At 68.1% G+C, this 56,292-nt stretch carries 53 protein-coding genes (2 of these 53 running past the window's edge); 18 read left to right on the top strand and 35 right to left on the bottom strand.

Going from position 1 to position 56,292, the window contains the following annotated elements; genetic code table 11:
* On the top strand, positions 1-9 hold the end of the coding sequence (locus G0D83_RS03165; protein ID WP_370457146.1) for a cytochrome-c peroxidase. The gene continues 1,317 nt to the left of window position 1, outside the view; 9 of the gene's 1,326 nt are visible here — the last part of the coding sequence; its start codon lies off the left edge, out of view; it ends in the stop codon at positions 7-9.
* An 11-nt stretch (positions 10-20) separates the two neighbouring features.
* Here the strand turns inward: G0D83_RS03165 and G0D83_RS03170 are convergent, their stop codons facing one another.
* Positions 21-1,517 carry a CRTAC1 family protein gene (locus G0D83_RS03170; protein WP_164189450.1) on the bottom strand — a complete coding sequence of 499 codons (1,497 nt, stop codon included), beginning with the start codon at positions 1,515-1,517 and terminating at the stop codon, positions 21-23.
* Positions 1,514-2,770, bottom strand: coding sequence for an ROK family protein (locus tag G0D83_RS03175; protein WP_164189452.1), 1,257 nt, complete (start codon positions 2,768-2,770; stop codon positions 1,514-1,516). The genes G0D83_RS03170 and G0D83_RS03175 overlap by 4 nt, the downstream gene beginning before the upstream one ends.
* A gap of 225 nt (positions 2,771-2,995) precedes the next feature.
* Between G0D83_RS03175 and xylF the strand changes: the two genes are divergently transcribed.
* The 5 genes from xylF to G0D83_RS03200 all read left to right on the top strand — a co-directional run bounded on the left by xylF (position 2,996) and on the right by G0D83_RS03200 (position 8,400).
* Positions 2,996-4,015, top strand: a complete 1,020-nt coding sequence (gene xylF / locus G0D83_RS03180; RefSeq protein WP_164189454.1) for a D-xylose ABC transporter substrate-binding protein — start codon at positions 2,996-2,998, stop codon at positions 4,013-4,015.
* Between the two features lie 111 nt (positions 4,016-4,126).
* Positions 4,127-5,419 carry a sugar ABC transporter permease gene (locus tag G0D83_RS03185; RefSeq protein ID WP_108968438.1) on the top strand — a complete coding sequence of 431 codons (1,293 nt, stop codon included), beginning with the start codon at positions 4,127-4,129 and terminating at the stop codon, positions 5,417-5,419.
* A complete protein-coding gene (locus G0D83_RS03190; RefSeq protein ID WP_164189457.1) occupies positions 5,419-6,174 on the top strand; it encodes an ATP-binding cassette domain-containing protein in 756 nt (251 codons plus the stop codon). The genes G0D83_RS03185 and G0D83_RS03190 overlap by 1 nt, the downstream gene beginning before the upstream one ends.
* A gap of 34 nt (positions 6,175-6,208) precedes the next feature.
* Positions 6,209-7,507 carry a xylose isomerase gene (gene xylA, locus G0D83_RS03195; protein ID WP_164189458.1) on the top strand — a complete coding sequence of 433 codons (1,299 nt, stop codon included), beginning with the start codon at positions 6,209-6,211 and terminating at the stop codon, positions 7,505-7,507.
* A gap of 155 nt (positions 7,508-7,662) precedes the next feature.
* Positions 7,663-8,400, top strand: coding sequence for a hypothetical protein (locus G0D83_RS03200; RefSeq protein WP_164189460.1), 738 nt, complete (start codon positions 7,663-7,665; stop codon positions 8,398-8,400).
* 171 nt (positions 8,401-8,571) lie between these two features.
* On the opposite strand, the gene G0D83_RS03205 is transcribed toward G0D83_RS03200, so the two are convergent.
* Both G0D83_RS03205 and G0D83_RS03210 read right to left on the bottom strand, forming a co-directional pair.
* Positions 8,572-9,495: a TatD family hydrolase gene (locus tag G0D83_RS03205; RefSeq protein WP_235939385.1), complete on the bottom strand. Its 924-nt coding sequence runs from the start codon at positions 9,493-9,495 to the stop codon at positions 8,572-8,574.
* Positions 9,492-10,235 carry an EboA domain-containing protein gene (locus tag G0D83_RS03210; protein WP_164189462.1) on the bottom strand — a complete coding sequence of 248 codons (744 nt, stop codon included), beginning with the start codon at positions 10,233-10,235 and terminating at the stop codon, positions 9,492-9,494. Before G0D83_RS03210 ends, G0D83_RS03205 begins: the two co-directional genes overlap by 4 nt.
* Positions 10,236-10,332: 97 nt before the next feature.
* On the opposite strand from G0D83_RS03210, the gene G0D83_RS03215 reads away from it, so the two are divergent.
* A complete protein-coding gene (locus tag G0D83_RS03215) occupies positions 10,333-11,718 on the top strand; it encodes an alkaline phosphatase family protein (protein WP_164189464.1) in 1,386 nt (461 codons plus the stop codon).
* Here G0D83_RS03215 and G0D83_RS03220 read toward each other — a convergent pair.
* The 7 genes from G0D83_RS03220 to G0D83_RS03240 form a co-directional block, all read right to left on the bottom strand.
* The gene (locus G0D83_RS03220; RefSeq protein ID WP_164189466.1) at positions 11,715-12,572 is read right to left on the bottom strand and encodes a UbiA family prenyltransferase; all 858 of its coding nucleotides are present in this window, start codon (positions 12,570-12,572) and stop codon (positions 11,715-11,717) included. The two genes, G0D83_RS03215 and G0D83_RS03220, sit on opposite strands and share 4 nt — an antisense overlap.
* Positions 12,569-13,756, bottom strand: a complete 1,188-nt coding sequence (gene eboE, locus G0D83_RS03225) for a metabolite traffic protein EboE (protein ID WP_164189468.1) — start codon at positions 13,754-13,756, stop codon at positions 12,569-12,571. The genes G0D83_RS03220 and eboE overlap by 4 nt, the downstream gene beginning before the upstream one ends.
* On the bottom strand, positions 13,753-15,696 hold the full coding sequence (locus tag G0D83_RS03230; RefSeq protein ID WP_164189470.1) for a 3-dehydroquinate synthase: 1,944 nt from the start codon (positions 15,694-15,696) through the stop codon (positions 13,753-13,755). The genes eboE and G0D83_RS03230 overlap by 4 nt, the downstream gene beginning before the upstream one ends.
* Positions 15,697-16,181: 485 nt before the next feature.
* A complete protein-coding gene (locus G0D83_RS32035; RefSeq protein ID WP_370457147.1) occupies positions 16,182-16,367 on the bottom strand; it encodes a hypothetical protein in 186 nt (61 codons plus the stop codon).
* Complete coding sequence (locus G0D83_RS32040; protein WP_235939388.1) at positions 16,364-17,050, bottom strand: hypothetical protein; 687 nt, start codon at positions 17,048-17,050, stop codon at positions 16,364-16,366. Before G0D83_RS32040 ends, G0D83_RS32035 begins: the two co-directional genes overlap by 4 nt.
* 36 nt (positions 17,051-17,086) lie before the next feature.
* Positions 17,087-17,302, bottom strand: a complete 216-nt coding sequence (locus G0D83_RS32045) for a hypothetical protein (RefSeq protein ID WP_235939390.1) — start codon at positions 17,300-17,302, stop codon at positions 17,087-17,089.
* A gap of 326 nt (positions 17,303-17,628) precedes the next feature.
* Positions 17,629-18,699: a Glu/Leu/Phe/Val dehydrogenase dimerization domain-containing protein gene (locus tag G0D83_RS03240; RefSeq protein ID WP_108968420.1), complete on the bottom strand. Its 1,071-nt coding sequence runs from the start codon at positions 18,697-18,699 to the stop codon at positions 17,629-17,631.
* Positions 18,700-18,938: 239 nt separating this feature from the next.
* Between G0D83_RS03240 and G0D83_RS03245 the strand changes: the two genes are divergently transcribed.
* Positions 18,939-19,400 carry an Lrp/AsnC family transcriptional regulator gene (locus G0D83_RS03245; RefSeq protein ID WP_164189472.1) on the top strand — a complete coding sequence of 154 codons (462 nt, stop codon included), beginning with the start codon at positions 18,939-18,941 and terminating at the stop codon, positions 19,398-19,400.
* Between the two features lie 24 nt (positions 19,401-19,424).
* Here G0D83_RS03245 and G0D83_RS03250 read toward each other — a convergent pair whose 3' ends face one another.
* The 8 genes from G0D83_RS03250 to G0D83_RS03285 form a co-directional block, all read right to left on the bottom strand.
* Positions 19,425-20,858 (bottom strand): sodium:alanine symporter family protein, encoded by a 1,434-nt coding sequence (locus G0D83_RS03250; RefSeq protein ID WP_164189473.1) that lies wholly within the window; start codon positions 20,856-20,858, stop codon positions 19,425-19,427.
* Positions 20,859-21,175: 317 nt separating this feature from the next.
* The gene (locus G0D83_RS03255; RefSeq protein ID WP_164189475.1) at positions 21,176-23,248 is read right to left on the bottom strand and encodes a [FeFe] hydrogenase, group A; all 2,073 of its coding nucleotides are present in this window, start codon (positions 23,246-23,248) and stop codon (positions 21,176-21,178) included.
* 59 nt (positions 23,249-23,307) lie between these two features.
* Positions 23,308-25,701, bottom strand: coding sequence for a phosphoenolpyruvate synthase (gene ppsA / locus G0D83_RS03260; RefSeq protein WP_164189477.1), 2,394 nt, complete (start codon positions 25,699-25,701; stop codon positions 23,308-23,310).
* 51 nt (positions 25,702-25,752) lie between these two features.
* A complete protein-coding gene (locus tag G0D83_RS03265; RefSeq protein WP_164189479.1) occupies positions 25,753-27,132 on the bottom strand; it encodes an MBL fold metallo-hydrolase in 1,380 nt (459 codons plus the stop codon).
* A gap of 610 nt (positions 27,133-27,742) precedes the next feature.
* Positions 27,743-28,624, bottom strand: a complete 882-nt coding sequence (locus G0D83_RS03270; RefSeq protein WP_164189481.1) for an alpha/beta hydrolase — start codon at positions 28,622-28,624, stop codon at positions 27,743-27,745.
* Between the two features lie 104 nt (positions 28,625-28,728).
* Positions 28,729-29,238, bottom strand: coding sequence for a dual specificity protein phosphatase family protein (locus tag G0D83_RS03275; RefSeq protein WP_164189483.1), 510 nt, complete (start codon positions 29,236-29,238; stop codon positions 28,729-28,731).
* Positions 29,239-29,242: 4 nt separating this feature from the next.
* Positions 29,243-30,082, bottom strand: a complete 840-nt coding sequence (locus G0D83_RS03280) for a neutral zinc metallopeptidase (RefSeq protein ID WP_164189485.1) — start codon at positions 30,080-30,082, stop codon at positions 29,243-29,245.
* A 112-nt stretch (positions 30,083-30,194) separates the two neighbouring features.
* Entirely contained in the window at positions 30,195-31,724 is a 1,530-nt protein-coding gene (locus G0D83_RS03285) for an ankyrin repeat domain-containing protein (protein ID WP_235939393.1), read from the bottom strand.
* A 266-nt stretch (positions 31,725-31,990) separates the two neighbouring features.
* Between G0D83_RS03285 and G0D83_RS03290 the strand changes: the two genes are divergently transcribed.
* From G0D83_RS03290 to G0D83_RS03310, 5 genes are all read left to right on the top strand, one after another.
* Positions 31,991-33,769, top strand: coding sequence for a DNA polymerase III subunit gamma/tau (locus tag G0D83_RS03290; protein WP_164189487.1), 1,779 nt, complete (start codon positions 31,991-31,993; stop codon positions 33,767-33,769).
* Between the two features lie 69 nt (positions 33,770-33,838).
* Positions 33,839-34,210, top strand: coding sequence for a hypothetical protein (locus G0D83_RS03295; RefSeq protein WP_235939395.1), 372 nt, complete (start codon positions 33,839-33,841; stop codon positions 34,208-34,210).
* Between the two features lie 156 nt (positions 34,211-34,366).
* Entirely contained in the window at positions 34,367-34,711 is a 345-nt protein-coding gene (locus G0D83_RS03300; protein ID WP_108968402.1) for a YbaB/EbfC family nucleoid-associated protein, read from the top strand.
* Between the two features lie 89 nt (positions 34,712-34,800).
* Positions 34,801-35,394 carry a recombination mediator RecR gene (recR, locus tag G0D83_RS03305; protein ID WP_164189489.1) on the top strand — a complete coding sequence of 198 codons (594 nt, stop codon included), beginning with the start codon at positions 34,801-34,803 and terminating at the stop codon, positions 35,392-35,394.
* Positions 35,395-35,465: 71 nt separating this feature from the next.
* Positions 35,466-36,410, top strand: a complete 945-nt coding sequence (locus tag G0D83_RS03310; RefSeq protein WP_164189491.1) for a hypothetical protein — start codon at positions 35,466-35,468, stop codon at positions 36,408-36,410.
* 19 nt (positions 36,411-36,429) lie between these two features.
* Here G0D83_RS03310 and G0D83_RS03315 read toward each other — a convergent pair whose 3' ends face one another.
* Positions 36,430-37,383 carry a class I SAM-dependent methyltransferase gene (locus tag G0D83_RS03315; protein ID WP_235939397.1) on the bottom strand — a complete coding sequence of 318 codons (954 nt, stop codon included), beginning with the start codon at positions 37,381-37,383 and terminating at the stop codon, positions 36,430-36,432.
* A gap of 271 nt (positions 37,384-37,654) precedes the next feature.
* Positions 37,655-38,431, bottom strand: a complete 777-nt coding sequence (locus tag G0D83_RS03320; RefSeq protein ID WP_164189493.1) for a DUF1013 domain-containing protein — start codon at positions 38,429-38,431, stop codon at positions 37,655-37,657.
* Positions 38,432-38,573: 142 nt separating this feature from the next.
* Here G0D83_RS03320 and G0D83_RS03325 point away from each other — a divergent pair, with 142 nt between their 5' ends.
* Both G0D83_RS03325 and G0D83_RS03330 read left to right on the top strand, forming a co-directional pair.
* Positions 38,574-39,206, top strand: coding sequence for a ribonuclease T2 (locus G0D83_RS03325; RefSeq protein WP_164189495.1), 633 nt, complete (start codon positions 38,574-38,576; stop codon positions 39,204-39,206).
* Positions 39,207-39,781: 575 nt separating this feature from the next.
* Complete coding sequence (locus tag G0D83_RS03330) at positions 39,782-40,807, top strand: hypothetical protein (RefSeq protein ID WP_164189497.1); 1,026 nt, start codon at positions 39,782-39,784, stop codon at positions 40,805-40,807.
* 114 nt (positions 40,808-40,921) lie between these two features.
* Here the strand turns inward: G0D83_RS03330 and G0D83_RS32640 are convergent, their stop codons facing one another.
* The 8 genes from G0D83_RS32640 to mutY form a co-directional block, all read right to left on the bottom strand.
* Entirely contained in the window at positions 40,922-42,196 is a 1,275-nt protein-coding gene (locus G0D83_RS32640) for an SPOR domain-containing protein (RefSeq protein WP_164189499.1), read from the bottom strand.
* Between the two features lie 69 nt (positions 42,197-42,265).
* Positions 42,266-42,895: a uracil phosphoribosyltransferase gene (upp, locus tag G0D83_RS03340; protein WP_108968391.1), complete on the bottom strand. Its 630-nt coding sequence runs from the start codon at positions 42,893-42,895 to the stop codon at positions 42,266-42,268.
* Positions 42,892-43,914 carry an adenosine deaminase gene (locus tag G0D83_RS03345; protein ID WP_164189502.1) on the bottom strand — a complete coding sequence of 341 codons (1,023 nt, stop codon included), beginning with the start codon at positions 43,912-43,914 and terminating at the stop codon, positions 42,892-42,894. The genes upp and G0D83_RS03345 overlap by 4 nt, the downstream gene beginning before the upstream one ends.
* The gene (locus G0D83_RS03350) at positions 43,911-45,119 is read right to left on the bottom strand and encodes a phosphopentomutase (RefSeq protein ID WP_235958002.1); all 1,209 of its coding nucleotides are present in this window, start codon (positions 45,117-45,119) and stop codon (positions 43,911-43,913) included. The genes G0D83_RS03345 and G0D83_RS03350 overlap by 4 nt, the downstream gene beginning before the upstream one ends.
* A complete protein-coding gene (locus G0D83_RS03355) occupies positions 45,116-46,405 on the bottom strand; it encodes a thymidine phosphorylase (RefSeq protein WP_164189506.1) in 1,290 nt (429 codons plus the stop codon). The genes G0D83_RS03350 and G0D83_RS03355 overlap by 4 nt, the downstream gene beginning before the upstream one ends.
* Positions 46,405-46,797, bottom strand: coding sequence for a cytidine deaminase (locus tag G0D83_RS03360; protein WP_108968383.1), 393 nt, complete (start codon positions 46,795-46,797; stop codon positions 46,405-46,407). Before G0D83_RS03360 ends, G0D83_RS03355 begins: the two co-directional genes overlap by 1 nt.
* Before the next feature lie 144 nt (positions 46,798-46,941).
* Positions 46,942-48,084 carry an alkane 1-monooxygenase gene (locus G0D83_RS03365; RefSeq protein ID WP_164189508.1) on the bottom strand — a complete coding sequence of 381 codons (1,143 nt, stop codon included), beginning with the start codon at positions 48,082-48,084 and terminating at the stop codon, positions 46,942-46,944.
* 123 nt (positions 48,085-48,207) lie between these two features.
* The gene (mutY, locus tag G0D83_RS03370; RefSeq protein WP_164189510.1) at positions 48,208-49,263 is read right to left on the bottom strand and encodes an A/G-specific adenine glycosylase; all 1,056 of its coding nucleotides are present in this window, start codon (positions 49,261-49,263) and stop codon (positions 48,208-48,210) included.
* 86 nt (positions 49,264-49,349) lie between these two features.
* Between mutY and G0D83_RS03375 the strand changes: the two genes are divergently transcribed.
* The 3 genes from G0D83_RS03375 (at position 49,350) to G0D83_RS03385 (ending at position 51,266) form a co-directional block, all read left to right on the top strand.
* A complete protein-coding gene (locus G0D83_RS03375; protein ID WP_095883078.1) occupies positions 49,350-49,859 on the top strand; it encodes a DUF721 domain-containing protein in 510 nt (169 codons plus the stop codon).
* Positions 49,860-49,944: 85 nt separating this feature from the next.
* Positions 49,945-50,607 (top strand): DsbA family protein, encoded by a 663-nt coding sequence (locus tag G0D83_RS03380; RefSeq protein ID WP_108968377.1) that lies wholly within the window; start codon positions 49,945-49,947, stop codon positions 50,605-50,607.
* 179 nt (positions 50,608-50,786) lie between these two features.
* Entirely contained in the window at positions 50,787-51,266 is a 480-nt protein-coding gene (locus tag G0D83_RS03385) for a CYTH domain-containing protein (protein ID WP_164189512.1), read from the top strand.
* Positions 51,267-51,309: 43 nt separating this feature from the next.
* On the opposite strand, the gene G0D83_RS03390 is transcribed toward G0D83_RS03385, so the two are convergent.
* The 6 genes from G0D83_RS03390 to G0D83_RS03415 form a co-directional block, all read right to left on the bottom strand.
* The gene (locus tag G0D83_RS03390) at positions 51,310-52,437 is read right to left on the bottom strand and encodes a saccharopine dehydrogenase C-terminal domain-containing protein (protein WP_164189514.1); all 1,128 of its coding nucleotides are present in this window, start codon (positions 52,435-52,437) and stop codon (positions 51,310-51,312) included.
* Positions 52,434-53,495: a saccharopine dehydrogenase gene (locus G0D83_RS03395; protein ID WP_164189516.1), complete on the bottom strand. Its 1,062-nt coding sequence runs from the start codon at positions 53,493-53,495 to the stop codon at positions 52,434-52,436. Before G0D83_RS03395 ends, G0D83_RS03390 begins: the two co-directional genes overlap by 4 nt.
* 65 nt (positions 53,496-53,560) lie before the next feature.
* Entirely contained in the window at positions 53,561-54,214 is a 654-nt protein-coding gene (locus G0D83_RS03400) for a histidine phosphatase family protein (protein WP_164189518.1), read from the bottom strand.
* Positions 54,215-54,265: 51 nt separating this feature from the next.
* Positions 54,266-55,264 (bottom strand): aldo/keto reductase, encoded by a 999-nt coding sequence (locus tag G0D83_RS03405; RefSeq protein WP_164189519.1) that lies wholly within the window; start codon positions 55,262-55,264, stop codon positions 54,266-54,268.
* A 2-nt stretch (positions 55,265-55,266) separates the two neighbouring features.
* Entirely contained in the window at positions 55,267-55,890 is a 624-nt protein-coding gene (locus G0D83_RS03410; RefSeq protein ID WP_164189521.1) for a d(CMP) kinase, read from the bottom strand.
* A 58-nt stretch (positions 55,891-55,948) separates the two neighbouring features.
* Positions 55,949-56,292: the 3' portion of a hypothetical protein gene (locus G0D83_RS03415; protein ID WP_164189523.1), read on the bottom strand. Its footprint extends 160 nt past the window's final position; the window shows 344 of its 504 coding nt (coding positions 161-504); the start codon falls outside the window, past its right edge — the gene reads right to left on this strand; the stop codon is at positions 55,949-55,951.

The following is a 56,292-nucleotide window of genomic DNA, read 5'->3' on the forward strand; positions in this document are numbered from 1 at the left end:
GACCGCTGACAGAGCAAGCCTCAGGGCCGCTCGACCCGCATCACCTCGCCGGCGCGCGCGGGCTGCCAGTCGCCCGCCACGCCGTCCGGCCAGATCACCCGCAGCTCGGCCTCCGCCTCCGAGCCCATGCCGAAGTGCAGCGGCAGCGCGCTGCCCCCCGCGTGGCCGCCGCCGATGGTCACCTCCTGCGCCTGCACACCGGACAGGCTGCGCAGCTCGACCCAGGCGCCCACCGCCTGACGGTTCACGCCCGACTGCGCCGGCGCAACCCCGACCCAGCCCCCTGCCCCCTCGGTCACGTTGCGCCAAAGCTCCATCGGGGCACGGCGGTTGACCACCGCCAGATCCAGCAGCCCGTCGCCGTTCAGATCGGCCAGCGCCGCCCCGCGCGCGCGGTGCATGGTGGCGATGCCTGCCGTCTCGCCCGCTTCGGCGAAATGCCCGTCCGCCCCCTGCATGAGCAGCGAATTGGGATCGTCCATCGCCATGCCGGGCATCTGGTCGACGTTGCCCTTGGAAATGAAGAGATCCGCCCGCCCGTCGTTGTCGACGTCGCCGAACTCCGCATGCCAGCCGGTCGAGGGCCGCCCGTCGCCGCCCGTGTAGGGCCGATGCGCGGTCGCCCCCTGCGCATACGGCGCATCCTCGAACCGCTCCCCGCGATTGAACTGCAAGAGCTGGTCGCCCATCGAGGTCATCATCACCTCGGGCAGCCCGTCGCCGGTGAGATCGCGCGAGGCGATGCCCATGCCCCAGAGCGAGACCCTGTCCCAGTCGGTGCGCTCCTCGAGCGGCGAGAGACGGAACATCTGCTCGTAGCCGCCCTTCACGTAGTAGTGCCGGTCGTTCGACAGGCGCAGCTCGGGCGTGCCGTTGCGCCGCCAGTCCGAGATCAGCGCCGAGAGGGTGCACCAGCCGGGCTCGATGGTCTCTACCGAACCGAAGCCGGCCTGGCCGGGGCGGATCAGCGCGCTGCTGTCGCAGGCCTCGAAGGGACCGTCGGGGTCGAAACGGTCGACGTAATTGCCGACAAAGACCGTGGGCCAGCCCTGTCCTGCCTCCCAGGTGGCGGCAAAGGCGGTGGACCAGGCGTCCCGCTGCGGCAGCTTCCACGCCGCGGTGGCATCCTCGAACCGGCACTCGCCAAGCCCACGCAGCACGACATTCGGCCCCACCCGCAGCACGAAAAGATCGAGCTGCCCGTCGCTGTCCGCGTCCAGCGGGTAGGCGCCGGTGACGCCGGTCAGTTCGGGCAGCTCTCCAGCCTCGAAGCGCAGCGGCCCGCCCGTCTCGGAGCGGTTGACGAAAAGCGATGCGGGCGCGGTGCCCCCGGCGGCAAAGAGCTCGGGCAGGTCGTCGCCGTTGCAGTCAAAGGCGGCGAGCCCGCCGCCGACGAAATGCTCCCATCCGCCGGAATAGACGTGCTCTGCCGGCAGGCCCGCGCTCTCGTCGACAAAGACGGGCCCCGCCGCGCCGAGCGAGGGAACCAGCGCCAAGAGCACCACCGCCCGGATCATTGCGCGGCCATCTCGCGGCCCGCTCCGAGCATCTGCTCGGTCAAGGTCTCCAGCGCCAGCGCCGCGGCGCCGCGCGCCCAGACCATGTCGCCCCAGGCGTGGATCTCGACCTTGGGCGCAGCGCGGCCGGTTTCGATCATCATCGTCTTCATCTCGGTCAGCGTGCCCTCGGCATAGAGATAGTCGTAGCGCATCCGTTCCCCCGAAAGGATGATCAACTGCGGATCGAAGAGGTTGGTCACATTGGCCAGCGCCAGCGACAGGTAACGCCCGGCGCGGCGGAAAATCGAATGCGCCGCGGGGTTGCCTGCCTTGGCCTGGCTGAACAGGCTCTCCAGAAGCGCCCGCACCGAGCGGGTTTCAAGATCGGGCAGGTTCAGCGCCGTGCGCGCCTCGCGCACCAGCGCGTAGTCGGCGACATAGGCCTCGAGACAGCCGCGCTGGCCGCAGCGGCAGAGCGCCCCGTCGAGGTGCACCTTCATGTGCCCCAGCTCCATCCCCATGCCATGCGCGCCGCGATAAAGCCGGTGGTTCATGACAAACCCCATGCCCACGCCGTGCTCGATGGTGACCACAGCGAAATTCGACATCGTGCGCCCGGCGCCGAACCAGAGCTCGGCGAGCGTCACGAGGTTGGCGTCATTGTCGATATGCACCGGCAGGCCGAGCCGCTGCGAAAGCGTCGGGCTGAGGTCGGTGTCGCGCAGATCGAGGATCGGCGACCAGCGCACCAGTCCGGTGTCGGCATCGACGAACCCCGGCACCCCGAGGCCGAGCCCACGCAGCGAGGCCGCGTCGACACCGGCCGCGCCGCAGACCTCGCGCATCAGCGCCTCGGTCACGTCGCCGACCGCCTCCACCGACAGCTGCCCGGGCTCGCGCGGCTTGGAGGCGGTGGCGATCACCCGCCCCGAGAGATCGGCCAATACCGCGGTGTGATGGATGTCCGAGAGTTTCATCCCCATGACGTGATGCACCCCGGGGCGGACCTGCAGCGCCACCGCCGGCCGCCCACGCCCGCTGTCGCCGACGCGCGGCGCCTGGACCTCCTCGAGAAAGCCGGTCTCGATCAACTCGGACGTGATTGTGGTGACCGAGGCAGGGCTGACCCGCAGGTCCTTGGCCACTTGCACCCGCGGCACACGGCCAAGCGCGCGGACGTGCTCGAAAACCTGCTGGCGCAGCGGGCGCAGCGCCGAGTCCGGCGACTGCAGGAAGGGGCCGCAGCCGATGATTTCCGCCTCGTCGTTCATCCGCTGGGGCGTCCTGAATTCATTTATTCCAAAAACAAATTTCATCGCAAAATCCATCTCAAGGCCACATCAAGGGCACAAGGTCAGGGCTTCTGGCCGATATTTGCTCTGTCTGGCAATATGCGCGGGCAAAATTAATTTGACAACTGAATTTAAGAGGCTCAGGCTGAGCCAGCGCCGAGGGAGAACGGCGCATGCCCCACCGGGGCACCTAGGGAGGAAAACATGTACAAGACCTTGCTGGCCTCTGCGGCCATCACACTCGGGCTTGCCGTAACGGCATCCGCCCAGACCGTTGGCGTGTCCTGGTCGAACTTTCAGGAGGAGCGCTGGAAGACCGACGAGGCCGCGATCAAGTCGGCGCTTGAGGCGGCGGGCGCGACCTATATTTCCGCCGACGCACAGTCCTCGTCCTCGAAGCAGCTGTCGGATGTTGAATCGCTGATGGCGCAGGGCGTGGACGCGCTGATTATCCTCGCGCAGGACACGCAGGCGATCATCCCCGCCGTCGAGGCCGCCGCCAACGAGGGCGTGCCGGTGATCGCATATGACCGCCTGATCGAGGACAGCCGGGCCTTCTACCTCACCTTCGACAACGTCGAGGTCGGCCGGATGCAGGCCCGCGCGGTGCTCGAGGCTGCGCCCGAGGGCAATTACGTGATGATCAAGGGCTCGCCCACCGATCCCAACGCCGACTTCCTGCGCGGCGGCCAGCAGGAGGTCCTGCAGGAGGCCATCGACAGCGGCAAGATCACCATCGTCGGCGAGGCCTATACGGATGGCTGGCTGCCCGCCAACGCGCAGCGCAACATGGAACAGATCCTGACCGCCAACGACAACAAGGTCGACGCGGTGGTCGCCTCGAACGACGGCACCGCCGGCGGCGCCGTGGCCGCGCTGACCGCGCAGGGGCTCGACGGCATCCCGGTCTCCGGCCAGGACGGCGACCACGCGGCGCTGAACCGCGTCGCCCGAGGCACCCAGACCGTCTCGGTCTGGAAGGACGCGCGCGAGCTGGGCAAGGCAGCAGGCGAGATCGCCGTGCAGCTGGCCGGCGACGCGATGGCCAGCGACATCGAGGGCGCTGAGGAATGGACCTCCCCGGCGGGCACCACGCTCTGGGCCAAGTTCCTCGAGCCAGTGCCGGTCACCAAGGACAACCTCGAGCCCGTGGTGGACGCGGGCTGGATCAGCCAGGACGCGCTGTGCCAGGGCGTCACTGACGGCCCTGCTCCCTGCAACTGATCGCGGCGTATTTCTGAGCTGACACACAGGCGCCCCGCCGCGCCATCCGGCCAACGACCGGCAGCGCGGCGGGGACATCCAGGCAAACACCCCTAATCCCCCGAGGTCACCATGGCAGAGGCGAACGCCTCCGGCGCAGGGGCCGGCCGCAGGAACATCTTCAAGACCCTCGAATTCGACACCCGCCTGCTCGGCATGGTCGGTGCCTTCGTCCTGGTCTGCGTCGTGTTCAACGTCCTCACGGATGGCCGCTTCCTCACCCCGCGCAACATCTTCAACCTGACGATCCAGACGGTGAGCGTGGCGATCATGGCCACCGGCATGGTCTTCGTCATCGTCACCCGCAACATCGACCTCAGCGTCGGTGCGCTGCTCGCCACCTGCTCGGCGATGATGGCGATCACCCAGACAAAGCTGCTGCCCGGCCTCGGCCTCGACTACGGCAACCCGGTGATCGCACCGCTCGCGATCCTTGTCGGGCTGCTCACCGGGGGTCTCATCGGGGCGTTTCAGGGCTGGATCGTCGGCTACCTGACCGTACCCGCCTTCATCGTCACCCTCGGCGGGCTGCTGGTCTGGCGCAATGTCGCCTGGTACCTCACCAGCGGCCAGACAATCGGCCCGCTCGACGACACCTTCCAGACCCTCGGCGGCATCGGCGGCACGCTCGGCGTCACCGGCAGCTGGATCTTCGGCGTGCTCGCCACGCTGGTCGCCTGGGCCGCCATCGCGCAGGCCCGCAAGGCCCGGATCAATCACGAGTTCCCGGTCAAGCCGATCTGGGCCGAAGGCGTACTCATGGCGCTCTCGGCGGCGGCGATCCTCGGCTTCGTGGCGATGCTCAACGCCTACGAGGTGCCGACCCGGGTGCTGCGACGCGGCTTCGAGGCGCGTGGAGAGACCATGCCCGAGGGCTTCACCGCGGGCTACGGCATACCCTTCTCGGTGCTGCTGCTGATCGCCGTGGCGGTGGTGATGACAATGGTCGCCCGTCGCACCAGGCTCGGCCGCTACATCTTCGCCACGGGCGGCAACCCCGAGGCGGCGGAACTTTCGGGCATCAACACCCGCCTGCTGACGGTCAAGGTCTTTGCCGTGATGGGCGTACTCTGCGCGCTTGCGGGCATGGTTGCCTCGGCCCGCTTGTCGTTCCATTCGAACGACATCGGCACGCTCGACGAATTGCGCGTCATTGCCGCTGCGGTGATCGGCGGCACGGCGCTGGCGGGCGGCATCGGCACGATCTACGGCGCCATTCTCGGCGCGCTGATCATGCAGTCGCTGCAATCGGGCATGGCCATGGTCGGCGTCGACGCCCCCTTCCAGAACATCGTCGTCGGCATCGTGCTGGTGCTCGCCGTGCTTATCGACATCCTCTACCGCAAGCGCACGGGAGACGCATGATGGCTGACAGAACCGGAGCCCCGCTGGTCGAGATGCGCGACGTCTCGGTCTCCTTCGGCGGCATCAAGGCGGTCGATCACGTCACCGTCGATCTCTACCCCGGCGAGGTGGTCGGCCTGCTCGGGCACAACGGCGCGGGCAAGTCCACGCTGATCAAGTGCCTGTCGGGCGCCTACCGCATGGACAGCGGCGAGATCCTGATCGACGGCGCGAAGGCCGAAATCAACAACCCTCGCGACGCCCGCCGCTACAACATCGAGACGATCTACCAGACGCTGGCGCTGGCGGACAATCTCGACGCTGCCTCAAACCTCTTTCTGGGGCGCGAGCTGGTCACCTCGACCGGTCTCGTCGACGACGCCCAGATGGAGGCCGAAACGCGCAAGATCATGGGTCGCCTCAACCCGAACTTCCGCAAGTTCCAGGACCCGGTGAAGGCGCTCTCGGGCGGTCAGCGGCAATCGGTGGCCATCGCCCGCGCGGTCTATTTCAATGCCCGCATCCTGATCATGGACGAGCCCACCGCCGCGCTCGGCCCGCAGGAGACGCAGATGGTCGCCGAGCTGATCGAACAGCTCAAGGCGCAAGGGCTCGGCATCTTTCTCATCGAGCATGACATCCACAACGTGATGAAGCTCTGCGACCGCGCCTCGGTGATGAAGAACGGCAAGCTGGTCGGCACGGTCAACGTCGACGAGGTCACCGACGAGGACATCCTCGGCATGATCATTCTCGGCAAGCAACCGCGCGACTGAAGCAGCAGACACCCCAACGCGACACGAGGCACTCATGACGGGCTTCTTCGGAGACATCCCGAAACTCACCTACCAGCCGGACGAAGGCAGCGAGTTCGCTTTCCGCCACTACAACCCCGACGAGATCGTGCTGGGCAAGCGGCTGGAGGATCACCTGCGCTTCGCCATCGCCTATTGGCACAGCTTCGCCTGGGAGGGCGGCGATCCCTTCGGCGGGCGCACTTTCGAGCGGCCGTGGTTCGGTTCGGAAATGGACAAGGCCAAGATGAAGGCCGACGTGGCCTTCGAGATGTTCGACCTGCTGAACGTGCCCTTCTTCTGCTTCCACGACGCCGACGTGCGCCCCGAGGGGAAGGATTTCGCCGAGACCACGCGCAATCTCGAGGAAATCGTCGACTACTTCGCCCAGAAGATGGAAGGCGCGAAGACCCGCCTGCTCTGGGGCACGGCGAACCTCTTCACCCACCGCCGCTTCATGTCCGGCGCAGCCACCAACCCCGACCCCGAGGTCTTCGCCTGGTCCGCCGCGACGGTGAAGACCTGCATGGATGCCACCCACAGACTTGGCGGCGAGAACTACGTGCTCTGGGGCGGGCGCGAGGGCTACGAGACCCTGCTCAACACCGATCTGACGCGCGAGGCCGAACAGGCCGGGGCCTTCCTGTCGATGGTCGTCGACTACAAGCACAAAATCGGTTTCAAGGGCGCGATCCTGATCGAGCCGAAGCCGCAGGAGCCTTCGAAACACCAGTATGACTTCGACGTGGCCACGGTCTACGGCTTCCTCAAGCGTTTTGGGCTGGAGACCGAGGTTAAGCTGAACATCGAGCAGGGCCATGCCATCCTCGCCGGGCACAGCTTCGAGCACGAGCTGGCACTGGCCGCCTCGCTTGGACTGCTGGGCTCGATCGACATGAACCGCAATGACTACCAGTCAGGCTGGGACACCGACCAGTTCCCGGATAGCGTGCCCGAGGTGGCGCGGGCCTATTACGAGGTGCTGAAGGCGGGCGGATTTACCACCGGCGGCACAAATTTCGACGCCAAGCTACGGCGGCAGTCGCTCGACCCCGAGGATCTGATCCTCGGCCATGCCGGCGCGATGGACGTCTGCGCACGCGGGCTGAAGGCGGCGGCGGCATTGCTCGAGGACGGCACGCTCGAGGCCTTGCGCGCCGAGCGCTACGCCGATTGGGAGGCCGCCGAGAACAAGGCGCTGCTCAGGTCCGACCTCGCCAGCATCGAGGCGCGGGTGCGCGATCAGGCGATCAACCCCGAGCCGCGCTCCGGGCGGCAGGAACGCCTCGAGAACCTCTGGAACCGCTACGTGTGACCCTGCCGCCCGGCGCGCCTCGAAGCGCCGGGCGCGTCGCTGCCTGGCGGCGCCATACTTCCGCCGAACTGCGCTGCGAACTTCCGGCTTGCGTTCGCCCCGGCCTTGCATGCCATTCTGAGGACGACGCTTTTTCGCTTTCGGAGGTCGCCCCGATGTTCAGGTTCCCCTGCCTCGCCCCGCTGCTGATCGCCCTCGCCGCACCGCTTTCGGCACAGGTTCCGGCGGTGGATCTCGACGCCGTCGCACGCAGCCCGGCCTTCCGCTGGCCCGCGCGTCCGGGCTGGCCCAGCCGTCCCGATCATTCCCACCGCCCCAGCTGGCCCGGCGGCCCCGGCTGGGGAGGGAGCTGGACGCCGGGTTGGGGCGGCTATGGCGGGCTTGGCGTTTCCATCGACCTCGGCACCCGCGTGCCCGGTGCAGACGGATCGGTGCGCGAGCCGGTGATGACCCTCGAGCGCGACAGCCCCGCCCGCACCAAGCGAATCCGCAACACGCCCGGCGCCCCGGCGGTCAGCGCGCCGCAGGGCGCCTCCACGCGCCTCGGTCAGCCGCCCATCGTCGAACGCGCCCCCGCCACCGCAACCCCCGCCCTGCCCGGCCAGGCGCAGCAGGGGGTCGGCGAACTGAATGGCGGCGGCACGGCGCTGGGGCAGGTTCTCAGCTCGAACGGCGAGACCTACGTGCTGCTGCTCACCCTGCCCGAGAACCGCCTCACCTGCCTCGGCCAGCTCGACGGGCCGCCCGCGCTTTTCCCGAGCATGGGCTCGGCGCTGGCCTGCACCGATGGCGCGCAGGGAAACGCGCTCTTTGCCACGCCCGAGGACGGCAGCGGCAGCAGCGCCAGCTTCACCCTGGACGGCGGGCGCAGCGGGTATCTGGTGTTTCCCTGATCGACCCTCGCCACGCCAAGCCCGGCGCTCCTAGCCCGCGACCGGATCGCCCAGACCCATCAGTGCCCTGGCTCGCGCCCGCCGGCCATGCGCCGCGCCGAAGCAGGCGGGCAGAGGTGGCGTGAGGTGCGCTTCTGCTCGGCCCTCGGGTCGAGGGCCGAGCACAACGGCTTACTCGATGGTCAGCCCTTTGCGCCGCTGCGTTCCCGGCTCCTCGATGACCGGCTCCCGGCCACCGCGAAGGATCGAGTTTCCCTCGTAGAGCGTGCGCTGGTCGATGGCGGGGGGCGACAGCCAGTCGCTCTCCTTCATCTGCCCGCTCTGGCCGTAGGCGGCGAGCGCATTGCCGTAGCAGACCGCCCGCACCACCTCTTCGGACACGCCGCTCTGCAGCGCAAGCTGCGCCGTCTTGGCCACTCCAAGGCAATCCGAGATGCCCCAGTCGCAGGCACTGTCGACGACGATCCGCTCGGAGCCGTACTGTTTGAGCAGCTCGACCATCCGCGCGTTGCCCATCTTGGTCGAGGGGTAGATCGAGAAGCCTGCCCAGTAGCCGCGGTCGAGCACCTCGCCGACGGTCTCCTCGTTATTGTGGTCGATCACCACCATCGACGGATCGAGGCCCATCTCCTCGCAGACATCCATCGACAGGCTGGTGCCGCGTTTCTTGTCGCGGTGCGGCGTGTGCACCATGACCGGCAGGCCAATCTCTTTCGCCAGCGTCAGCTGCAGCCGGAAGTACTTGTCCTCGAGCGCGGTCTGCTCGTCGTAGCCGATCTCGCCGATGGCAACGACGCCCTCCTTGAGCGCGAACCGCGGCAGCCACTCCATCACGCCCTCGGCCAGCTCCTCGTTGTTGGCTTCCTTGGAATTGAGCCCGATGGTGCAGTAATGGCGGATGCCGAACTGTCCGGCGCGGAAGCGCTCCCAGCCGACGATGGTCGACAGGTAATCGACGTAGGTGCCTACGAAGGTGCGCGGCTGGCCGAGCCAGAAGGCGGGCTCGATCAGGGCCACGACGCCGGCGGCGGCCATGGCCTCGTAATCGTCGGTGGTGCGCGAGATCATATGCGCGTGGGGATCAATCAGCATCATGACACAAACTCCTCGATAACACGTCCCTCGGCCCGCGCCCGATCAAGCTGGGCCCGGATTTCCGGGGTTTCCGCAAAGGGGCCGACCAGCGGCCAGAGCTCCTCCATCACCGGCCGCCCGGCGGCCCAGCGTTCGCGCGCGTATTGCACGAGGATGCGCGCCAGCTCGGGGTTGGCGCGGTCCTTGAGGCCGGTGATCGGCCCCAGCGCCGCGCCGATGAACAGTGCCTTGAGGATCATGTGGTTCCAGCGGTGCTCGTCGAAATGGTCGCGGGGATAGGGGTTGTTGTGGGCGATGGCCTCGAACACCGGCTTGAGGTTCGAACGCAGCCCCTCGCCCACCTCGAAGTGCAGGCTCTCGGGCTCGGGATAGAGCGGCAGCCCGCGGTAGAGCGCGATCATCTCGGCGGCGTCCGAGGTGCGGCGCAGGTCCTTGAACGTCTCGGCAAAGGGGCGGTCACCCCTGTAGCTGAGCAGCCCCAGCACCCGCGCGGCGCCGTCGAGGCTCCAGTCGCCGGGCTGCCAGCCGGGGCGCGCGGCATCGGCCTCGGCCAGCTCGTCCGGGCTGAGGGCAAGGTCGGCCTTGCCAAGCCGCCGCGGCGCGAAGCCGAGAAAGAGGTGGAGGTCGCGCTCTGTCGCCCCGGGGGCGGCGAGCGTCGCGAGCTGGTCCTCGAGCCAGGGCCTCTCGGCCCCAGCACGCTCCGCTATCCATTTCTGCAAAAGGTCTTTTGGACTGGTCATCGAACTCTCTCCCAAATGGTCAATGAAACACTGGACGGGCGGAGGGAACGCGCGTCATAGTCGGCAAGTATTTTGTTGCTGGATATTTTTTGATCTCATGACACCGACTCTTGTTATTCTTGTCGTCGGCCTGACACCGAAGCTTGTCGGCCAGTTCACCCCCAACATCGCCGCCCTTGCCGCCCGCGGCGCTCTGCGCCCGCTCGAGACGGTGATCCCCGCGGTCACCTGCACGGTGCAGGCGACGCTGGCGACCGGCCTGCCGCCCTCGGGGCACGGCGCTGTAGCCAATGGATGGTACTTCCGCGATCTCAAGGAGGTGCTGCTCTGGCGCCAACCCAATTCGCTGCTGCAGGGCGAGAAGATCTGGGATGCCGGGAAGGCGCGCGACCCGGGCTTCACCTGCGCCAAGATGTTCTGGTGGTACAACATGTATTCGACCGCCGATTACTCGGCGACGCCGCGGCCGATGTATCCCGCCGACGGGCGCAAGATCCCCGACCACTACGCGCATCCGCCCGAGCTGCACGATGAGCTCGACGCCAAGCTCGGGCGCTTTCCGCTCTTCACCTTCTGGGGGCCGACGGCGAGCATCAGGTCCTCGGCCTGGATCGCCGATGCCACGCTGCACGTGATGGAGACGCGGCGCCCGACGCTGACTCTCACCTACCTGCCGCATCTCGACTACGACCTGCAGAAGTTCGGCCCCGATCTCGACCACCCCGAAGTGCAGCAGTCGCTGCGCGACATCGACGCGCTGGTCGGCAAGCTGATTGCCGCCGCCGATACCGAGGGGCGCCGGGTGCTGGTGGTCTCTGAATACGGCATCACCCCGGTCAGGGACGCCATTCACATCAACCGCGCCCTGCGCGAGGCCGGTCTGATCGCCGTCCGCCCCGAGGAACACGGGCGCGAAATCCTCGACGCCGGTGCCTCGGCGGCCTTTGCCATGTCCGACCACCAGCTGGCGCATGTCTACGTCAACGACCGCGCGCGGCTGGCCGAGGTCAAGGCGCTGATCGAGGGGCTGGACGGGGTTGAAGCGGTCTGGGACGAGGAAGGCAAGCGTGCCAATGGCCTCGACCATCCGCGCTCCGGAGAGCTGGTGGCGATCAGCAGGCCCGACCGCTGGTTCAGCTATTATTATTGGCTGGACGAGGCCAAGGCCCCCGACTTTGCCCCCACCGTCGATATCCACCGCAAGCCGGGCTACGATCCGGTCGAGCTGTTCCTTGATCCCGCCCTTCGCTTTCCCAAGCTGGCGGCGGGCTGGAAGCTGGGCAAGCGCAAGATGGGCTTCCGGCAGATGCTCGACCTGATCTCGCCCTCGCGCACCGATCTGGTGAAGGGCAGTCACGGGCGGATCACCGAGGACCCCGGCGACGGGCCGCTGGTGATCTCTTCCGAGCCGGGGATGCTGCCCGAGGGGCCGGTGCGGGCCGTGGACTTCAAGGCGCTGACGCTGAGCCATGTCTTCGACTAGGTCCCGGCGATCCGGCGCTGCAGCGCGCGGGTGAGGCCAAACCCGGCGACTGCCAGCAGCGCCGGGAGCCAGCCGCCGTGGACCCCGGCGATAAGCGCGGCATCGTAAAGCGAGATCGACGCGATCAGCAGGGTGACGGCCTTTGGCACGTCGCCCTTAGCCCGGCGGAAGAGGAGGCGCAGGGCACCGCCGGTGGCGACGAGGAATCCCAGCGCGACCAGCAGCGCCAGCGGCTTGCCCCAGCCCATGACCAGCACCAGCACAGCCGGGAAGGCGAGCACCGCCAGGGGCCAGGCGCGGTCCAGCCGGTCGTAGGCCTCCTGCTTGGCGGCGTAGGTAAGGCCGACCACATAGGCCATCAGCCCCAGCGCCCCCCAGAGTGCCACACCCGGAAAGGCGCCGGTGGCGGCAAGCGCAGCCATCACGTAGCAGAAGAACCGGGTCACCCCCATGATGACCGGCGCCAGCGCGGTGCGCTTGTGCAGCCAGTCGTAGAGGAAGATGCTGAGCGTCAGCAGCAGCGCCGAGAGCAGCGCCAGCCCGCCGAGCGGCAGGGTCAGCAGGACGCCGAGCCCGAGCATGGCAAAGGCTCCGAGGAAAACCGCGCGCTGCGAAATCTCACCCATCGGGATCGGCCGGTCCGCCTTCTGCGCGCGGTCGATCTCGGCGTCGAAGGCGTCGTTGAGCCACATGCCCCCCACGTAGAAGAGTGTCAGCGCCAGCGCGCTCAGCAAGATGGGCACGAGCGCCGCGCCGGGGGCGGCGGAGAGCGCCAGCAGCGCGCCCGCCATGGCATTGGTCCAGACCGTCGGCAGGTTCGACACGCGCCCCAGCTTGAGGGCGGTGGCGATCATTGCCCGAGCCGGTCCAGCACCCAGCCCAACTCGCGGCTGATCGCCGCGTCCACGCTCGAGGTCCGCAAGTCCGGGGGCAATACGTCCCATGTATAGGTCTCCACTTCGAGATGCGGTGAGATCGGCTCGGCCCGGTGCAGGTCGAGGATCTCCTTCAGAAAGTCCTGCGTGCTGTCGAAAAGCCCGAGCGAGCCAAGAAAGACCGGCACGTGGAAGTGCACCCGCCATTCCTCGCCATCGGCCTCGGCGCCGCGGGCCAGCGCCTCGGGCAGATCGGAAAAGGCGCGGATCGGACCCTCGCCGCGGCGGGCGAGCACCTGGTGCAGGTAGGTGGGCTCGGAATAGGCGGCGAGCGCTTCGCGGACCTCGGGGCTCACCTGCGCGCGCAGCGCCGAACTGAGCTGCAGCTTGTGGATCGGGATGCCCGCGCCCTGCAGCAGGGCAAGGCTCTGCGCCGGGTCCTCGTATTCCACCGCCGCGTGGCAGACGTCGTAGCAAAGCCCGAGGTGCGCGCGCAGGGCCACTTCTGCCTCCGCGCGGGCCAGCCCGGTCAGATCGGCGAACCGCGCCACGGCGGCGGGGCCGTAGAGCCAATCCTCGAAGAAGGCGACGCTGCCCGCGATCGTCTCGAGAAAGCAGAATGGCTCGGGCTCGATCGCCAGCGCCACGGTGACGCCAGTGCGCGCCTTGACCGCGACGCAATGCGCCGCCGCCTGCAGATACAGCTCGGCCATGGCGGCCTCGGCGCCCCCGGCCAGCGTGCGGAAGGTCCCCGGCACGGTGCTGAGGCTGACCCAGTCGCCGGGCTCGGCGAGCTCGGCCATGAGATCGGTGAGCCGGGTGGTGTACCGCAGCCGCTCGGGGTCGCGCCAGTCGGGCTGATAGACCTGCTCCTTGACCCGAACGCCGTGGAACGGTCCATAGGGGAAGCCGTTCATCGTCGCCGGCACGAGATCGTTCTCGCGCAGGAACTGCTTGAGCCACGCTCGGCGGTCTTCCCGGTCAAGCTCATCGAGCGCGTTCGACGACAGCCGCAGCCCTACGGCGAAGCGGTCATCGGGAGAGAGCTGCGCCTTCACCGCCAGAAGCGGGCCGGTCAGCGCGGCGTGGCAATCCTCCCAGGTTTCGGTGGCATGGATATTGAGGCAGTAGGTCAGGGTGCCAAGCCCGTTGCCGAGCTTCATGCCTCCTGTCCCTGTTGACGTGCCGCGCCGCGTGCCGCGAGCCAGACAAGGGCCTCGGCGACCAGTTCGGGGCGCATCTCGTGCACCTCGACGCCGACCCCGAGATCGGACAGCAACGTGACGGTGAGCTCGCCGCCGAGATGCTCGCGGAACTCCTCGAGCCCGACGAGGATCTCGAGCCGCCCGCCCGCGTCACGCCGGCCGAGATCGGGGTGCCAGATCGGCAGGCCGAGGGCCTGCAGCAGCGCCAGCACGCGCTCCTCCATCCCCGCCGGCAGAAGCCCGGCCAACACCGAGTAGCGCGCGTCAAGCGCGATCCCCATTGCCACGGCATCGCCGTGGCTGACGGCATAGCGGGTCAGACCCTCGAGCTTGTGCGCCGACCAATGGCCGAAATCGAGGGGGCGGGCAGAGCCGCGCTCAAACGGATCGCCCCCAAGAGCGATCTGCCGCATGTGCAGCTCCGCCGAGCGGCGGATCATGTATTCTTCGGCCTCGGGCGCGAAGTGCTTCAGCCGGTCCGCATTCGCCTCGAGCCAAAGGAAGAACGCAGGATCGCGGATCAGCGAGACCTTCACCGCCTCGGAGATGCCGGAGCGACGGGTCGCGGCGGGCAGCGTCTCCAGCAGGTTGAAGTCGTTCAGCACCGCCCAGGGCGGGGCAAAGCTGCCCGCGAAGTTCTTCGAACCCTCGAAGTTCACGGCATTTTTCACCCCGACGCCGCTGTCGTTTTGCGACAGCACCGTCGTTGGCACCCGTATATGCCGGAGCCCCCGGTGCGCCGTTGCGGTGGCCATACCCACCGCGTCGAGCACCGCGCCGCCGCCGACCGCGATGACATAGGAATGCCGGTCGATGCTGTGCTCAAGGATAAGGCGGTAGATCTCGAAGACCGTCTCGAAGCCGGCCTTTATCCCCTCCCCGCCTGCAACCGGCATCGGCGCGGCGACCAGATCGACGCCCTCGACGGTGTCCCGCACATAGGCGCCAATCGCGTCGGCAAGCGCCGGGCGATGTGCCAGAAGATCGCGGTCGACGAAGACCACGCAGCGCTGCCGGCGCGCCTCCGCCCCGGCGGCAAACACGTCGCGCAGCGCAGGGTTTTCCGGATCAAAGACCCCGCGCGTGAAGACCACGCGGTACTCGTAGCTGACCGAGAAGGCTTGCCTGACGGTCAGCGTGGCGGGCGCTCCATCCTGCGACATGTCTTGCGCGACGGGCGCGCCCACGGCCGCGGCCGCGTCAACGCCAGCCTCGGTGCGGGTCAGCGCCCCCGAGGCCGCCACCGCCCTCGCCGGAGCCTTGATCCGCGCATAGAGGGCACGCCCCGCCAAGCCCGCGATCGGCAGCGCCAGCGCGGCGCAGAGCGCAAGGAGGAACGAGTCGACCTCGAGCGCCAGCGCGCCCAGTGAGGCATAGGCGGCGGCGATGCCGAGATTTGCCAGCGCCACGACGCCAAGGAACCTGCGCAGGGGCAGGCCCGCCACCCCTGCCGCGATGGTCGAGGTCTCGGCCAGGACCGGCACGGCCCGCATCAGAAGCACCGAGCCGAGCGCGATACGTTCGGACACTTCTGCCGACCGCGCCAGATAGTCCCTTCCGAGCAGCCGACCGAGCGCGCGGGTGCCGCCGGTCGCACCGATCCAGTAGCCGAGAAGGCAGCTCAGCGTCATCCCGGTCCAGCAGGCAAAGGTGCCGATAGCGACGCCGAGCAGCGTACCCGCCGAGACGTTGACCACGCTCGACGGCACCGGAAGCACCACGTCGAGCGCCAGAGCCGTCACGATCAGCACCCAGAGACCAGTGGGGCTCTGCGTCCCGGACAGCAGGTCAATGACCAGCGTTTCGATGCGTCCTTCGAAGAGCAGGAAACTTGCCGCGAGTACGAGGGCCAGCATGGTGAGAATCACGAGCCAGCGCAGCGTCATGGAAACCGACATTACGAATACCTTTCTCGAACACAGCGCACCCCGGCGCGGGCCGGAGGCAGAAAATATAGCAGTATCAATCAATTCGTCTCAAATCGTCCGCACCCCGAGACGCAAATGTCTCGGTATCTGCACGGACGTGTTCTTACAGGCTAGGCAAGAGAAAGCGGTTCGCCTAGCCCCGAAATGTCGCAGTGGGCGCGAAATCCGGTTTGCCGCGTTCTTCGACCGATCGCCGGGATGCGGGTCCGAAAGCGTCCAGCCCGCCCGCATCGGCGGGTCTCCAAGGTGCAAGCGCCCCGCTCCTTGGCCGCCGGGCAGGCGCCCGCGCGCGGTGCCCGGCAAGGGGCCCGCCGGGCCATCGGGCGCACTGGGGCGCCATTGCGGATCCGCCAAGAGGGGTCGCCCTGGAAATGCGCCTTGGGCATCGAGGGAATGATGGTATCGGGTTGCGCGATCTGCGGCGATCTGCGTCAGGCACCTTTGTCCACGCCGGGTCAGCTCATCATCGCACCCAGGCTGAGCAGCAGCATGAGGATGATTGCCAGGCCGATCACCAGCGGCATCACGAAGCGCAGCCAGCGATCAAAGGAGACACGGCCTATGGCGTGCCCGCCCATGACCACGGCGAAGGTCGGGTTGAAGAGGTTCACCAAGCCGTTCGCGGATTGGTAGGCGGTCACCACGAGTTCGCGCCCCAGACGACGACGGACATCGCGAGGAACAGCCCGGTCATCTCCGCCATCCACCAGCCGAACCCGACAACCCCGATTATCATCACCCCGAAAGTCAGCCCGAAGAGCGCCAGAATGATGCTGCGCACGGGCGTAAGGGTCGGAAGGGCCGCGCCGGCCGCCTCGGACAACTTGAGGAAGAAGGTGCGATTTTCCTCCGCCATGTCGGATAGCAAGGAGGCAGCAGGATCGGCCTTCACCGTGTGGGCATAGCGCATGACGTGGACGATGCCCGACGCGAGACAGACCACAAAGATCAGCGCGCGCGGCACGATGCCCTGCGTGAAGGCGATGCCCGCCCCCTGCGGGGCGACGACGGTGGCAAAGGCGTTGAACGTCGAGCCCAGCGTGCCGATCCCGGCCCCGAGCATGATCACCGCCACTCCGGTCAGCGCATCGTAGCCCGCCCGGATGAATACCGGAATGCTCAACGCGTAAAAGGCCAGCGTCTCCTCTGCCATGCCGAAACTCGTTCCCCCGAGGGCAAAGGCGGTCATCAGGATGGGGATCATCAGATGTTCCCTGCCCCCGAGCCTGATCAGCAAGGCGCCGATGCCAGCGTCAATGGCACCTGTCCTGCTGACCACCATCAGGAACCCGCCGATGACCAGCACGAAGACCGCAACGTCCATGGCTGCGCTCGACGCGGAGCCCAGCAGGGCCGGATCCTACATGCCGGCAATCGGAGCAAGGATCACGTCGGTGATCCCCTGAGGGTCCGGCTCGACCGGCCGATAGCTCCCCGGGACGGGAGCCGCGACGCCGAGACTGTCGTTCATCTCGCGCGCATATTCTCCCGCGGGAATGACCCAAGTGAGCATCGCGAAAATCGCGATCAAGACGAACAGGATGGTGAACGCGGTTGGGAACCGGAACTTTGTCATCGTCCGACCAGCTGAATTGGGAAATTCGAAAATGCTTTGCGAGGGAGCGATCTTGCGAAGATACGCAAGCTTCGTGCGACTCCTAAAAGAAAATGTCGCCTATCCCTCGTTGAGCGGTCCCCTGCGCAGGCAGCGCGACAACAGCGAGCAAAAAAGCTCGGCGATCAAACCCCCGGCGATGGGCTGGGCCTTTGATTGTGCCGATCTCCGCGCCCGGGCTGCTGCGGAGCGGTGCCGCGGGCGAAGTGGAGACCGCCGGACTCGTGGCCCTCGCGCAATGCCTGCGCGGCAGCCACGGGATCGGCGGCTCCTTCGGGACGGTGCCTTCAGACGGCGAGCGCGTCGACCTTGGCGGCCTCGGCGAGGATCTCGGCGACCATGTCATCGGCGACTTGGATCGTCGTCTTGCGCTCTTTCCGGCTGGTCTCGATGATCTGCGCGACCCGGCCCGCGATCTGCACGAGACGGTCGGCGCGGTACTCCGGCCCGGCGTGGTGGACCTCTCCCGCGACGCTGATGATGCCACCCGCGTTCACCACGTAGTCCGGCAGGTAGAGGCAATCGCGTGCCAACAGTTCCTCGGCGACCGAGGGCTCGAGCAACTGGTTGTTCGCCGCCCCGCAGACGAGGCGGGCGCTCAGCTGCGCCACGGTCTCATGGGTGAGGATCCCGCCCAGCGCGCAGGGCGCGAAGATATCCATCTGCTGCGCGAAGATCTGCTCCGGCGGGCAAATCTCCGCACCGAGGCTGGCGCGGGCTCTTTCCACCGCCTCTGCATTGACATCCGACACCACCAGCTCCGCACCGGCGGCATGCAGCTTTTCCGCGAGGCTCCAGCCGACATGGCCGAGACCCTGCACCAGCACCCGCCGCCCGGTCAGATCGCTCTTGCCGAAGACCGCCTTCGCGCCGACTTTCAGGCACTGGAAGACGCCCTCGGCAGTAAAGGGCGAAGGATCGCCGCTGGCATGCGCGCCATGGTCGAGACCCACCGCGTAGGCGGTCTCCTTGGCCACATTTGCCATGTCTTCGGGCGAGATGCCGACATCTTCCGCGGTGTAGTAGCTACCGCCAAAGCTCTCGATCGCGCGGCCGAAGGCGCGGAAAAGCGCCTCGGTCTTGTCGCTGCGCGGATCGCCGATGATGACGGATTTGCCGCCTCCAAGGCCGAGACCCGCCATCGCGTTCTTGTTGGTCATGCCCGCCGCGAGGCGCAGAACATCGGTCCGCGCATCCTCGAGCGTGGCGTAGTTCCACATCCGGCAGCCGCCGACCGCCGGGCCGAGAACGGTGGAGTGCACGCAGACGAAGGCACGCAGGCCAGCCTCTTCGTCCTCGATGTAGACGAGGCGCTCATAGCCCGCGGGAGCCTGTTCTTCGACAAGTTTCAGTGCCATCTGGTCCTCAAAAACCGCTAGATTGGTGTCTGCGACAGTGTGGCACAGGAGGCGCGACGTTTTCGGCCAAACTCGGGAGCGGTTTCGTTCCGGCTGATACCTATTCGCTAGGCGAAAGCCATTTTGCGGTGATTGTCTCTACGAACCTGCTTATAGCGCCGGGGAACGCCTCGAATCCACGCGGCTGTCTAGCGGAATCAACGGACGGCTACACAACCCCAGCAAGCAGGAAATACCACATGCCGATTTCCCTCGATGAGCTTGACCGAAAAATCCTGCGGGTGCTGCAATCCGACGGCCGGATCACCGTGGTGGATCTGGCCGAGAAGGTCGGCCTGTCCCCCACCCCCTGCAAGCGCAGGGTCCAGAGGCTCGAGGAAACCGGGCTGATCAGCGGCTATATCGCCAAGATCGATCGCAAGGTCTCCGGCTTCGGGGTCACCGCCTTTGTCTCGGTCGAGCTCGAGCGCTCGGATGGCGAAGACGTGGAGCGGTTCCAGAAAGCCGTCTCGGGGATCGAGGAAGTGGTGACGGGCATGCTGATGACCGGCTCGCAGGACTTCCTGCTCGAGGTCCTGGTCAGGGACCTCGAGGAATACGAAGAGGTGCTTCAGAAGAAGCTGATGAAGATCGAGGGCGTCCGCAGCGTGCGCTCGCGATTTGCCCTGCGCAAGTTCATCGAACGGACACGCATCCCCTGACGTCTGCCGCGACCGCCGGGGCCTTCACTCCGCGGGCCGCTTTTCAGGCCAGGAGGTCCGGTCGAGCTCCAGGTCTGGGAAATCATCCGCGTAGAAGACCGGGCGATCCACTCCCGCCCGGACCTGCCTGGTGAAGTCGTCGAGGATCCGCGCCGCGATCGGGAACAGCATGGCGAGCGCCAGCAGGTTCACGATTGCGAGGATGCCCATCATCGGGTCGGAGAACGCAAAGACCGCGGTGGCGCCGGGGGCGACCGCGCCAAGCAGGACGATCCCGATAATCGCGAAGCGCAGGAAGTTGCGGGCCATTGGCGCATCGGTCATGAAGCTGAGTGCGTTCTCGCCAAGGTAGTAGTTGTACATGATGGAGCTGAACGAAAACAAGAAGATGGCGGCGGTCAAGTAGTACTGCGCCCAGTTCCCCACGTGCGAGACAAGGCTCTGCTGGGTGAGCGCGACGCCGTCGATGGCCTCGGCGCCCGGTGTGTAGACATCCCCCAGCAGGATGACGAAGGCCGTGCAGGAGCAGATCAGGATGGTGTCGATGAAAACCGAAAAGCTCTGGGTGATGCCCTGGCTCACCGGGTGGTGCACAAAGGCCGTGGCGGCCACGTTCGGCGCCGAGCCCAGCCCGGCCTCGTTGGAAAAGAGTCCGCGCCGCAGGCCCTGGGCGATCGCCGCGCCCATGCCGCCGGAGACTGCCTCGCGAAGGCCGAAGGCGTTGCCGACGATGTCCGCGATAACCCCCGGCAGCGACGTGAGGTTGAGCACGATCACCAGCAGCGCCATGGCGATGTAGCCGATCGCCATGACCGGAATGATCACGTCGGCGGCCTTGGCGATGCGGTGAATACCGCCGAAGATGACGAAGCCGGTGACCGCGGCGAGCACGAGCCCTGTCGCGATGCGCGGAACGCCGAGGCTGTCTGCCGCCGCGCCGGCAACCGTGTTGCCCTGGAAGGCGTTGAAGCCGATGGAGAACGACCCGATCAGGCAAATGCAGTAAATCACAGCGAGCCAGCGGTACTTGTGTCCGAGCCCATGCACGATGGCACGCGCAGGTCCGCCGCGGAAGTCGCCGTTCGGCGTGGTCTCCTTGTAGACCTGCGCGAGGATCGCCTCGATCATCGCAGAGCACATGCCCACCAGCGCGATGGCCCACATCCAGAACACCGCGCCCGGACCGCCGGCGGTGATCGCCACGGCGACGCCGGCAATGTTCCCGCCGCCGACGCGCCCGCCCACCGAGACGAAGAGCGCCTCGCGCGCCGAGATCTTGTTCGGATCGTCCGAGCTGCCATCCTTCGACAGCACCCGGAACATGCGTTTGAAGTAGCGGAATTGCGCAAAGCCGCTGGCAATGGTGAAGAAGCAGCCCAGAACCACCAGGAAGGGAATGAGCGCCGCCCCCCAGGTCAGATCGTTGATGAGTCCGAAGACGCTGTCGAAAAACTCCATGCGCGAATTCCTTCATTTGCCAGACACGGAGGCCAGGATGGGCGCGGTGCCGACCGCGGCCGGGTCTGTCGCTTGGAAACGGGAACGTGTTGAAATGCGGGGGCCAAAAAATGGCTGGTGATGCCGCAACCTTCGAGCAAGCAAGCATTTTCGACAACCCTCGTGACCGGCTCCAAGAGGCTGCAGGCGGAAAACCACCGACCGCGCCCCTTGCCGCGCGGCGCTGCATGTCGGGACCGCTCGCAGGTTGTGCAGCGCCGGAGCGCATCGCGGTCCTTTCAGTGACCGAGCCCCGGCCGAGAAATCTTATGCAGTCTTTATAGAACAATACGCGTGAGCCGCGCGATCCGCGCCGACGATGGGCCTTTGCCGGTCCCGGCCGCCAGCTCCAGTTCAAACCGGCAGCGGCTGCCGTCTGGCGTCAGCACGGTGAGATCCTCGGTCAGCGCCGCCGACGCCATCTGATGCCGCTTGTAGGCCGCCCCGTAGCGCCTTGGCGGCAACGCGCGGTTGATGAACGCCGCGATGGCATCGGCCCCTTCTATGTCGCCGGCCACCGAGGCTGTCGACCAGCGGCCGTCCGGCTGGAACAGCTCCGCCGCGGCCGCCCCGTCCCGCCGGTCCACGCAGTCGAGAAACCGCATCAGCAGCGCGCGGCGCGATCCCCTGCCGGCGTAATGGGTATGCAGCAACCGGTGCGCAGCGGGTGAATTCGGCGCCCCCAATTCAGCCGCATAGAGCGCCTGAACCTCGCCGTTCTCATACGAGCGGCGGCGCGGCGCCTCGGCATCAACGGCATAGATGGCCGCAGCGCGCTTCTGCAGGATCTGCGGATCCATGGACTTCGGCTCGCCGCCGCCGCCAAGACACCCACCGACGCAGGCCATGACCTCTATGGCGACGAACTCCTCTCGCCAACCCTCCCCCTCGAGCAGCCTTTGCGCCGCGGCGATGCCGTTGCACACGGCCACCGCGCCGATGCCGGGGATGATCGCGGTCTTCGTGCCGTCCCGGACGCCGCGCAGCGCCGCCCATTCGAGCGGCAGCGCCCCTACCATGCCAGCAAGGTGCGAGGCCGTACGGACCATGGCCTCCATGACCCCGCCAGACGCGCCGAAGATCTGCGCCGCGCCCGTGCTCTCTCCGAGCGGGCTGTCGAAGCGTCCCTCCTCGGACAGCGCTCCGAAGGCGATCCCGCGGGCCCGGATCATCCGCGCCAGCTCTCGGGTCGTGAGCACATGATCCACGTCGCCCGAGAGGCCGGGCCGGCGCGCCTCGTCCTTCTTGGCGGTGCAGGGCATGACGCTGACAACATAGGGCTCCGCCCTGCCCTCGGCGAAGTCGGGTCCAAGCGCCCGCGCGAAGCCGCTGCGCTTGGCGATCGCTCCGTGCATCTGCTGCGGCGATTTCGTCGTGCTCAGGTGCGGCAGCAGATCGGGCCGGTTGAGCTCGACCCAGTTCACCCAGCCCGGGCAGCAGGAGGTGAAGAGCGGCAGCCCCGCCCCGGCGCGCAGCCGCGCCAGAAGTTCGGAACCTTCCTCCATGATCGTGAGATCGGCGGCGAAATTGGTGTCAAAAACGTAGTCGAAGCCAAGCTGGCGCAGCGCGTTGATCATCCGGCCGGTGCTCACGGTGCCCGGGCCGAAGCCGAATTCCTCGCTGATCGCGATCCGGGTCGCCGGGGCGACCTGCACCACCGAAACCCGACGTCGCGCATCGAGCGCATGCAGGACATCGTGCCAGTGCGGCGTCTCGATGAGGGCGCCCACCGGGCAGACCAGCGTGCATTGACCGCAGGAAATGCACCGGGTCTCGGCCAGCGGCTCCTCGAAGACGGTGACCGGCCTGCGGTCGCCGCCGCGCCCGGCTAAGCCGATGATGAACTGCTGCTGGACGGCCTCTCCGCAGACGTCGGCGCAAAGGCCGCATTCAATGCATTTCGACAGGTCGCGCCAGATGCTCGGCGAGGTGTGGTCGGTGGAGAGATCGTCGGCAGGAGGCGCGTTTTCCCCGGGCAATTCTGGCCAGAGGTCCTGCCACTGGTTTTCCCTGACCAGCGTCTGGAGCTGGCAAGCGCCGTCGATCTCGCAGCGCAGGCAGTCGTCGGGATGTCGCGCCAGCAACCAGGCCGCATCGGCGCGGCGGAAGGCCTGCAGCGCGTCGGTGTCCGTGTCGACAACGTCGCCCTCCTGCGCCGGGGTCCGGCACGCTGGCCGAGGGTGACGCGCGCCCGCGACCTCGACGAGGCACATGCGGCAGGTGGCATGGGCCGGAAGGGAGGGATGATGACAGAGCGTGGGGATGTGGACGCCCGCACCCCTCGCCGCCTCGAGCAGGGTGGCACCCTCCTTGACCTGCACCTGCCGTCCGTTGATCGTAACCTTGGTCATGCGGCCCCCTCCCGGCGTGACTGCCCCGTGACGTCTCCGGTGCGCGCGGGCGCCCCGGGCTATCTTTCGGCCTCGGCCACGTGGCGCTTCACCGCGAGGAAGCTGTCCGGGGTTACCGAGATGCTGTCGATTCCCGCCTGCACCAGAAGCTTTGCGAACTCGGGGTGATTGCTGGGCGCCTGCCCGCAGAGGCCGATCTTGCGCCCGGCCTTGCGCGCCTTGGCGATCGCCGTCTGGATCATCCAGAGCACCGCCGGGTCGCGCTCGGAAAAGAGGCTGGCCAGCGCCTCGAAGTCGCGGTCGACGCCAAGGGTGAGCTGGGTAAGATCGTTGGAGCCTATGGAGAAGCCGTCAAAGCGCTCCGCAAAGGCTTCGGCCTCGATCACGTTCGAGGGGATCTCGCACATCACGTAGACCTCGAGCCCATCCTCGCCGCGCCTGAGCCCGTTCTCGGCCATCACCTCGAGCACCCGGTCCGCCTCGCCGACGGTGCGGCAGAAGGGGATCATCACCACGGCGTTGCGAAAGCCGATGGTTTCGCGCAGGCGGCGGATCGCGCGACATTCGAGCGCGAAGCCGTCTCGGTAGGCCTCGGAGTAGTAGCGCGAGGCACCGCGGAAGCCGATCATCGGGTTCTCTTCACGCGGTTCGAACGCCGCGCCCCCAAGCAGCCCGGCGTATTCATTTGTCTTGAAATCGCTCATCCGGATGATCGCCGGGTTCGGGTACCAGGTGGCGGCGATGCGCGAGAGGCCTCGGGCGAGCGTCTCGACGAAATACTCGGTCCGGTCGGCATAGCCGCGGGTGAGCCTGTCGATGGCGTCGCGATCCGGCCCGGCGGGCAGGCGGTCGTAGCGGGTCAGCGCCAGCGGATGCACCTTGACCTCGTTGGAGATGACGAACTCCATCCGCGCCAGCCCGACGCCATCCGCCGGCAGCCGCCACCAGCGCGTCGCCGCTGCGGGGTTGGCCATGTTGAGCATCACCTTGGTGCGGGTCTGCGGAACCTCGTCGAGCCGTGTCTCCTCGACTTCGAACTCCGCCTTCCCGGCGTAGATCACCCCCTCGTCACCGCCCGCGCAGGAGACGGTGATCGCCTGCCCGTCGTGCAGCAGATGCGTCGCCTGCCCGGTGCCGACGATGGCCGGAACGCCCAGTTCGCGGCTGATGATCGCCGCATGCGAGGTACGGCCTCCGTGGTCGGTGACGATCGCGGCGGCGCGCTTCATGATCGGCACCCAGTCCGGGTCGGTGGTCGAGGTGACCAACACGGCACCGTCGCGGAAACGGCCGATGTCGGCGGCGCTCTCGATCAGGCAGACCTCGCCCGTCGCCACCGCGCTGCCGACGCTGAGCCCGCGCAGCAGCGCCTCGCCGGTCGTGCCGAGCCGATAGCTGCGGAAGGCGTGGCCCCCGCTGCGCGACTGCACCGTCTCGGGCCGCGCCTGCACGATGTAAAGCGGCCCGCCCTGCCCGTCGCGGGCCCATTCCATGTCCATAGGCTGGCCGTAGTGACGCTCGATCCTCACCGCCATGCGCGACAGCTCGAGGATTTCGGCCTCAGACAGCACGAAGCTCTCTCGCTCGGCCCTTGAAGTCGGCACCGTCCGGGTCGGCGTCTCTGGCCCTGCGCCGTAGATCATCTTGATCTCCTTGGCCCCGAGCGCCTTGTGCAAAATCGGCACGCGGCTCTCGTCGTCGAGGAAGGGCTTGTAGACTTGATACTCGTCGGGGCTCACCGCGCCCTGCACCACGGTCTCGCCCAGGCCCCAGGCGGCGTTGATCAGCACCAGCTTGTCGAAGCCGCTCTCCGTGTCGAGCGAGAACATGACACCCGAGCCGCCCTCGTCCGAGCGCACCATCAGCTGCACGCCGATCGAAAGCGCCACGGCGAGATGATCGAACCCCTTGATCTGCCGGTAGGTGATGGCGCGGTCGGTAAAGAGCGAGGCATAGCAGCGGCGGCAGGCGTAGAGCAGCGCAGCCTCGCCGCGGATATTGAGGAAGGTCTCCTGCTGACCCGCGAAACTGGCGTTGGGCAGGTCCTCGGCGGTGGCCGAGGAGCGCACGGCGACGGCGGGCTCGGGCATCCCGGCGCGCTCGGCCAGCGTACGATAGGCGGCGCGGATGGCCTGCTCGATGTCAGGGGGCCATGTCCCGGCCGCCACCGCCGCGCGGATCCGGCGCCCCGCCTCGGGGAGCGTGAGCCGCCCGTCGGCGAGCTGTCCGAGCGCAGCGGCCAGCACCGCCTCGAGGCCGTTGGCGGCGATGTAGCTGCGGTACGCCCCGGCGGTCGTGGCAAAACCCGGCGGCACGCGGATCCCCTGGCTGCCGAGCCGCGCCACCATCTCGCCAAGCGAGGCGTTCTTGCCGCCGACCTCGGGCAGGTCGTCTCGGGTGAGGTCCTCGAACCAGGTCAGAAGCGGTCCACCGCTATGCGCGTGATCATCCATCCCCTTGTCCTCCGTTGACACTGCGAAGCGTGCGGCAGCCCCGCCCGCCCCTCAAAGCTCGAATTCCTCTCCCATGGCGGGCATCCGGACCGAGCCGCCTGTCAGCTCCCTGCCGAAGGCCTCCATCGCCTTTGGCTCCCCATGCACCAGGAACGTCTGTTTCGGGTTGCCGAGACCTGCGTGCCAGGCGCTCAGAGCGCTCCTCCCGGCATGGGCCGAGAAACCGTTGATCGTATGGACCTGCGCCCGCACGGGGATCTCGTCGCCGAAGAGCTTCACCCGCGACGCCCCATCTATGATGATCCGCGCCAGCGTGCCTTCGGCGGCGAACCCGACGAAGATGATGCTGGACTCGGGATGGGTGAGCGTGTGGCGCAGGTGATGGCGGATCCGCCCGCCGGTGCACATGCCCGAGCCAGCCATGATCAGCGCCCCGGAGCGGATGCCGTTCAGCTCCATCGAATCCTGGGCCTCCTGGGTGAACTGCAACCCGGGCACCTGGAAAGGATCCTTGCCGGCGTGGATCATCCGTGCGGGTCCCGGGCCCATCGCCTCGGGATGCCGGCCGAAGATCCGCGTTGCCGAGATCGCCATGGGGGAGTCGAGATAGACCCTCAGGCCGGGCTTGATGTACCCCGCGTCCAGCCCCTCGCGCAGGTACCACAGGAGTTCCTGCGCCCGCTCCAATGCGAAGGTCGGGATGATGATGTTGCCCCCGCGCGCTTGGGTGGCCCGGATCGCTGCGTGGAGTTCCTCGACCGAGTCGGCGAGCGAGCGGTGGTCCCGGCCGCCATAGGTCGTCTCCATCACCACCACATCAACACCGGCAGGCGGCGCCGGATCGTTCAGCAGCACGCGCCCGCCCGGCCCGATGTCGCCCGAGAAGAGCACCCTGCGCCGCCGCGTGCCTTCGGTGATCTCCAGCAGGATGGACGCCGAGCCGAGGATATGCCCCGCGTCGAAGAAGGTGGCGGTGATCCCGGGGAAAAGCTGGGTGGCCGTGCCGTAGTGCGCCGGGCGCCCGAAGCGCCGCACGGCGTCGAGCGCATCGAGCCGGTCGTAGAGCGGCTCGTACCGCCTCCCCTGCCTGCCCTTGCGCCGGTGCCTCCGGGCGTCCTCCTCGTGAAGATGGGCGGAATCCATCATCAACAGTTGCCCCAGGTCACGGGTCGCGGCGGTTGCCACGATCGGGCCGGAGAAGCCGCGCTTCACCAGCAGCGGAATGCGGCCGCAGTGATCGAGATGGGCATGGGTCAGAAGCAGCAGGTCGATCTCTGCCGGGTCGAAGCCGAAGCCGGACGCGTTCTCGTCGTGCAACTCGTGCGCGCCCTGAAACATCCCGCAATCGATCAGGATCTTGCGTCCCGCCGCCTCGACGAGGTGGCACGATCCGGTCACCTGCCGCGCGGCCCCATGAAACGAGAGCTTCATTGGCCTTCCTCCCGGGCGGCGGGGTCCGATCGGATCCCCCGCCCTGTTGAATTCCCACCCTTCCCCTCACGCGCCATGGGCGTCCTTCGGCTTGTCGATCCCCAGCGCCCGCATCATCAGGCTTTCTTCGAAGGACTCGGCCTTGCCGGAGCGGACCTTGCGCAGGAAGCACGTCTCGAAGCCCATCTTCGCATGGTGCTCGCTCGCCCGAGGCGGCCCGGTTCACGTTCAGCGGCGGGATCTGCGGCTGCGCGACCGCAGCTCGCGGGCCATCTCAGGACCACCGAGCCCGGCCCCAGGAACGAGAACTTGTGCCATTGCGAACTCTCCCAGAACGCGCGCCTGCGTTGTTATTCCTCTTGGCAGGGTGCCACCCTCGAGCGGGCCGCGATATGACACGGATCAAGCGTTGGCCGGAATCCGCAGCGCCTCGGATGGGCCGTGCCCAGACCGGCGAAATCTCTGAATTGGCCGGAGAGTATCACACCCAAGGCGACTGCGATCCACCTCGTGCCACTGGTGGATCGCTGCAAATCTGCACAGATCAGGGTTTGGCCGGAACTCGTCTGCGAAACACTTGCTCTCCTACCGCGTGCGTAGAGACTGCGAGCTAGCCCGCCGCCAGCGCGAAGCAGCGCGGGAAGGAGGCGGCAAAGGTCGCGCCGTGGCCAAGCCCCTTCAGCACCTCGAGCTGGACATGCAGGTCGCTCCGCACCGCCAGCCGGGCCGCCATCTCGAGCGTGTCCGGGTTCGGGCGGGGCGCCTCGGGCTCGGGCGTGCCCGAGCGATGCTCGCTGTCGCCCAGCATCATCAGAACCTCGGCCCGGCCGGCGGCGAGCCGCGGCGCTTCGGCCTCCATCGCAAAGAGCCTGCGCCCGCCGAAGCCCGTGGTCGCGCTGATCGGCATGTAGGCACGGAAGGCCGCGGGCTTGGACAGCAGCGTCGCCAGCGCGAAGACCCCGCCGTAGGAATGCCCCCAGAGGCTGCGCCGCGCCGGATCGAGCCGAGCACGCTCGGCCAGCACCCGCGCCAGCGGGCCGAGCAGACGCGCCCGGAACGCAGCCTCGCCGCCGAACTCCCAGTCGCGCCCGCGACCATGCATCGGGTCCTCGAGCGGCACGGGGGTGTAATCGCGCGCACGCGAGGCGCCGTCGAAGGCCTCTTTGACCGGGTAGCCGATACCCACGACCGCAAGCCCCGGGTAGGCCTCGAGAATTGCCGCATCAAGGCGGCTAAAGGCAGCGTTGCCGTCAAGCATCCAGAGCGATGGCCAGCCTTGCGACGGGGCCGCGCCGCGCGGGAGGGCAAGGAAGAGGCGGTAAGTCAGACCGTCCGCACTCACGTCGACACGCGAGAGCTCGTGGCTTGCGGGGGGTGTGTCGAAGAGCGGGAATTCGGCGGCGGGCTGCTGCCGCTGCGCCAGCACCGGGAGGGCGGGGCAGCCTGCAAAAGCGGCAAGCGTGGTCAGGAAGCGTCTGCGGTCTGGGATCATTCACCATCTCCTTGAAAATCCAGGGGCTGGCGAAAGGCTGGCTTTGCAGCGTGGTCTAGCCGAGGCGCGCGGGCCTGGCAATCGGTGCGACCGGCTGAGCGGGATCAGTCCACGTGGCGCAGGAAGAGCGCGGCGTCGCGCGGGGCCTCCATCGCCCAGTCCATCTGAGCGTCGGTCTCGACGGCGCAGGGCCGGACGTGGCGGAGCCGGGCCAGCGCCTCGTCGGGCGCCTCGCCGGCCTCGATCATCAGCCGCAGCGCCACCATCCCCGAACGACCGCAACCGCCCCGGCAATGCACGAGCACCCGGCCACCGCCCGAGAGCGCCTGCCGCGCCTGCGCGCTGACCTCGGGCCAGAGGCCGCGCATCTCCTCGGACGGGGTGCCGAAGTCGGGGATCGGCAGGTGCAGCCAGCGCGAACCGTGGTCCCGCACGTGCACCCCCAGCAGCGCCGCGTCCGCCGCCTCCATCTCGGCCCGGCTGACGAGGGTGATGACGATGGCCGGGCGCCATTCGGTCACATGCGCCATGTCCCCGGCAAAATCCCCGCCGCCGCCCGGCAGGGGCGAGATCGCGAGAATGCCCTCGAGGACAGAAAGCGCGTGGATCATCATCAGGTCAGATGTCTCCTGAGAAGGTGTCACAGGCCGAGATATTGCCCGCCTCGTAGCCCCGCGCGAACCAGCCCGAACGCTGCGCGCTGGTGCCGTGGGTGAAGGTATGCGGCTGCGGCACCCGCCCTGCCCGCTTCTGCAGAAGGTCGTCGCCGATCATCTTGGCGGCGTTCAACGCCTCCTCGACGTCTCCGGGCTCGAGGAGGCCGTCGACATGGGTGGCCCAGACGCCGGACAGGCAGTCGGCTTGCAGCTCAAGCCGCACGGTCAGCGCATTGGCTTGCGCCTCGCTCGACTGCTGGCGGATTTCCTCGACCTGCGGAAGGATCCCGAGCAGGTTCTGCACGTGGTGCGCCACCTCGTGGGCGATCACGTAAGCGGCGGCAAAGTCCCCCTCGGCGCCGAGCTGCTGCTCGAGCGTGGCGAAAAACTCGGTGTCGAGATAGGCCTGCTGGTCGAGCGGGCAGTAGAATGGCCCCGTCGCGCCGCTGGCGCCACCACAGGGCGAGGCGGTCTGGCCAGAGAAGAGCACCAGCACCGGCGGCGTGTACTCGCGGCCCGCCTGCTCGGGCAAGAGCTGGGTCCAGACCTCCTCGGTGGTGGCCAGCACCTGCGAGGCGAATTCGCCGGCGAGTTTTTCCTGCGGAGTCAGCTCGCGCGGCTCGCTAGAGGTCTGCACCGTGCTGTTGTTCAGAAGCGGGGTGACATCGACCCCGGCGAAATAGCCGATCGCCAGGACGACCAGCAGCGCGATGCCCCCGAGCCCGCCCCCCACGGCGACGCGGCCCCCGGACCGACGGCGGTCCTCGACATTGCTGCTTCGGCGCACTCCTCTGAGACGCATGACTAAATTCCTTATATGAAAATACGTGCGGCAGCCCTGATTGTAGGGGCTGCCGCGGCTTTGTGAAACAGAATTTCCGGCTTGGGCGAAGCGCGCGGCGGCCGGGCCGGGATCAGACGACCTGCCCCGGATGCGCCTCGGCCCAGCCTTGCAGGACGACGGCAAGATCGGGTCTGCCGACCAATGCGATGGCCTTGCGCGGAAGCGCGACGCCATGCTCGAGCAGAAGCTTCAGGCAGGCGAGGTGATCTCGGCCTTCGGCCTTCGGCGCGTTCTCGGCCCCGTGCAGCAACGTGCCGAGCAGCGTGCCGCCAAAAGCGTTCACGTGGCTCATGTCCGGACGCAGATCCAGGAAATGCGCCATTATCTGGGGATAGCCCTCCCAGGCAGCGGCCTGCACCGGGGTCACGCCATCAACTCCGTCCGGCGCATCATATGGCAGCCCGAGCGACACCAACGCCTTGATCTGCGCCAGCCGGTCCGGCCGACCCGCGAGCCCGCGCAGCAACCCGTCGTAGGCAGGCGGCAGCGCCTCGGGGTCGATGTAGGCACCCGGAGTGCCCCGCCCCTCCGCGGCCTCTGCCATGAGCGCCTCCTCGCGGGACAGCGCGGCGGTGATGCCCCGCGCCTCCAGCGCCTCGACCAGCGCGCGGCTGCCCAGCACCCGGGCGTAGGCATAGGGCGAGACCCAGCGCCACTCGCGCACCGGATCGGCGCCGGCCTCGAGCAGCAGCTCCACCATGCGCCGGTCGCAGCCGCGCCGCGCCGCCTGATGCAGCGCGGGGATGGTCTGCGCCTCCTCGTCGAGCGTCGCGCCATGGGCGAGCAGAAGCTCCACGGCGCCGTGGTCGTTGAAGTCGAGCGCCCGCAAGAGCGCGTTGGTGCCCTGCGGCTTCGCCCCACGCTCGAGCAGCAGCTTCAGCCCGTCCAGCGTGCCCATCTCCGCCGAATGGTAGAGCGACTCGCCATCGTCGGGAGACGCGCCGTGATCCAGAAGCCAGCGCGCCAGATCAAGGTTGCGCGCCACGCAGAGCGCACCGTAGAGCGCCGAGAGTTTCTCTCCCCCTGCTCCCTCCTGTGCGTCGTTCACATCGGCCCCCCGTGCGACCAGCAAGGCGGCGATTTCCAGCGTCGCAGGGCGCAGGTCAGGGTGCAGTTGGTGCCAACGCGAGAAGGCGAGGTGCAAGATCGGGCTTCGCGGCCCGTGCCGTTCGGTTGCAAGCCGAGGGTTTTGCGCCAGCGCGGCGCGCACGCCAGGCAGGTCTACCAGAGCGCATTGCAGGCCGAAAAGCCCATCGGCGAGATCCGGCGTCTCGGCCAGAAGCGCCTGCACCACAGGCATCTGACCATGGAACAGCGCGATCTTCAGCCGCTGGATTTTCGCTGCCCGGTCCAGGCCCTGGGTCTCCGCCGCCAGCTTGAGCTTGGGCCAGCTCTCGAAGCCTCGCTCGCGCGCGATGAGCTGCAGGAAGTCGGCGCGCCTGAGCTCGCGCCCGTCGCCGCGCGGCGGCAGCTCGCTCAGGCGTTGCCGCGCGCCGCGGTCTCCCGCGTCGTAGGATTTGTGAAGTCGGCGCGCCTCGCGGCGCAGATCGTCGATGGATGGGGTCGGCCCTGAAAAGAGCATGCCGGTGTCCTCCGTCATCGCCCAAGTGTCCGCTGGTCTGGGCAGGAGAGAAACCGAAGATATCAGATCGGTTCGAAGGCAGGTGCGCGCGCTTTCCGCGGACTGGGCGGCCCCCTGCGATCGGGCCTGATCGCCTCATAGCAGAGCGGCGGCGCATGGGGAAGTCCCCGCGCAACACATGCGCCAGGATCGGGGCCGCACCCGGCGCCCGCCTCGACGCCCGGCTTTACCTCGCCCCTCCCCCACCTTACCTTGGCCGCAACCGAAGGAGCGCCACGGATTCCATGACTGACGACAGCCCCAAGTACCAGGTACTCGCGCGCAAGTACCGCCCCGAGACCTTTGCCGATCTCGTCGGGCAGGATGCCATGGTGCGCACCCTGAAGAACGCCTTCAAGGCGGACCGCATCGCGCAGGCCTTCATCATGACCGGCATCCGCGGCACCGGGAAGACCACCACCGCGCGGATCATCGCCAAGGGGATGAACTGCATCGGCCCCGATGGCGCCGGCGGGCCAACCACCGAGCCCTGCGGTGTGTGCGAGCACTGCAAGGCAATCATGGAAGGCCGCCACGTCGACGTGCTGGAGATGGACGCGGCCTCCAACACCGGCGTCGGCGACATCCGCGAGATCATAGACAGCGTGCACTACCGGGCGGCCTCGGCGCGCTACAAGATCTACATCATCGACGAGGTGCACATGCTCTCGAACAGCGCGTTCAACGCGCTGCTCAAGACGCTCGAGGAGCCGCCCGCGCACGTGAAGTTCATCTTCGCCACCACCGAGATCCGCAAGGTGCCGGTGACGGTGCTGTCGCGCTGCCAGCGGTTCGATCTGCGCCGCATCGAGCCCGAGGTGATGATCGACCTGCTGCGCCGGATCGCCACCAAGGAAAGCGCCGAGATCACCGATGACGCGCTGGCGCTGATCACCCGCGCCGCCGAGGGCTCGGCGCGCGACGCCACCTCGCTGCTCGATCAGGCGATCAGCCACGGTGCCGGGGAAACCACCGCCGATCAGGTCCGCGCCATGCTTGGCCTCGCCGATCGCGGACGGGTGATGGACCTCTTCGAGAAGATCATGCACGGCGACGCGCCCGGCGCGCTGACCGAGCTCTCCGAACAATATGCCGAGGGCGCCGACCCGCTGGCGGTGCTGCGCGACCTCGCCGAGCTGACCCATTGGATCTCGGTGGTGAAGATCACGCCGGACGCCGCCGAGGATCCCACCGTCGGCCCCGACGAGCGGCTGCGCGGCTCGGCGCTGGCGGCCAACCTCGGCATGCGCGCGCTCACCCGCATGTGGCAGATGCTGCTCAAGGCGCTGGACGAAGTGGCTCAGGCGCCCAACGCCATGATGGCCGCCGAGATGGCGGTGATCCGGCTGACCCACGTCGCCGAGCTGCCCTCGCCCGAGGAACTGCTGCGCAAGCTTCAGGACACGCCGCCTCCGCCCCCCAGCCCGAACGGGCCCGGCGGTGGGTACACCCATGCACCCGCAGGCGCCCCCGCGGGTGGCGGCACGCAGGCCTACGCCAGCCACGTGCAACCGACCCATCCCGGCCCCTCCGGCCCCAGCGCGATGTATGGCAACGCCGTGCCCGCGGTGGCGCAGAACAACGCGCTCGCGCGGTATCCCACCTTCGAGCACGTCCTCGAGCTCATCCGCGCCAATCGCGATGTGAAGCTGCTGGTCGAGGTCGAAAGCGGCCTGCGCCTTGCCGCCTATCAGCCCGGCCGCATCGAGTTCACCCCGGCCCGCAACGCCTCGGGCGATCTGGCGCAGCGGCTCGGCACGGCGCTACAGCGCTTCACCGGCGCGCGCTGGGGCGTGTCTTTGGTCAACGGCTGCGAGACGCCGACCATCGTGGAAAAGCGCGACGCAGCCGAGCTGGCTTTGCGTTCCGAGGCCGAGCAGCACCCGCTGGTGCAGGCCACCCTCGCCGCTTTCCCCAAGGCGAAGATCGTCGAGATCCGCACCCCCGAGGCCGAGCAGCAGCAGGCCGCGGTGGAGGCCCTTCCCGAGGTCGAGGACGAATGGGATCCCTTCGAGGAGGAGTGATCGCTGCGTGATGGGGGAACCCCTGCGGCCTTTCCGGGTTTGACCTCTGTCACACCCGGAGGAGCCGCCATGACTTTCGACCCCCATAAGGCTGTTCACAAGGCCACCCTGCCCGCCCTGCGCGATCGTATCGGCGACGCCCTGCCTGCCAGCCGGCGCGAGCGCCTCGCCCCCGTCGTCTTTGCCGGCGGGCTGCTGGCCATCGGCGCGATGCTGATCAAGGCCAAGCCGCGCATCGGCCATGTGCCCACGCCCAAACAGTTCGGCGACCTTCCGCGCCGCTCTCGCGCACGTCGCGCGGCGCAGACCACCCGCGATCACATCGAGCCCTTCGCCCCGACCAATGTGACCGACTCGATCGGACGTTCGCTGATGCTCGGCGGCGCCGCGCTCTTGCTGACCCGCCTGCTCGACGAAGCCGCCGGACGCGACGGTAAATAGATTTGCCGTCTGCTCGGCCCGGAGCGACTTCCGCGCGGTAGCGCCCTTGTTTTGCGCAATTCCGGCGCCGCTTCCCTTGTCGCCCCGACGCACGATCCGTATCTAGGAGACAACTCGGACACAGGGCCCGCCGCGGCCCCAGACAGGAGAGACCAGATGTTCAAGGGATTGGGCGGTCTTGGCGACATGGCCAAGATGATGAAGGCCGCGCAGGAGATGCAGGGCAAGATGGCCGATCTGCAGGAAGGCCTGCACACCACCATGGTGACCGGCGAGTCCGGTGCCGGCCTCGTAAAGGCAACCGCCACCGCCAAGGGTGAGCTGAAGGGTCTCGACATCGATCCGTCGATCTTCAACAGCGACGACAAGGAAGTGGTCGAGGACCTGATCCTCGCCGCGATCAAGGACGCGCAGAGCAAGGCGCAGGACCGCGCCGAGCAGGAGATGCGCAAGCTCACCGAAGAGCTTGGCCTTCCCGCAGACATGAAGATGCCGTTCTAAGACGCCTGCCGCAGGCATGGCGCGTGGCGGGACAGAGCGGACCTTCGCAAGAAGGTCTGCGGCGTCCCGCACCGAGGAGTGACCCGGAAATGCCCGAGCGCAGCGAGATCGACGCGCTGATCGAGATGATGGCCCGGCTGCCGGGCCTCGGCCCGCGTTCGGCGCGGCGCGCCGTGCTGCACCTCATTCGCAAGCGCGAGCTGCAGCTCGCACCGCTCGCCGATCTGATGAGCCGGGTCGCCGCCACCGCCCGCGAGTGCCTCAACTGCGGCAATGTCGGCACAGCCGAGATCTGCCCGATCTGCACCGACGAGCGCCGCGCCAACGGCCAGATCTGCGTTGTCGAGGACGTGGGCGACCTTTGGGCGATGGAGCGCGGCGGCAGTTACAAGGGCCGCTACCATGTGCTCGGCGGCACGCTGTCGGCGCTCGACCGTATCGGTCCCGAAGAACTGCGCATCCCGCAGCTCGTGGCGCGGGTGCAAAGCGAAGCCATTACCGAGGTGATCCTCGCGCTCAACGCCACGGTCGACGGGCAGACCACGGCGCATTACATCGCCGACCAGCTCGAGACCCGCGTCGCGATGAGCTCGCTGGCTCAGGGCGTGCCCATCGGCGGCGAACTCGACTATCTCGATGACGGCACGATCACTGCGGCGCTCAACGCGCGCCGCAAACTCTGAGTCCTCGGGGTCACGCGGCTGTGACCCCCGGCCTCTGGGCGGCACCGCACCTTGGCGCTAAAGCCAGCGACATGATCCGCGCAACCGCCCCCCTCCGCCTCGCTATTCTCGCCGCTCTGCTTCCCTTCGCCGCCCAGGCGCAGGAGGCCACGGTCCCCGTGCTCGACCCGGCGCCGCTGTCGCAGGTCGACCTGCTGTCGCGCGAGATCGGCTTCGGCATCGGCCATAGCGCGGTGACCAGCCGGCGGGACGGGTTCTTCCTCGGTGGCTATGCGGCGGGCGGGCGCACCGCGCCGGATCACGCGCAGGACTCGGAGTACAACAGCAGGGGGCTGGTGCTGGGCTGGGGCTTCGAGAACGGGCTCTCGGCCTTCGCGGGCTACGCGCAGGGCGCGTCCTTTCTCGACGACGATGTCCACGAGGCGCGCATCCGCTCCTATTTCCTTGGCACCGGCTACGCGGGCTCGTCGAACGGCGTGAGCTACGGCGGCGCACTCTTCATGAGCCGCACCCACAACAAGCTTTCGAGCCCGGCCTCGGCCTCCGGCAGCACCGACCACGACGGCCGCACCCTCGGCCTCAGTCTGCGCGGCGAAACCCTTCTGCGCGAGGGCGCGTCGCCGGGCACCGGGATCGACCTCGTGGTGACGGGCGACGTGTTGCGCCATGCCACGGGCGATTACGAGCTTGCCCGCAAGGGCGGCGAGATCCAAAGCCGTGTCACCTATTCCACCGCCTTCCGCGCCGAGCTGGGCGCGCCGATGCGCGCGGTGGGCGGGATCCTGCGCCCCTATGCCGCCTACGCCGTCTTCGGCGGTGACCAGGACGAGATGACCTATGTCACCGAGACCGGCAGCCGCAGCTTCGACGCCAGTGAGCTGCTGAGCGAGGACCAGCTTTCGCTCGGCCTCGACTACGGCGCCACGGACGGCCGCGGGCTGGGCGGGCGGCTCGAGGCGGCCTCGAACTTCGCGGGCGACAGCGCCCTGCGCCTGCACCTCAGCTTCGGCTTCTGAGCCGCGCCGCGGCGCCGGCCTAGACCAGCGCCTCGGTTTCCCCGTCGCCTTCGCGGTCGAGCACGCGCGCAGGCGCACGTGCGGTGACCAGCAGCGCCGCCACGTCCTGCCCGCGGTCCTGCCGCAGCGCGCAGCCGGTCAGCGTCACCTCGGCAAAGCCCGCCTCGGCCATCAGGCCGGTGATATACGCCCGCGAATGGGCGAAGCGGCGGCTCTCGCGCAGCTGCACCGGGGCCTCGCCGAGTTCCAGCGTGAAGGCGATCTGCCCGCCTGGCGCCAGCGCCCCGGCGCACCAGCCGATCACCCGCTCGAGCGCGCCGAGATAGATGAAGACATCCGCCGCCAGGATCAGGTCATAGCGTGGCACGATCGCCGACATCTCGGCGATGTTGCGTTTCTCGAGCGCGTCGTAGACGCCCTTCGCCGCGGCTTCGGCCAGCATCTTTGAGGAAATGTCATAGCCGTCGAGCCGGTCGCAATGCGGCCGCAGCAGCTCGCCCATCAGCCCGGTGCCGCACCCGAGGTCGAGCGCGTGCCGCGCCCGCATGAAGCCCTGCGCCTTCAGCGCCGAGAGCAGCAGTTCGGGACCGCGGTAGTTCAGCTTGCCGACCAGCGAGCGCTCGAAGCGCGGCGCGTATTGGTCGAAGAGCAGCTCGACGAAGGCCGCAGGCATGCTCTCGGCCACCGGCACGCCCCGCAACAGGTCGCGGCGCAGCCCGGCGCCCAGCGGATCGCGGGGGTCGGCGGCCACGGCCTTGTCCCAGGCATCGGCAGCGGCCTCAACCTCGCCCACGGCCTCATGATACTCGCCGAGACGGAACCAGCCCGCGGCCCAGCCCGGCACCAGATCCATCGCCCGGCTCAGCGCCTCGATCGCGCCGCCGTAATCGCCCAGGTGGGCCATGGTCTCGGCAAAAGCGGCGCGGCGCTCGGCAAGCGGATCACCACAGGGAAAAGACGTTCCCAGCATCATTTATCTGTCCAAAGGGGCCCGCTCATTTGCCGGTAATGGCCACGCGGCGGGCGACACGCTGCACCGCCTCGGGGTGCATCATCGCGGGCGATATCCGGTCGCGAGATTTCCGTCAATCGGGCGCGCAAGCGGCTGACGCAAAGGTAAAAGACCTGTGTCTGCCGGGGCAGTGATCCAGCCCGGCGGCGCTGCGCGGCGGCCCGCGCCTCGGCATGGAAAAAGCCCGCCGCAAGGCTGCGACGGGCTCTCGGGTGGTCAGCGGACGCGCGTGTCAGCCGCGCGGATCGTCGCTGTCGTCCTCGTCGTCATCCTCGTCGCTCGAAGGCAGGTTGAAGAAGCTGTCCGCATCCGAGAAATCGCTCGGGCCCTTGTCTTCTTCCTCGTCGTCCTCGCCGCGCGGATCGGAGAGCGAGAAGGTCTCGAGACCCTCGATCGCCGTCGGCAGCCGCGGCTCGTGGCTGTCCATGCCAAGGCTCTGCTCGGTCGACACCAGCTTGCGGCGCTCGTCGTCGGTCATCACCTCGTCGCGGTTCTTCGCGGCCTTGGCCACGGCGGCGTCAAGCTCGGACTGGCGGCACAGCCCCAGCGCGACCGGATCGATCGGCTGCATGTTCTGGATGTTCCAGTGGGTGCGCTCGCGGATCGACTGGATCGTCGGCTTGGTGGTGCCCACCAGCTTGGAGATCTGGCCGTCGGTCAGCTCGGGGTGGAACTTCACCAGCCACAGGATCGCGTTCGGACGGTCCTGGCGCTTCGACAGCGGAGTGTAGCGCGGGCCGCGGCGCTTGTCCTCGTCGACAGCGGCGGGGTTGTACTTCAGCTTGAGCCTGGCGAGCGGGTTCTTCTCGGCCTTGTCGATCTCGACCTGCTCGATCTGGTTGTTGGCGACCGGGTCGAAGCCCTTCACGCCGCCAGCCACGTCACCGTCGGCGATGCCTTGGATTTCCAACTCGTGCATGCCGGTGAAGTCGGCAATCTGCTTGAAGGTCAAAGTGGTGTTGTCGACGAGCCAGACAGCGGTCGCCTTGGGATGCAGCAGTTTTGCCATGGGTCATCTCCTTACGTAAATCTTCTCCCCTCCCCCAAGGCGTTGGCCTCGGGAGGTCCCGGATTACTTCTCCAGGACGGGTTACCGTTGTCGGGGAACTTCGGGCCTATATAGTCTCGCGGAACCCAAGAGGGAAGAGAAAATGCGCTGGCTGCTGATCCTGCTCGTCTCCGTCACCTGTGCCACGACCGCCCGGGCCGAGGGCGACCGCGCCGGGGTGTTCGACTACTACGTTCTGTCGCTGAGCTGGTCTCCGACCTGGTGCGCGCTCGAAGGCAAGGCGCGGAACTCGCCGCAATGCGACCGCCCGCTCGGCTGGGTGCTGCACGGGCTCTGGCCGCAGTACACGCGCGGCTACCCCTCCTATTGCGACAGCTCCGCCCGCCCGCCGAGCCGCAAGGAGACCGCCGCCATGGCCGACATCATGGGCACGGCGGGGCTGGCCTGGTACCAGTGGAAGAAGCACGGCGCCTGTGCAGGACTCTCGTCGCAGGATTACTTCGCGCTCGCCCGCCGCGCCTACGAGGCTGTCACCCGCCCCGAGGTGCTGCGCCGCCTCGATGCGCCGGTCAGCCTGCCGGCCGAGGTGATCGAGGAGGCCTTCCTGCAGGCCAATCCCGGCTGGGAGCCGGACATGCTGACCATCACGTGCCAGTCCGGCCGCATCCAGGAGGCGCGACTGTGCCTGTCAAAGGCGCTGGAGCCCGTGCCCTGCGGCCAGGATGTGGTTAAGGATTGTCGCCTTCCGAACGCCCTTCTTGATCCCGTGCGCTGAGCGATCTTGCCCTTCAGGCGCGCCCGGGAAGCGGGCGGCGGCAGGCAGATACGACGTGCGTCTGTAGAGGTGTGGCGGGATCAAAAAATGCCAGAGGGTGTACCCGAACCAAGATCAAATGCTTGCCAGCATAAAGAAAACGGAAACGATCATAGGAGCGGTTCACCCCCTGGCACGGTCGCAAGTGTACGAGGTCGCGACCGTGCAGCCAGTCAAATCGCGAACTTCTTAACAAATGGTTAACGAAATAGTTAATCGCCCTTAAACGAACATATTTTTTCGGACCGTCGCCACGATCGCCGCAGCCCTCAGCCGAAGCCCGAGATGATCAGGCCACCGACCCTAGCCGCGCCACACCGCGCCGGGCTGATCACCGGCAACCCCCGGGAACCCGCGTCTTTTTCGCAACCGTGATCGCACAGCGGCGCCGCGCGCGCGCCGCGCCGCGCGGCAGAGATTGCTCCCGCTGGGGGAGCTTGATAATCAGAAGCGAAGACAAGGCAGAGCAGCGGGCCTCCCGGCCCGGACAAGCGCCCCAAAAACGCCCCGAATATCGCCGAGAACGCACCCCGAGCATGACAGCCCTCAAGGAGTACCAGCGCCTCGAAGCCACCGCGCTCTGGCGGCCCGAGCCGGACGCGCAGCGGCGCGAGGTGATCCTGTCGATGGGGGATGCCACGCTGACCGTGTCGGACGTCTCGGGCCGGGCGCTGTCGCATTGGTCGATGGCCGCCGTGGTGCGCGCCAACAAGGGCCGCAGCCCGGCGCTCTATCATCCCGACGGTGATCCCGGCGAAACGCTGGAGCTGGCCGAGGACGAGAGCACGATGATCGACGCCATCGACCGGGTGCTGCGCGACATCGAACGGCGGCGTCCCAAGCCCGGGAAGCTCCGCCTGCGCATGATCATCGGCGTTGCCGCGCTGGTCGCCGCCGGGATCCTGCTCTGGCTGCCCGGCGCGCTGCTCGACCATGCCGAGCGCGTCGTGCCCCGCGCCAAGCGCGTCGAGATCGGCCAGGCCCTGCTTGGCCAGATCACCCGAGTCTCCGGGCGCCCCTGCGGCACGACCGAGTCTGCGCGCCCGCTGCGCCACCTCGCAGCGCGGGTGCTGGGCGAGGCGCGGCGCGGCGATCTGGTGGTGCTCAACGACGGGCTCCGCGACACGGCGCATCTACCCGGCGGGATCATCCTGCTGAGCAGCGATCTGCTCGAGGACTACGAGGACCCGGACGTCGCGGCGGGCTACATCCTTGCCGAGTCGTTGCGCGCCAGGCAGTCGGACCCGCTGGGCGATCTGCTGCGCCATGCCGGGCTCTGGTCGAGCCTCAAGCTGCTGACCACCGGCTCGCTGCCGCGCGGCGCGCTGGAAAGCTACGCCGAGGTGCTGCTTACCCGCCCGCAGGTGCCGGTGCCGCTCGACGCGCTGCTGGATGGCTTCGCGAAGATCGAGCTGCGCAGCTCGCCCTATGCCTATGCCCGCGACATCACCGGCGAGTCGGTGCTGCCTCTGGTCGAGGGCGATCCGCGCGCCGCCGAGGGCAGCGTGCCGGTGCTGAGCGATGCGGACTGGGTGCGGTTGCAGGGAATCTGCGGCGGCTGACGGCGCGGCGCCGCTCGCGGAGTGCGCTCGGCCCGGTGACGCAAGGCCTGGGTGCTGCCCCCGACGCGCTGCGCGCGCCTCCACCGGCAAATTTCGTCCAGCAGAATGCTGTGCTCAGCGCAGGGTCGCGCTGCGGTAGCCCGTGGCCTGGACCTTGGACAGCGCGAGGCTGGCGGCGCGCGCGTCGGCATAGGGACCGACCCGCAGGCGGCGCAGGCCGTCGGACTTGCGCAGCAGTTCCTGCACCGGAAGACCCGCCGCCTGCAGTCGGCTGCGCGCCTGTCCGGCGCTTTCCGCCGTGGAGAAGGCGCCGATCTGCACGTAGCGCAGCGCCGGACCCTCGTCGGAAACGCTGTCGGAGGCCGCGGCGACCACCGCGCCGGTGGTCGAGGGCGCGGGGCGCAGCGCCGGGTCGCCCTCGAGCCGCACGCGCGGGGCCACGGCGGTCACCACGGTGCCGGCGGTCGAGGCATGGGGCACCTCGTGGGTCCAGACGCGCTGGGTGTCGTAATACCCTTTCACCGTCTGCAAGGCGCGATGCGGGTTCAGCCGGTCGTCCTCCCAGGCCGGACGATATCCGGCGGGGACGATCACGCGTTCGGCGCGGCCGTCCTCGTAGACGTGGCGCGGCAGGATGCGGGTGCTGCCGGGCACCAGGAGCTTGCCATCCTGCCAGCTGCCGGTGCCATTGCCGTTGTTGTAATAGACCTTCTTGCCGGGCGCGGGCGCCTCGCCGCGGCGCACCTCCGTCGCATAGGGCGCCGCCTGAGGACCGCAGCGCAGGGTGCGACCGTCGCTGACGATCTCGCCGCTGAAGCCGGGGGTGCAGGCGCCGCCGACAAGCGCCCCTGCAGGGACCGCCGCGACCGACCCCGCCGGCGCGGCCGGAACTCTGGAAACCACCCGCGGCGCCGGGGCGGCGGGCGGCTTGGAGGCCGGAGCCTTGACCACGGCTGCGGGTTTCGAGGCGACCGTGGCCATCGGCTGCCCGGTGGCACGGCTCGGGGCCGGGGCGGTTACGGCCTGAACCGGCTTGGGCTTGGGTTTGGACGCCGGCGCGGGCGCGATCACCGGGGCGGGCTTGGCCGCGGGCGCCTCGGCCGCGGCGGTGCGGCTCTGGCCGGACAGGCTGGGCGCATAGCCGCAGACCGGCTCGCCGGCGCGGCTGACCCGCGGCACCCAGATCACCGCGTCATCGAAACCGGCGCGGATGAACACGCAGCCGCGGCTGTCGACGTATTGCGCTTCGGTATAGCTGGCAGGGGGCACCTCCGCCGGAGTGCTGATCGTGTCGATCCGCTGAGCCAGCACGGGGGCGCCGATGAGAGCGGAGCCGATCGCCGTGGCGAATGTGAGAATGGCGGAACTTGCCGAAACCTTGATACGCATGTCGCCCCCCGGGAAGCTGCGCGGCCAGCATTGCATGAGCGCCGCGCAGCTGTAAAGCGTTGAGGGGGCTTATTTTGTGCCGAACATGCGGTCCCCCGCATCCCCTAGTCCCGGAACGATATAGCCTTTCTCGTTCAGCTTTTCGTCGAGCGAGGCGGTGATGATCGGAACGTCCGGATGCGCCTCTTCCATGCGCTTGACGCCCTCGGGCGAGGCGAGCAGGCACAGGAAGATGATGTTCTGCGCGCCGGCCTGCTTCAGCAGGTCGATCGCGGCAACCGAGGAATTGCCGGTGGCGAGCATCGGGTCGACGGCGATCACCGTGCGGTCCTCGAGGTTCTTCGGGACCTTGAAGTAATATTGCACCGGCTCCAGCGTCTCCTCGTCGCGGTAAAGCCCGACGAAGCCGACGCGGGCGGCGGGGATCAGCTCGAGGATGCCGTCGAGCAGGCCGTTGCCGGCGCGCAGGATCGACACCAGTGCCAGCTTCTTACCCTCGATGGTCGGGGCCTCCATGGCGCAGAGCGGGGTCTCGATCTGCTTGGTGGTGACGGGCAGCTCGCGGGTGACCTCATAGGCCAGCAGCAGGGAAATTTCGCGCAGCAACTTGCGGAACGACGCGGTCGAGGTGTCCTTCTCGCGCATCAGGGTGAGTTTGTGCTGCACCAGCGGGTGTTCGACGACGGTCAGGTGTTTCATGCGCTCTCCAGTCTTTTCAGCAGCGCCTCGCGCGTGTCGGCCGAGCAGAAGGCCGCATCTGCGGAGGTCTTGGAAATCTCGATGAAGTCCTCTTCTTCCCATCCGAAGGTGCGTGCAAGGTTTTCGTACTCCTGCACCATGGTGGAATGGAAAAACGGCGGGTCATCCGTCGACACGGTGACCCTGACGTCGCGATCGCGCAGCTTCTGGATCGGGTGCGCGGCCAGCGAGGGGTAGACACCGAGCCGCACGTTCGAGCCGGGGCAAACCTCGAGCGTGATGCCGCGCTCGGCGATGAGATCGACCAGCGCCGGGTCCTCGATGGCGCGCACGCCGTGACCGATGCGCTCGACCCCGAGATCCTCGATCGCCCGGCGCACCTCGGCCGCGCCGCGCCATTCGCCGGCATGTGTTGTCAGCCGCAACCCGGCCTCGCGGGCCATGTCGAAGCTGTAGGCAAAATCGCGCTGCTCGCCGCGGTTCTCGTCGCCGCCCATGCCGAAGCCGCAGATCCAGTCGCCCGCGGTCTCGGCGGCGCAACGCGCCGCGGCCTTGGCCTTCTCTGGGCCGAAGTGGCGCACGCAGGTGACCACGCCGCGCAAAGTGATGCCCATCTCGCGCTCGGCGCTGTCCGCCGCGTCCTGCATGGCGTGCAGATACTCGCGCCACGCACCCAGATCGCCGCCGCCGCAGAAGTCGGGCGAGATGAAGGTCTCGGCGTAGATCACGCCATTCTTCGCGCATTCCTCGAGCACGGCGCGGGTCAGCCGGGCGTAATCCTCGGGCGATTTCAGCACCGAGGTGGCCGCCTCGTAGACCTCGAGGAAATGCACGAAGTCGCGGTAGATGTAGGAGCCATCCTCGGCGAAAACGCCGTCGAGGCGCACCGTCTTCTCCTGCGCCAGCCCGCGGATGAAGGACGGCGGGGCCGCGCCCTCGATGTGCAGGTGCAGCTCGACCTTGGGCAAGCCCTTGATCCGGTGCAGGCTTTCCTCGTCGTGGTCTCTTGGGTCTCTCAAAGGAAGCTCCTTCCCGGTCCTTGTGCGGGCACCTTGAGGTGCGCCGCGATACTTGCCGCCACATCGGCGAATGCGATCTGCCCGATCTGCCCTGCCCCGCGCCCGTGCACAAGCACCGGGACCCGCTCGCGGGTGTGGTCGGTGCCCGTCCAGGTGGGATCGTTGCCATGATCGGCGGTGATCAGCAGCAGGTCGCCCTCGCGCAGGCGCGGCAGCAGTTTCCCGAGTTCCGTGTCGAACCATTCCAGCGCCCGCGCGTAACCTGACACATCGCGCCGGTGGCCGTAGAGGCTGTCGAACTCGACGAAGTTGGCAAAGGTCAGCGCGCCGTCCTCGGCGCTGTCCACGAGATCGGACAGGTGCCGCATGAGCGTGGCATCATCGCCCTTGCGGACCTCGTCGATGCCCTGCATCGAGAAGATGTCGCCGATCTTGCCGATGGCGTAGACGCGCCGCCCGGCGTCCTGCACCCAGTTGGTGAGGATCGGCTCCGGCGGCATGATCGCATAGTCGTGGCGGTTGGTGGTGCGCCTGTAGTTGCCCGGTGCGCCGACGAACGGCCGCGCGATGACCCTTCCCACCTTCATCTCGTGCAGGGTCGGCGCGATCTTCTCACAAAGATCGAGCAACCGCTCCAGCCCGAAGCTCTCCTCATGCGCGGCGATCTGGAAGACGCTGTCGGCCGAGGTGTAGCAGATCGGCCAGCCGCTGCGCTGGTGCTCCGGACCGAACTGGTCCAGCATCACCGTGCCCGAGCCGTGGCAGTTGCCGAGCGTCCCCTCGACCCCGGCGATCTCGCAGACCTCGGCCAGCAGCTGCGCCGGAAAGACCGGCTGCGCGACGGGGAAGTAGTGCCAATCCCAAGGGACGGGCAGGCCCGCCAGCTCCCAATGCCCGGAGGGCGTGTCCTTCCCCTTCGACCTCTCGGAGGCCGCGCCCCAGAGCCCCGAGGGCTCCGCGCCGAGCCCCGGCACCGCCTCGCCGCTGGCCAGCCGCGTGGCGACCCCCAGCCCCAGAGCATCCAGCACCGGCAGCCGCAGCGGCCCGCTGCGGCCCTCCTCGGCGCGCCCTTCGGCGCAGGCCTGCGCGATATGCGCCAGCGTGTTCGCCCCGGTGTCGGGCACACCCGCGTTGAAATAGGAGGCCGCATCCGGCGCGCCGCCGACGCCCACCGAATCCATCACCAGCAGAAATGCCCGCATCAGGCGATCCTTTCCCGCACCAAGGGGCCGACGTGCGGCGCCTCGCCGATCCGGACCGCCGCCGTGACCGCCCGCGCCGCCGCCTGCGCCGCCTCCGCGCTGGCCGCGTGGACCCGCGCCAACGGCTCGCCCTGTTCGAGTGACTGTCCGAGCCGCACCACCCGGGACAGACCCACCGAGGGATCGACCGGATCGCCCTCGACCTCGCGCCCGCCCCCAAGATGCACGACCGCAAGCCCCAGCGCCTCGCCGTCCATCGACGCCACATGCCCTGCGCCGGGCGCAGGCACGTCGACCACCACCGGCGCCTGCGGCAGCATATTCTGCCAGCCTTCGACAAAATCCACGGGCCCGCCAAGCCCATGCACCATGCGCCCGAACCGCTCCGCCGCCGCGCCGCTTGTCACGCTCTCGCGCAGCCGCGCTTCGCCGCCGTCGATCCCGGCCCCCGTCAGCAGCTCGGCGCCAAGCGCCACGGAGAGCTCCAGCAGCGGCCCTCCGGCGCCCTCGGTCAGCACCTCCATGGAGGCGCGCACCTCCAGCGCATTGCCGAGCGCATCGGCGAGCGGCTGGTCCATGCCGGTGATCAGCGCCGTCGTCCGGCACCCCGCCGCATTCGCGGTGCCGACCAGCGAGCGGGCCAAGGCGCGTGCCTCCTCCATGGTCTTCATGAAGGCACCGGACCCCACCTTCACATCCAGCACCAGCCCTTCCAGCCCCGCCGCCAGCTTCTTCGACAGGATCGAGGCGGTGATAAGATCGAGCGACTCCACCGTCGCGGTCACGTCGCGGATGGCATAGAGCCGCTTGTCCGCCGGGGCGATCCCCTCCGAGGCCGAGACGATGGCGCAGCCCGCCTCGCGCAGCACCGCGCGCAGCCGGTCCTCCGAAGGGTCGGTCACGTATCCCGGGATCGCCTCGAGCTTGTCGAGCGTGCCACCGGTATGGCCAAGCCCGCGCCCCGAGATCATTGGGACGTAAGCCCCGCAGGCCGCCAGCATCGGCGCCAGCACGAGGCTCACGCAGTCCCCCACGCCGCCGGTCGAATGCTTGTCGAGCACCGGCCCCGGCAGATCCCAATGCAGGACGTGACCGCTGTCGCGCATGGCCAGCGTCAGCACAGCCCGCGCCTCCTCGGAAAGACCGCGCAGGCAGACGCCCATGGCAAAGGCGCCGGCCTGCGCCGCGCTCACCGTGCCATCGGCAAGCCCCTCGGCGAACCAGCGGAGCCCTTCGTCGGAAGGCGGCTCGCCCCGGCGCAGCGCCGCGATGACCGTGCGCGCGTCCATCAGACGCGGTCCATATGCCCCGCACCGAAGGCGCCGGGCAGCAGCTCGCCGACGGTGGTCTCCAGCGTCGCCCCGTCGGTGGTCGCGAGCGTCACCTTGGCATGGGACTTGCCGAACTCCGCGAGCTTCTGCCGGCAGCCGCCGCAGGGCGGCAGCGGGTGCTCGCAATCGGCGACGACATAGGCCTCGAGGAACTCGGTCTCTCCCGCGGCGACCATGGCGGCGATGGCGCCGGCCTCGGCGCATGTGCCCTCGGGATAGGCCACGTTTTCGACGTTGCAGCCGGCATAGATCGTCCCCGAGGGCGCCAGCAGCGCCGCCCCCACCTTGAACTTCGAATAGGGGACATAGGCGTTTTCACGCACCGCGCGGGCGGCTTTCTCGAGCGACATGGCGCACCTCATTGAGATTCTCCGCCCATGTTGCTGAGCGCACAGGCCGATTGCAATCCCCGCGCCCCCGCCGCCCCTTCTTCCAGGCCGAGATATCCCGCGGCGACGCGGGGATGTCGAACCCCTGCTGGTGTACCGCCCGCCTCAGGCCGAGCCCTTCGGCAGGGGCGTGCGCGCCTTGTTGTACGCCGACCAGTCCTCGATCTCCGGGTACCAGCTGCGCCGCCAGGCCCGCACCTTCGGATTCATCACCCGCCGCCAAACCGGCGGCACCATCGCCGCCATGGTCATCACCGGATAGCCGTAAGGCAGCTGCGGCGCCGCGCTCTCGGCGTAGGTCTGCAGCAGCGGGAAACGGCGGTCGGGCTTGTAATGGTGGTCGGAATGGCGCTGCAGGTTGATCAGCAGCCAATTGGTCGCCGTATGCGCCGAGTTCCAGGAGTGGTGCGGCTTCACATGTTCGTAGCGCCCTTCGCCGAGATATTTCCGGGTCAGCCCGTAGTGTTCGACGTAATTGGTCAGCTCGAGTTGCCAGATCGCCACCCCCGCCTGCACGAGGAACAGGGCAAGACCTCCCCAGCCGCCGAGCGCCACAGCAAGCCCCAGCATCGCCAGTTGCAGCACAAGATAGAGCCAGAACGGGTTGCGCCGGTGCCACCACGGCAGCCCTCGGCGGGCCAGAAGCCCCTTCTCGGCACGAAAGGCGGAGACCGGGCATTCGCGCAATACGCGCGGGTAATAGCGGTGGAAGCCCTCGTTGTAGCGCGCGGTAACGGGATCCCGCGGCGTGCCGACCCAAAGGTGATGCACCAAGAGGTGCTCGGAGCGGAAATGCGAGTAGAGCACCATGGCCAGCAGCCAGTCGCCCAGCCGCCGTTCGAGCCTGTTGCGCTGGTGCACAAGCTCGTGGGAGTAGACGATCCCCACCGTGCCGGTCATCACCCCGGTGCCGAAAAAGACGCCGAACTTCTCCCACATGGTCAGGGCCTGGTTGCCAGACACGTACCAGATCAGCGCAAAGAGCATGACGAACTGCACCGGCGCCCAGAGCATCACCCCCGCACGGTACCAGAAGAGCGCGCTCTCCTCGGTCTGCGGATCTGCGTTTTCCGTATTGAGCCCAAGCGCCGCATCCAGTGCCGAGAAAAGATACCAGGTGGCCAGCGGCGGCAAGATCACCCAGAGCCCGCCATTCAGCGCGCCGATCCAGATCAGCACCGGCAGCAGGTAGACCAGCCAAAACGGTGCGGCGGCGGTCCAGCGCGCCAGCTTCGTCGAAGAGATCATCGCCCCGGTTTCCCTCGTTACCCCCACGCGGGGCCCCGTTGTCACCGCTGACGCAGGCCGGGGCCTCTGGCGCCCAGCTTGTCGCGTGGCGCCGTGCCGGTCAATGCGGCGCGTCGGCGCCGTTCAGGACGACGTCAGGGCAAAGGCCTTGCGCATGACCGTCGGCAGGTCCCCGGCGTCGAAAACCTCGGCCTCGACGAACTCGCCGCGCTCGGGGCGCCGCTCCATCGGCACCAGCGCGGTCTTCACGGTCAGGCGCAGGTGAAAATGGGTGAAGGTGTGGCGGGCCTCGGTGTTGAGCGTCTTCCACTCGGCCCTGATCGGAGGCGCGTCGGCGGGAGCTTCCTCGGACCATTCCGAACCCGGCCAGCCCAGCATCCCGCCCAGCAGCCCACTGTCGGGCCGGCGCTCCAGCAGCCAGGCGCCGTCCACGCGCTTGACCAGATAGGCGATGCCGTGGCGCGTCGGCTTGCGTTTCTTCGGCGCCTTCTTCGGCAGCTCGGACTGCGTGCCCCGATCCCAGGCGGCGCAGGCGCTGCGCCAGGGGCAAAGCCCGCAGGCCGGGTTGCGCGGGGTGCAGATGGTGGCGCCAAGGTCCATCACCGCCTGCGCATAGTCGCCGGGCCGCTCTTGTGGCGTCAGCGCGGCGGCGTAGCTGGTCAGCAGGGGCTTCGACTGCGGCAGCGGCAGGTGCTCGTCGTGCAGCCGCGCCATGACGCGCTCGACGTTGCCGTCGACAACGGTCTCGGGCAGGTCGAAGGCGATCGCCGCCACGGCCGCAGCGGTATAGGGCCCGACCCCGGGCAAGGCGCGCAGACCCTCGAGCGTCTGCGGAAACACCCCGCCGTGCTCATCGGCGACGGCCCGCGCGCATTTCAGCAGGTTCCGGGCGCGGGCGTAATAGCCCAGCCCCGCCCAGGCGGCCATCACGTCGGCATCCTCGGCGGCGGCAAGGTCCGAGACCGTCGGCCAGCGCGAGGTGAAGGCCTCGAAATAGCTTTTCACCGCGGCCACCGTGGTCTGCTGCAGCATGATCTCGGACATCCACACCCGGTACGGGTCGGGCCTCACCCCCGCCGCCCGCGCCGCCGGGCTGACGCGCCACGGCAGCTCGCGCGCGTGGCGGTCGTACCAGGTGAGCAGATCTGCGGCCTGCGACGTGTCACGCTTGGCTGACATTCCCTTGATCATCGACGACAAAAGCGATTCCCTGCTGGCATGCGGATGCGGGGTCACTAGAATAGGTCCGCAGAGAGGGATTCAAGATGGCACGGCGCAACACCTCAACATACGGGTTCGCAAAAACCTCGGGTCTGCTCAACGCGCAGATCCGCAAGGCCAGCGAGAGCCGCGGCTTCGCGCAGTCGCGCCTGCTCACCCACTGGGACGAGATCGTCGGCGCCGATGTCGCCGCAATGGCCCGCCCGGTCGAGGTCAGCTACGCGCGCCAGCAGGGGCTGGGCGCGACGCTTACGCTGCTCACCACCGGCGCCATGGCGCCGCTGCTCGAGATGCAGAAGGAACAGCTGCGCGAGAAGGTCAACGCGGTCTACGGCTACAATGCCATTGCGCGCATCCGCATCACCCAGACCGCATCGAGCGGCTTCGCCGAGGGCCGCGTTGCCTTTGGCCACGCGCCGAAGGCCGAAAAGCCCGAGCCCTCGCCCGAGATCAAGGCCGAGGCCCACAAGGTGGCCGGAGACATCCATGATGACGGGCTGCGCGCCGCGCTCGAGCGCCTCGCTGGCAACGTCATCTCGAAATCGCGGCAATAGCGCCGCGCGGAAACAGGTGGCAAAAACGCCGCAGGCAGAAACGCGGCCCCGTGCCGCAGGCAAGGCAACCACAAGAGGACCTTACATGACCCGCATTCTTCCCGTCGCCGCGCTCGCGGCCGCAGTCGCCCTCGGGGGCGTCGCCCTGCCCGGCGCGGTCAGCGCGCAGGAGGCGAGCAGCGAGGCCAGCGCCGCCGAGACCACCGCGGAAACCGCTCCCGAGATCGTCGAGATGGTCAAAGGCGACGTGAACGCCCCCGTCGAGATCATCGAATACGCCTCCTTCACCTGCCCTCATTGCGCGCGCTTCTCCAACGAGGTGCTGCCGCAGATCGAAGAGAACTACATCAAGACCGGCAAGGTGAAGCTGGTTTACCGCGACGTCTATTTCGACAAGTACGGCATGTGGGCGGCGATGGTCGCGCGCTGCTCTCCCGAGAAGTTCTTCGGCATCTCCGACATGATCTACAAGACCCAGGGCGACTGGGTGAAGGCGGGCTCGGACCAGGGCATCGCCGACAGCCTGCGCAAGATCGGCCTGATGGCCGGCATCGGCAAAGACCAGCTCGACGCCTGCATGAACGACAGCGCCAAGCTCAAGGCTCTTGTCGGCTGGTACCAAGAGAACGCGACCCGCGACAACATCACCTCGACGCCCTCCTTCCTCATCGACGGCAAGTCCTATTCGAACATGTCCTACGACGACTTCGCCAAGGTGCTCGACGAGCATTACGAAGCAGCGCAATAAGCGCCTCCTCTGAGGCACAAAGGCGCGTCCCGCGGGGCGCGCCTTTTTCGTGACGCGGGCATCGCGTCAGCGGCGAAGATCACGGCCGCATCGCGTTTTCCGCTGTGGCCTTCGACCCGCTGCCACGCTATAGATCGCGCGCGTATTTCGCCTATTTTTTGATGACAACCGAGTGTCCCTTGGCCAAAGAAATCGAGCGCAAGTTCCTTGTCTCCAGCGATGACTGGAAATCCGGTATCTCCCGCAGCGAGCGGCTGCGCGACGGGCTCATCGCCGCCGAGGGCGGGCGCAAGGCCCGGGTACGCTTCTACGATGACTGCGCAACGCTCTGCATCAAGGGCCGGCGTGACGGGATGGCCCGAGACGAGTTCGAATACCCGATCCCGGCGCAGGACGCCGAGGAGATGCTCTCCGCCCATTGCACCGATGTCGTCGAGAAGACCCGCCACCACGTGCCCGCGGGCGCGCTGGTCTGGACGGTGGACGTCTACGAGGGGTTCCTGTCTGGCATCACCATCGCCGAAGTCGAATTGCCGGCGCTCGACACGCCGCTGCCCCTGCCCCATTGGGTGGGCCGAGAGGTCACCGGGCTACAGGACTATCGCAAGGTGAACATGGTTGCCGCGCGCAAGGCGCTGATCGGCTCGAGCGCGGCCTGAAGCGCGCTGGCGAGGCCCGTGCCCCGCCAGCGGCTCAGAGCCTTCAGCCGGCCTCGTCCACGCGCATCATCCGCTGCGCAAGGCTCTCGACCCCGCCCAGCCAGCGCGTGACCAACTTCGGATCCGACGGCGCCGCCGAGACGCCCGGCGTGATCTCTCGGTTCAGCACCGCCTCGATCGCCCAAGACACCGGCATCGACACCAGCCGCGCCATGGCCGAGCCGCGCGCGTCGCCCCAGGCGTCCATCACCCAGGTCTTGTGCCAGACCGTCTCGCCCGCCTTCTCGGCCTTCAGCGTCACGCAGAGCACCACGCGGTCAGGCTCGCCCTCTGCGTATTTGTTCTCGGCCAGCAGTTCGGAGGCCATCTGCGCCAGCCGTGCGTCGTCCGCCGTCTCGACCTCGGCGAAGACATCCTTCCACGCCTCGGACCAGCCGTTGAGCCGCAGCGTGCCGCGAACGAAGTCCTTCACTTTCCAGTCCTGCCCGAACTCGTATTGCTCGATGAAGGGCAGCGAGTCGCGGTTGGGGTAGACCTCGAAGCTCTCGGGCGGATCGAGCGGCGCGTCGTAGCGGCTCAGCGCATCCCAGGGGCGCTGGACGTTCAGCTCCTCGAAGTGGCGGATCGAGCGCGAGGGCGAGCGCAGCGCCTTCAGCACACCCACCGGCGCCCAGGAGAACTTGTAGCGGAAGGCGTTGGCCTCCTTCGGCACGCCGCCGCAGTAGCTCAGGAAGCTGATCTCGTTCTCGGGATCGAAGGCGTCCGAGGCGCGGTAGGCCGCGACGAGATCATGCGCCATCAGGTGATCGATCCCCGGGTCGAGCCCGACCTCGTTGACCAGAGCCACCCCGGCTTCCTTCGCCTTGGCGTCGAGCCCGCGCATCTCGGGCGAGATGTAGGAGGACGACACGAAATGCGCCTTCTTCTTGATCGCGATCTCGGCCAGCATCACGTGCCAGTCGCCGGGCAGCATCGAGACGATCACGTCGCCTTCCTGCACCGCCGACTCCACCGCCTCGGGGGCGAAGGCGAGGATGCGGTTGGTGATGTCGCCCACCGCCTCGCGGGCCTTGGTTTCGGTCCGGTTCCATACCATCACGTCGTGGCCGGCTTCGATCAGGCGTCGCAGCCCCGGGATGGATGAAAGTCCCGTTCCGCACCAATGAATCATGCAAGTTCCTCCTTGAGGTATCTGTCGTAGGTTGCCGCCGCCCGGCCCCAGACACCCGCGTCCATAGCGGGCAGGGTCAGCAGGTGCGGCAGCAGTTGCGCGGCGAAATCCTCCGAGCTCTCCCGGGGGAGAAGCGAGGGAAGGTTGTCGATCGCCATGACGTCGAGCGGCGGCTCCTCGTGAACCCGCAGCGCGGGGGCCTGCCAGTCGGTCACGTGGTCATAGACCTTCACGGGCGAGAAGTCACTGTCGGGGTCGCAGGCAATGTCACCGATGGCCCGAAGCTTGCGCGCGTCGGTGCTCGCCGAGGCGGGCACGAAGACCGGCGTGCCGGGATGGGCGAGGATGCAGTTGAAGAAGATCTCGTGCTCCAGCACCTCGGGGAACGGCCCGCCATGGGCGGTCTCGGCCATATCCCATCCGGTCACGGCGACGCCGAGCTTGCGGCAGAGATCCGACGCCCCGGTTCCCACGCGCCCAAGCGCGCCGATGACCAGCGCCTTGGGCCGCCCGCCGCCCGCCGCGTCGAGCACATCGGCGACCGCCGCCTCCATCGCCGCCGCCCCGGGCCAGACCGAGACCGGCCCGCAGAGGCCGCCACGCTTCTGCGCCGCATAGGCCAGCAGCGTCACCGCCGCGCCCGCATAGCCCGCCCAGTAGCCGAAGGCCGCAACGCGCCGCCCGTCCTCGCCCACGAGGTATTCCAGATCGTAGAGCGCCCCGCCGCCCGCCACGAAGCGCTTCAGCAGAACCTGCCCCGCCGGCTGACCCTTGAAGGCATGGCCGAACATGATGTGGCGGTGGCGCAGCGGCGTGCCGTCTTCGGGCAGTTCCTTGAGGCCGAAGATGATCGCCTCCTCGGGTGCCTCGGGCCAGCTGTTCTCGGGGGCGATCTCGGCACCCGCGGCGCGGTAGCCCTCGATGCCGATGACCCGGGAACGGCTTTCCTCGACGGTGACTCGCAGCCCCGCGGCGATCAGCGCCTTCACCCCCTCGGGGGTCACGCCCACCCGGTCCTCGTTCTGCCGCTGCTCCGCGCGCACCCAGAGATGTGTCATCCGTCTCTCCAAAGCCAAACTCCCCGCCTTGCTATCGAAAAGCAGACCTATGGGAAAGCCGGTGCTCAGAGATGTGTGCGTGCCAGTGACCGCTCCGAGCCTTCCAGATGCGGCACCGCGTTGAAAAGCGTCAGGCAGAGCCCGGTCGAGATCGGCTGGAAGCGGTGCAGCGAGGTGTTCTCGATGGCCAGGCAGGCATGCGCCAGCGCCTGCATCTCGAGCCCCATGGTCACCCGCATCGCCATGCCGATGAGCCCGCCCGATGTGACCACCACGGCCCGCCCTTCGCCCGCGGCGATCTCACCCAGCACGTCGCGCACCCGCCCCTCGAAATGCTCGAAGCTCTCGGGCACGCCCTCGAGCCGCCCCTCGCGCCAGTAGGTAAAAAGCGTCGGCAGGTGGCGGATGAACCCCTCGCGGTCCGGCGGCAGGGCGATGCCGTGCTGCTGGTCCATGAGCTGCGCCATGGTGAAATACTCAAGCTCGTTGAGCCGCGCGTCCCGCACCACGTCCAGCTCGATGCCCATCTCGGCCGCGGTCTCGCGGTGACGCTGCAGCGTGCCCGAGTAGGCGCGGGCGAAGACATCGCCGGTGCCGCGCAGGTGATCGCCAAGCCAGCGCGCCTGCTGCCGGCCCAAATCGCTCAGCCGGTCATAGCTGATCTCGTCCTTGGCATGGGTGTTGGCCTGCCCGTGCCGCACGAGGGTGACATGCGACATGCCCGCCCCTTTCCTGTTCGTGTGCGCCGGGGCGCAGGGCCCCGGCCTCTGTCAGCAGAAGTATTCCGGCCCGACCCGCTGCGCCGGCGAGTAGCGGTCGCCATGCGCCCAGCCGACCGGCAGCACCTCGTCGATCCGCGCCAGGTCGCTCTCGGTCAGCGTGGCGTGTAGCCCGCTCAGAAGCTCCTCGAAATGCGCCACCGAGCGCGTGCCCGGAATCGGGATCACGTGATCGCCGCGGCTGAGCAGCCAGGCGATCGCGAGCCCCGCCGCGGGCAGGCCCATCTCGGCGGCGAGCGCCCGGAAGCGCTCGGTGATCCCGAGGTTTGCCGACAGGTTCGGCGCCATGAACCGGGGGTTGGTCGCGAGGAAGGGGTTGGCGGCGATCACCTCGGCCCCGATTGGCTGGTCAGTCAGCAGCGAGCGGCCCACCGGCGAGAAGGCGACCAGCGCCGTGCCCAGCTCCTTGCAGGCCTGCACCAGCCCCAGCTCGACGAAACGCGTCGCCAGCGAATATTCCGACTGGACCGCGGCCACCGGATGCACCGCTGCCGCCCGGCGCAGCGAGGACGGCGCGATCTCGGAAAATCCGAAGCTCTTGATCTTGCCCTTCTTCACAAGCCCGGCGAGTGTCTCGGTGACCTCTTCGATGGGGCGGTCGGCCTCGCGGCGGTGGACGTAGAAAAGATCCACCTGCTCGACGCCGAGGCGTGCCAACGAGCCGTCGAGCTCGCCCTCGAGGTGCTCGGGCGAATTGTCGTAGCAGCGGTTGCCTGCCGCGTCCTTGGTGATCCCGGCCTTGGTGGCGATATGCAGCGTCTCGCGGGCGCCGGGGTTGGCCTTCAGCCAGGCACCGATCGCCTTTTCCGAGCGCCCCATGCCGTAGACGTTCGACGTGTCGACATGCACCACCCCCGAGTCGGCGGCGGCATCGAGCACCGCATGGGAATTCGCCTCGGTGGTCGGCCCGTAGAACTCGGCAAAGGACATGGCGCCGATGCCGAAGGCGGGAACCTCGGGGCCGCCGGGCCCCATGCGAACTGTCTTCATTGTCATCCTTTCAGGCGTTCTAAGCTGCGGGCCTCAACGGCCGATATGGCGGCGGCCACGGCGGCCTCGACGTCCAGCTCCGAGGTGTCGATCATCTGCGCATCCTGCGCCGGTTTCAGCGGCGCATCGGCGCGGGTGGCGTCGCGGTGGTCGCGCTCGCGGGTTTCGGCCAGCACGGTCTCGAAATCGGTCTCGGCGCCACCGGCCACCAGCTCCTCGAAGCGGCGCCGGGCGCGGACCTCGGCGCTGGCGGTGACAAAGAGCTTGGCCTCGGCCTCGGGGCAGATCACCGTGCCGATGTCGCGCCCGTCGAGCACCGCGCCGCCGTCGCGGCGGGCAAAGGCGCGCTGGAAGTCCAGAAGCGCGGCGCGCACCTCGGGGATGGCAGCGACGCGCGAGGCCGCCTGCCCTACCGCGGCGGTACGCAGCCCCTGCACCTGAAGGTCGGTCGGCAGCAGTTTCTGCGCCGCGCGGATCGGATCGACCCCGTCGAGCATCTTGCGCCCCACGGCGCGGTAGAGCAGCCCGGTGTCGAGATGGGCAAAGCCGAAATGCGCGGCAACCGCGCGGCTGATCGTGCCCTTGCCGGCAGCCGCCGGCCCGTCGATGGCAATGGTAAAGGCCATGGCCGTCCCTTTCTTTCAGATCGCGGCCTTTATGACCGCCGCCGGGAAGGGCCGCAAGTTACCTGCCGCGGCCCTGCCGCCACAGGCCGAAAAGCCCCACCGCGCAGACCGCAAGCAGCAGGAACTTGAGCCGGGTGAACAGGCTCGACCAGTCGACCAGCGCATGATCGAGCGCCACCGGTCCGCGCAGCAGCATCTCGTTGATCAGCAGGTTCTCGGCGGCATCCGCGCCGATCCAGGCAAGCGCCAGCAGCAGGAAGATGCCGCGCCGCCACCAGGCCCGCCCGCGCGACAGCACCCAGGCCCCCATCAGCAGCGTCAGCCCGAAGACCACGCGAAAGGCCAGACCCAGCCAGTGCATCTCGAGCAGGTAGACCGAACGCGCCTCCCCGCTCAGCGCCA

This window comes from Salipiger sp. PrR003 (genome assembly GCF_010500785.1).
In the GTDB taxonomy this organism is placed as follows: Bacteria; Pseudomonadota; Alphaproteobacteria; order Rhodobacterales; family Rhodobacteraceae; genus Salipiger; species Salipiger pacificus_A.

Coding starts and splice junctions, on each gene's coding strand:
- G0D83_RS03170 (WP_164189450.1), bottom strand. CDS start 1,517: ATGATCCGGGCGGTGGTGCTCTTGGCGCTGGTTCCCTCGCTCGGCGCG.
- G0D83_RS03175 (WP_164189452.1), bottom strand. CDS start 2,770: ATGAACGACGAGGCGGAAATCATCGGCTGCGGCCCCTTCCTGCAGTCG.
- xylF (WP_164189454.1), top strand. CDS start 2,996: ATGTACAAGACCTTGCTGGCCTCTGCGGCCATCACACTCGGGCTTGCC.
- G0D83_RS03185 (WP_108968438.1), top strand. CDS start 4,127: ATGGCAGAGGCGAACGCCTCCGGCGCAGGGGCCGGCCGCAGGAACATC.
- G0D83_RS03190 (WP_164189457.1), top strand. CDS start 5,419: ATGGCTGACAGAACCGGAGCCCCGCTGGTCGAGATGCGCGACGTCTCG.
- xylA (WP_164189458.1), top strand. CDS start 6,209: ATGACGGGCTTCTTCGGAGACATCCCGAAACTCACCTACCAGCCGGAC.
- G0D83_RS03200 (WP_164189460.1), top strand. CDS start 7,663: ATGTTCAGGTTCCCCTGCCTCGCCCCGCTGCTGATCGCCCTCGCCGCA.
- G0D83_RS03205 (WP_235939385.1), bottom strand. CDS start 9,495: ATGATGCTGATTGATCCCCACGCGCATATGATCTCGCGCACCACCGAC.
- G0D83_RS03210 (WP_164189462.1), bottom strand. CDS start 10,235: ATGACCAGTCCAAAAGACCTTTTGCAGAAATGGATAGCGGAGCGTGCT.
- G0D83_RS03215 (WP_164189464.1), top strand. CDS start 10,333: ATGACACCGACTCTTGTTATTCTTGTCGTCGGCCTGACACCGAAGCTT.
- G0D83_RS03220 (WP_164189466.1), bottom strand. CDS start 12,572: ATGATCGCCACCGCCCTCAAGCTGGGGCGCGTGTCGAACCTGCCGACG.
- eboE (WP_164189468.1), bottom strand. CDS start 13,756: ATGAAGCTCGGCAACGGGCTTGGCACCCTGACCTACTGCCTCAATATC.
- G0D83_RS03230 (WP_164189470.1), bottom strand. CDS start 15,696: ATGTCGGTTTCCATGACGCTGCGCTGGCTCGTGATTCTCACCATGCTG.
- G0D83_RS32040 (WP_235939388.1), bottom strand. CDS start 17,050: ATGGACGTTGCGGTCTTCGTGCTGGTCATCGGCGGGTTCCTGATGGTG.
- G0D83_RS32045 (WP_235939390.1), bottom strand. CDS start 17,302: ATGACAAAGTTCCGGTTCCCAACCGCGTTCACCATCCTGTTCGTCTTG.
- G0D83_RS03240 (WP_108968420.1), bottom strand. CDS start 18,699: ATGGCACTGAAACTTGTCGAAGAACAGGCTCCCGCGGGCTATGAGCGC.
- G0D83_RS03245 (WP_164189472.1), top strand. CDS start 18,939: ATGCCGATTTCCCTCGATGAGCTTGACCGAAAAATCCTGCGGGTGCTG.
- G0D83_RS03250 (WP_164189473.1), bottom strand. CDS start 20,858: ATGGAGTTTTTCGACAGCGTCTTCGGACTCATCAACGATCTGACCTGG.
- G0D83_RS03255 (WP_164189475.1), bottom strand. CDS start 23,248: ATGACCAAGGTTACGATCAACGGACGGCAGGTGCAGGTCAAGGAGGGT.
- ppsA (WP_164189477.1), bottom strand. CDS start 25,701: ATGGATGATCACGCGCATAGCGGTGGACCGCTTCTGACCTGGTTCGAG.
- G0D83_RS03265 (WP_164189479.1), bottom strand. CDS start 27,132: ATGAAGCTCTCGTTTCATGGGGCCGCGCGGCAGGTGACCGGATCGTGC.
- G0D83_RS03270 (WP_164189481.1), bottom strand. CDS start 28,624: ATGATCCCAGACCGCAGACGCTTCCTGACCACGCTTGCCGCTTTTGCA.
- G0D83_RS03275 (WP_164189483.1), bottom strand. CDS start 29,238: ATGATGATCCACGCGCTTTCTGTCCTCGAGGGCATTCTCGCGATCTCG.
- G0D83_RS03280 (WP_164189485.1), bottom strand. CDS start 30,082: ATGCGTCTCAGAGGAGTGCGCCGAAGCAGCAATGTCGAGGACCGCCGT.
- G0D83_RS03285 (WP_235939393.1), bottom strand. CDS start 31,724: ATGACGGAGGACACCGGCATGCTCTTTTCAGGGCCGACCCCATCCATC.
- G0D83_RS03290 (WP_164189487.1), top strand. CDS start 31,991: ATGACTGACGACAGCCCCAAGTACCAGGTACTCGCGCGCAAGTACCGC.
- G0D83_RS03295 (WP_235939395.1), top strand. CDS start 33,839: ATGACTTTCGACCCCCATAAGGCTGTTCACAAGGCCACCCTGCCCGCC.
- G0D83_RS03300 (WP_108968402.1), top strand. CDS start 34,367: ATGTTCAAGGGATTGGGCGGTCTTGGCGACATGGCCAAGATGATGAAG.
- recR (WP_164189489.1), top strand. CDS start 34,801: ATGCCCGAGCGCAGCGAGATCGACGCGCTGATCGAGATGATGGCCCGG.
- G0D83_RS03310 (WP_164189491.1), top strand. CDS start 35,466: ATGATCCGCGCAACCGCCCCCCTCCGCCTCGCTATTCTCGCCGCTCTG.
- G0D83_RS03315 (WP_235939397.1), bottom strand. CDS start 37,383: ATGATGCTGGGAACGTCTTTTCCCTGTGGTGATCCGCTTGCCGAGCGC.
- G0D83_RS03320 (WP_164189493.1), bottom strand. CDS start 38,431: ATGGCAAAACTGCTGCATCCCAAGGCGACCGCTGTCTGGCTCGTCGAC.
- G0D83_RS03325 (WP_164189495.1), top strand. CDS start 38,574: ATGCGCTGGCTGCTGATCCTGCTCGTCTCCGTCACCTGTGCCACGACC.
- G0D83_RS03330 (WP_164189497.1), top strand. CDS start 39,782: ATGACAGCCCTCAAGGAGTACCAGCGCCTCGAAGCCACCGCGCTCTGG.
- G0D83_RS32640 (WP_164189499.1), bottom strand. CDS start 42,196: ATGCGTATCAAGGTTTCGGCAAGTTCCGCCATTCTCACATTCGCCACG.
- upp (WP_108968391.1), bottom strand. CDS start 42,895: ATGAAACACCTGACCGTCGTCGAACACCCGCTGGTGCAGCACAAACTC.
- G0D83_RS03355 (WP_164189506.1), bottom strand. CDS start 46,405: ATGGACGCGCGCACGGTCATCGCGGCGCTGCGCCGGGGCGAGCCGCCT.
- G0D83_RS03360 (WP_108968383.1), bottom strand. CDS start 46,797: ATGTCGCTCGAGAAAGCCGCCCGCGCGGTGCGTGAAAACGCCTATGTC.
- G0D83_RS03365 (WP_164189508.1), bottom strand. CDS start 48,084: ATGATCTCTTCGACGAAGCTGGCGCGCTGGACCGCCGCCGCACCGTTT.
- mutY (WP_164189510.1), bottom strand. CDS start 49,263: ATGTCAGCCAAGCGTGACACGTCGCAGGCCGCAGATCTGCTCACCTGG.
- G0D83_RS03375 (WP_095883078.1), top strand. CDS start 49,350: ATGGCACGGCGCAACACCTCAACATACGGGTTCGCAAAAACCTCGGGT.
- G0D83_RS03380 (WP_108968377.1), top strand. CDS start 49,945: ATGACCCGCATTCTTCCCGTCGCCGCGCTCGCGGCCGCAGTCGCCCTC.
- G0D83_RS03390 (WP_164189514.1), bottom strand. CDS start 52,437: ATGATTCATTGGTGCGGAACGGGACTTTCATCCATCCCGGGGCTGCGA.
- G0D83_RS03395 (WP_164189516.1), bottom strand. CDS start 53,495: ATGACACATCTCTGGGTGCGCGCGGAGCAGCGGCAGAACGAGGACCGG.
- G0D83_RS03400 (WP_164189518.1), bottom strand. CDS start 54,214: ATGTCGCATGTCACCCTCGTGCGGCACGGGCAGGCCAACACCCATGCC.
- G0D83_RS03405 (WP_164189519.1), bottom strand. CDS start 55,264: ATGAAGACAGTTCGCATGGGGCCCGGCGGCCCCGAGGTTCCCGCCTTC.
- G0D83_RS03410 (WP_164189521.1), bottom strand. CDS start 55,890: ATGGCCTTTACCATTGCCATCGACGGGCCGGCGGCTGCCGGCAAGGGC.